48 protein-coding genes, 1 tRNA gene and 1 other RNA gene (2 of these 50 only partly in view) are annotated in these 57538 nt (G+C 60.4%); 30 read left to right on the forward strand and 20 right to left on the reverse strand.

Features of this window, described 5'->3' with window-relative positions; all coding sequences use genetic code 11:
• From AC3RCG_RS09165 to AC3RCG_RS09195, 7 genes are all read left to right on the forward strand, one after another.
• Positions 1–322: the 3' portion of a pilus assembly PilX family protein gene (locus AC3RCG_RS09165; RefSeq protein ID WP_492404271.1), read on the forward strand. 305 nt of this gene lie to the left of the window's left edge; only the last 322 of its 627 coding nucleotides appear in the window; the start codon falls outside the window, past its left edge; the stop codon is at positions 320–322.
• Positions 319–4215, forward strand: a complete 3897-nt coding sequence (locus AC3RCG_RS09170) for a PilC/PilY family type IV pilus protein (RefSeq protein WP_492404273.1) — start codon at positions 319–321, stop codon at positions 4213–4215. The genes AC3RCG_RS09165 and AC3RCG_RS09170 overlap by 4 nt, the downstream gene beginning before the upstream one ends.
• Positions 4216–4305: 90 nt before the next feature.
• A complete protein-coding gene (locus AC3RCG_RS09175; protein WP_492404275.1) occupies positions 4306–4806 on the forward strand; it encodes a type IV pilin protein in 501 nt (166 codons plus the stop codon).
• Positions 4807–4999: 193 nt separating this feature from the next.
• Positions 5000–5527, forward strand: a complete 528-nt coding sequence (locus tag AC3RCG_RS09180) for a GspH/FimT family protein (protein WP_409026889.1) — start codon at positions 5000–5002, stop codon at positions 5525–5527.
• A gap of 62 nt (positions 5528–5589) precedes the next feature.
• Positions 5590–6666, forward strand: a complete 1077-nt coding sequence (gene ribD, locus AC3RCG_RS09185) for a bifunctional diaminohydroxyphosphoribosylaminopyrimidine deaminase/5-amino-6-(5-phosphoribosylamino)uracil reductase RibD (RefSeq protein WP_492404449.1) — start codon at positions 5590–5592, stop codon at positions 6664–6666.
• Between the two features lie 25 nt (positions 6667–6691).
• On the forward strand, positions 6692–7327 hold the full coding sequence (locus AC3RCG_RS09190) for a riboflavin synthase (RefSeq protein WP_070219574.1): 636 nt from the start codon (positions 6692–6694) through the stop codon (positions 7325–7327).
• Between the two features lie 96 nt (positions 7328–7423).
• The gene (locus AC3RCG_RS09195) at positions 7424–8836 is read left to right on the forward strand and encodes a hypothetical protein (protein WP_492404278.1); all 1413 of its coding nucleotides are present in this window, start codon (positions 7424–7426) and stop codon (positions 8834–8836) included.
• Here the strand turns inward: AC3RCG_RS09195 and AC3RCG_RS09200 are convergent.
• Complete coding sequence (locus AC3RCG_RS09200) at positions 8833–9258, reverse strand: OsmC family protein (RefSeq protein ID WP_034759136.1); 426 nt, start codon at positions 9256–9258, stop codon at positions 8833–8835. The two genes, AC3RCG_RS09195 and AC3RCG_RS09200, sit on opposite strands and share 4 nt — an antisense overlap.
• 355 nt (positions 9259–9613) lie before the next feature.
• On the opposite strand from AC3RCG_RS09200, the gene ribBA reads away from it, so the two are divergent.
• The 3 genes from ribBA (at position 9614) to nusB (ending at position 11950) form a co-directional block, all read left to right on the forward strand.
• Positions 9614–10735, forward strand: coding sequence for a bifunctional 3,4-dihydroxy-2-butanone-4-phosphate synthase/GTP cyclohydrolase II (gene ribBA, locus AC3RCG_RS09205; RefSeq protein WP_070219577.1), 1122 nt, complete (start codon positions 9614–9616; stop codon positions 10733–10735).
• A gap of 59 nt (positions 10736–10794) precedes the next feature.
• Complete coding sequence (ribH, locus tag AC3RCG_RS09210) at positions 10795–11277, forward strand: 6,7-dimethyl-8-ribityllumazine synthase (RefSeq protein ID WP_070219579.1); 483 nt, start codon at positions 10795–10797, stop codon at positions 11275–11277.
• A gap of 202 nt (positions 11278–11479) precedes the next feature.
• Positions 11480–11950: a transcription antitermination factor NusB gene (nusB, locus tag AC3RCG_RS09215; RefSeq protein ID WP_070219581.1), complete on the forward strand. Its 471-nt coding sequence runs from the start codon at positions 11480–11482 to the stop codon at positions 11948–11950.
• A 120-nt stretch (positions 11951–12070) separates the two neighbouring features.
• On the opposite strand, the gene AC3RCG_RS09220 is transcribed toward nusB, so the two are convergent.
• A complete protein-coding gene (locus AC3RCG_RS09220) occupies positions 12071–12991 on the reverse strand; it encodes a transglycosylase SLT domain-containing protein (protein WP_162995589.1) in 921 nt (306 codons plus the stop codon).
• Positions 12992–13469: 478 nt separating this feature from the next.
• On the opposite strand from AC3RCG_RS09220, the gene ubiD reads away from it, so the two are divergent.
• The 7 genes from ubiD to AC3RCG_RS09255 all read left to right on the forward strand — a co-directional run bounded on the left by ubiD (position 13470) and on the right by AC3RCG_RS09255 (position 21390).
• Entirely contained in the window at positions 13470–14954 is a 1485-nt protein-coding gene (ubiD, locus tag AC3RCG_RS09225; RefSeq protein WP_071654453.1) for a 4-hydroxy-3-polyprenylbenzoate decarboxylase, read from the forward strand.
• Between the two features lie 196 nt (positions 14955–15150).
• Positions 15151–15249: signal recognition particle sRNA small type (gene ffs, locus AC3RCG_RS09230), an RNA gene on the forward strand.
• 238 nt (positions 15250–15487) lie between these two features.
• On the forward strand, positions 15488–17821 hold the full coding sequence (dnaX, locus tag AC3RCG_RS09235; RefSeq protein ID WP_492404281.1) for a DNA polymerase III subunit gamma/tau: 2334 nt from the start codon (positions 15488–15490) through the stop codon (positions 17819–17821).
• A gap of 40 nt (positions 17822–17861) precedes the next feature.
• Positions 17862–18188, forward strand: coding sequence for a YbaB/EbfC family nucleoid-associated protein (locus tag AC3RCG_RS09240; RefSeq protein ID WP_034759121.1), 327 nt, complete (start codon positions 17862–17864; stop codon positions 18186–18188).
• A 47-nt stretch (positions 18189–18235) separates the two neighbouring features.
• On the forward strand, positions 18236–18826 hold the full coding sequence (gene recR, locus AC3RCG_RS09245) for a recombination mediator RecR (protein WP_070224846.1): 591 nt from the start codon (positions 18236–18238) through the stop codon (positions 18824–18826).
• Between the two features lie 7 nt (positions 18827–18833).
• Positions 18834–20054 (forward strand): CaiB/BaiF CoA transferase family protein, encoded by a 1221-nt coding sequence (locus AC3RCG_RS09250; RefSeq protein ID WP_492404283.1) that lies wholly within the window; start codon positions 18834–18836, stop codon positions 20052–20054.
• A gap of 202 nt (positions 20055–20256) precedes the next feature.
• Positions 20257–21390, forward strand: coding sequence for an esterase-like activity of phytase family protein (locus AC3RCG_RS09255; protein WP_492404285.1), 1134 nt, complete (start codon positions 20257–20259; stop codon positions 21388–21390).
• Here the strand turns inward: AC3RCG_RS09255 and AC3RCG_RS09260 are convergent.
• The 4 genes from AC3RCG_RS09260 to AC3RCG_RS09275 all read right to left on the reverse strand — a co-directional run bounded on the left by AC3RCG_RS09260 (position 21359) and on the right by AC3RCG_RS09275 (position 29015).
• Positions 21359–23518 (reverse strand): putative bifunctional diguanylate cyclase/phosphodiesterase, encoded by a 2160-nt coding sequence (locus AC3RCG_RS09260; protein WP_492404287.1) that lies wholly within the window; start codon positions 23516–23518, stop codon positions 21359–21361. The genes AC3RCG_RS09255 and AC3RCG_RS09260 overlap by 32 nt on opposite strands.
• 1 nt (position 23519) lies before the next feature.
• Complete coding sequence (locus AC3RCG_RS09265; RefSeq protein ID WP_492404289.1) at positions 23520–26378, reverse strand: hybrid sensor histidine kinase/response regulator; 2859 nt, start codon at positions 26376–26378, stop codon at positions 23520–23522.
• A gap of 376 nt (positions 26379–26754) precedes the next feature.
• Positions 26755–26955 carry a YbdD/YjiX family protein gene (locus AC3RCG_RS09270; RefSeq protein WP_010396213.1) on the reverse strand — a complete coding sequence of 67 codons (201 nt, stop codon included), beginning with the start codon at positions 26953–26955 and terminating at the stop codon, positions 26755–26757.
• Positions 26955–29015 carry a carbon starvation CstA family protein gene (locus AC3RCG_RS09275; protein ID WP_070224851.1) on the reverse strand — a complete coding sequence of 687 codons (2061 nt, stop codon included), beginning with the start codon at positions 29013–29015 and terminating at the stop codon, positions 26955–26957. Before AC3RCG_RS09275 ends, AC3RCG_RS09270 begins: the two co-directional genes overlap by 1 nt.
• Before the next feature lie 246 nt (positions 29016–29261).
• On the opposite strand from AC3RCG_RS09275, the gene AC3RCG_RS09280 reads away from it, so the two are divergent.
• The 6 genes from AC3RCG_RS09280 (at position 29262) to AC3RCG_RS09305 (ending at position 37177) form a co-directional block, all read left to right on the forward strand.
• On the forward strand, positions 29262–30632 hold the full coding sequence (locus AC3RCG_RS09280) for a cache domain-containing protein (RefSeq protein ID WP_070313010.1): 1371 nt from the start codon (positions 29262–29264) through the stop codon (positions 30630–30632).
• 16 nt (positions 30633–30648) lie between these two features.
• Complete coding sequence (locus AC3RCG_RS09285) at positions 30649–31278, forward strand: response regulator transcription factor (RefSeq protein ID WP_070224853.1); 630 nt, start codon at positions 30649–30651, stop codon at positions 31276–31278.
• A 239-nt stretch (positions 31279–31517) separates the two neighbouring features.
• Complete coding sequence (locus AC3RCG_RS09290; RefSeq protein WP_492404292.1) at positions 31518–32657, forward strand: EAL and HDOD domain-containing protein; 1140 nt, start codon at positions 31518–31520, stop codon at positions 32655–32657.
• 1 nt (position 32658) lies between these two features.
• The gene (locus tag AC3RCG_RS09295) at positions 32659–34704 is read left to right on the forward strand and encodes a putative bifunctional diguanylate cyclase/phosphodiesterase (RefSeq protein ID WP_070224855.1); all 2046 of its coding nucleotides are present in this window, start codon (positions 32659–32661) and stop codon (positions 34702–34704) included.
• Between the two features lie 93 nt (positions 34705–34797).
• Positions 34798–34887: transfer RNA gene (locus AC3RCG_RS09300), tRNA-Ser, on the forward strand.
• A 589-nt stretch (positions 34888–35476) separates the two neighbouring features.
• Positions 35477–37177, forward strand: coding sequence for a DUF262 domain-containing protein (locus AC3RCG_RS09305; RefSeq protein WP_492404294.1), 1701 nt, complete (start codon positions 35477–35479; stop codon positions 37175–37177).
• Between the two features lie 521 nt (positions 37178–37698).
• On the opposite strand, the gene AC3RCG_RS09310 is transcribed toward AC3RCG_RS09305, so the two are convergent.
• The 3 genes from AC3RCG_RS09310 to AC3RCG_RS09320 form a co-directional block, all read right to left on the reverse strand.
• A complete protein-coding gene (locus tag AC3RCG_RS09310; RefSeq protein WP_492404296.1) occupies positions 37699–39123 on the reverse strand; it encodes a DUF8370 family protein in 1425 nt (474 codons plus the stop codon).
• A gap of 57 nt (positions 39124–39180) precedes the next feature.
• Positions 39181–39954 (reverse strand): DUF4062 domain-containing protein, encoded by a 774-nt coding sequence (locus AC3RCG_RS09315; RefSeq protein WP_492404298.1) that lies wholly within the window; start codon positions 39952–39954, stop codon positions 39181–39183.
• Positions 39955–40051: 97 nt separating this feature from the next.
• Positions 40052–40303: a hypothetical protein gene (locus AC3RCG_RS09320; RefSeq protein ID WP_492404300.1), complete on the reverse strand. Its 252-nt coding sequence runs from the start codon at positions 40301–40303 to the stop codon at positions 40052–40054.
• A gap of 742 nt (positions 40304–41045) precedes the next feature.
• On the opposite strand from AC3RCG_RS09320, the gene AC3RCG_RS09325 reads away from it, so the two are divergent.
• Entirely contained in the window at positions 41046–41318 is a 273-nt protein-coding gene (locus AC3RCG_RS09325) for a DUF4242 domain-containing protein (protein WP_070224858.1), read from the forward strand.
• A gap of 263 nt (positions 41319–41581) precedes the next feature.
• Here the strand turns inward: AC3RCG_RS09325 and AC3RCG_RS09330 are convergent, their stop codons facing one another.
• Together AC3RCG_RS09330 and AC3RCG_RS09335 are read right to left on the reverse strand one after the other, a co-directional pair.
• A complete protein-coding gene (locus AC3RCG_RS09330) occupies positions 41582–41995 on the reverse strand; it encodes a hypothetical protein (protein ID WP_492404302.1) in 414 nt (137 codons plus the stop codon).
• A gap of 48 nt (positions 41996–42043) precedes the next feature.
• A complete protein-coding gene (locus AC3RCG_RS09335) occupies positions 42044–42790 on the reverse strand; it encodes a hypothetical protein (RefSeq protein WP_070313006.1) in 747 nt (248 codons plus the stop codon).
• Between the two features lie 263 nt (positions 42791–43053).
• Between AC3RCG_RS09335 and AC3RCG_RS09340 the strand changes: the two genes are divergently transcribed.
• The 5 genes from AC3RCG_RS09340 to AC3RCG_RS09360 all read left to right on the forward strand — a co-directional run bounded on the left by AC3RCG_RS09340 (position 43054) and on the right by AC3RCG_RS09360 (position 45280).
• Positions 43054–43461: a GNAT family N-acetyltransferase gene (locus tag AC3RCG_RS09340; RefSeq protein WP_070224861.1), complete on the forward strand. Its 408-nt coding sequence runs from the start codon at positions 43054–43056 to the stop codon at positions 43459–43461.
• A gap of 30 nt (positions 43462–43491) precedes the next feature.
• Positions 43492–43935 carry an immunity protein RhsI2 family protein gene (locus tag AC3RCG_RS09345; RefSeq protein WP_492404305.1) on the forward strand — a complete coding sequence of 148 codons (444 nt, stop codon included), beginning with the start codon at positions 43492–43494 and terminating at the stop codon, positions 43933–43935.
• Between the two features lie 108 nt (positions 43936–44043).
• Positions 44044–44607, forward strand: coding sequence for a hypothetical protein (locus AC3RCG_RS09350; protein WP_492404307.1), 564 nt, complete (start codon positions 44044–44046; stop codon positions 44605–44607).
• A gap of 9 nt (positions 44608–44616) precedes the next feature.
• Positions 44617–44925: a hypothetical protein gene (locus AC3RCG_RS09355; RefSeq protein ID WP_071650301.1), complete on the forward strand. Its 309-nt coding sequence runs from the start codon at positions 44617–44619 to the stop codon at positions 44923–44925.
• A gap of 157 nt (positions 44926–45082) precedes the next feature.
• A complete protein-coding gene (locus AC3RCG_RS09360; RefSeq protein WP_070224865.1) occupies positions 45083–45280 on the forward strand; it encodes a DUF3079 domain-containing protein in 198 nt (65 codons plus the stop codon).
• A gap of 185 nt (positions 45281–45465) precedes the next feature.
• On the opposite strand, the gene AC3RCG_RS09365 is transcribed toward AC3RCG_RS09360, so the two are convergent.
• From AC3RCG_RS09365 to AC3RCG_RS09375, 3 genes are all read right to left on the reverse strand, one after another.
• Positions 45466–48270 carry a TonB-dependent receptor plug domain-containing protein gene (locus tag AC3RCG_RS09365; protein ID WP_141750045.1) on the reverse strand — a complete coding sequence of 935 codons (2805 nt, stop codon included), beginning with the start codon at positions 48268–48270 and terminating at the stop codon, positions 45466–45468.
• A 606-nt stretch (positions 48271–48876) separates the two neighbouring features.
• Positions 48877–49344, reverse strand: a complete 468-nt coding sequence (locus AC3RCG_RS09370) for a GNAT family N-acetyltransferase (protein ID WP_492404309.1) — start codon at positions 49342–49344, stop codon at positions 48877–48879.
• Positions 49345–49377: 33 nt separating this feature from the next.
• Positions 49378–50037: an XAC2610-related protein gene (locus AC3RCG_RS09375; protein ID WP_492404311.1), complete on the reverse strand. Its 660-nt coding sequence runs from the start codon at positions 50035–50037 to the stop codon at positions 49378–49380.
• A 152-nt stretch (positions 50038–50189) separates the two neighbouring features.
• On the opposite strand from AC3RCG_RS09375, the gene AC3RCG_RS09380 reads away from it, so the two are divergent.
• Positions 50190–50846, forward strand: coding sequence for a tetratricopeptide repeat protein (locus AC3RCG_RS09380; protein WP_492404313.1), 657 nt, complete (start codon positions 50190–50192; stop codon positions 50844–50846).
• Here the strand turns inward: AC3RCG_RS09380 and AC3RCG_RS09385 are convergent.
• From AC3RCG_RS09385 to AC3RCG_RS09410, 6 genes are all read right to left on the reverse strand, one after another.
• Positions 50833–51813: a ribonuclease Z gene (locus AC3RCG_RS09385; protein WP_492404315.1), complete on the reverse strand. Its 981-nt coding sequence runs from the start codon at positions 51811–51813 to the stop codon at positions 50833–50835. The genes AC3RCG_RS09380 and AC3RCG_RS09385 overlap by 14 nt on opposite strands.
• A 46-nt stretch (positions 51814–51859) precedes the next feature.
• Complete coding sequence (locus AC3RCG_RS09390; protein WP_492404317.1) at positions 51860–53359, reverse strand: metal-dependent hydrolase family protein; 1500 nt, start codon at positions 53357–53359, stop codon at positions 51860–51862.
• A 142-nt stretch (positions 53360–53501) separates the two neighbouring features.
• Positions 53502–54347: a formate dehydrogenase accessory sulfurtransferase FdhD gene (gene fdhD / locus AC3RCG_RS09395; protein WP_492404319.1), complete on the reverse strand. Its 846-nt coding sequence runs from the start codon at positions 54345–54347 to the stop codon at positions 53502–53504.
• A 12-nt stretch (positions 54348–54359) separates the two neighbouring features.
• A complete protein-coding gene (locus AC3RCG_RS09400; protein ID WP_492404321.1) occupies positions 54360–55280 on the reverse strand; it encodes a bestrophin family protein in 921 nt (306 codons plus the stop codon).
• Positions 55281–55293: 13 nt separating this feature from the next.
• Positions 55294–56274: a cytochrome d ubiquinol oxidase subunit II gene (locus tag AC3RCG_RS09405; protein ID WP_492404323.1), complete on the reverse strand. Its 981-nt coding sequence runs from the start codon at positions 56272–56274 to the stop codon at positions 55294–55296.
• A 39-nt stretch (positions 56275–56313) separates the two neighbouring features.
• Positions 56314–57538 carry the 3' portion of a cytochrome ubiquinol oxidase subunit I gene (locus AC3RCG_RS09410; protein WP_492404325.1) on the reverse strand. The gene runs 155 nt beyond the window's last position, so the window shows 1225 of its 1380 coding nt (coding positions 156–1380); the start codon falls outside the window, past its right edge; the stop codon is at positions 56314–56316.

Raw genomic sequence — 57538 nt, forward strand, 5'->3', positions numbered from 1 at the left:
CGCAGCCCCGGAGGCGCCGGCGCTCTGGCTGAGCATGGACCTCGACGGTCCTGAAGGCAGCAGCCACACCGTGCCGTATGGCCAGTTTACGGGCGCCGTCATGCAGACGGGGCAGGGTTTCCTGCCGTCGCGCCGGCCCCGTTACCTGATCGAATTGCTGCCGTTTCACCCGCCCGGCGCGCAGGCGGCGGCAGTGGCCGGCGGCCTGGCCACGGAAAGTTATGTGTACCGCATCACGGCCATCGGTTTTGGCGCGCAGGAAAGCACGCAAGTCGTGTTGCAAAGTTATTACCGCAAGCAGGCGGCGGGAGCGGGACCATGAGGGCTTGGTCGTTTGCTTTGCCATCCGCTTGGTGGTCCGCCTGGCTGCTGCTGATCAGCCTGGTTTGCCTGGCTTGCGGCGCCGCTGTTGCGGCCGCACCTCCCGTGACGCTGGCGCGGGCCGACGCTGGCTTGCACGGCGCCAGAGTGCCGCCGAACCTGCTGCTCAATCTGTCGCTCACGCATGCGGCGGCGGCCGCCGCGCATGGCGGCGAGTATGCGCCGCAGCGCGAGTACCTGGGGTACTTCCATGCGCGCATGTGCTACAGCTATCCCTACCGCAGCAAGGACGGCGTCATGCTGCCGGACTTGCGCGTAGCGACCGCTTACTTCTCCGTACTGAAAACGGCGGACGCGCTGCACGGCTGCGGCGGCGATAGTTTTAGCGGCAACTTTCTGAACTGGGCCAGCGCCAGCATGCTCGACATCGTCCGCTATGCCCTGACGGGCGGCGACCGCGTCATCGACGAAGTGCGCAAGACGGTGCTGCAGCGCGCCTGGCTGCCCGATGCCGACGGTCCCGTCGATTTCTATGCCCACCCCGTCTTTTTCCCGCGCAAGGTCTTGCACACCGGCGTGGCGGCGGCGACGCCGTTTGCGCTGGCACAACTGGCCATCGTTTCCTGCCGTAATCGCCTGCTGTTCGGCGACGCCAGCGTGCCTCCGGGCGGCAGTTGCGACGCGCCCGGCATCGCCGCCACGCACGGCGTGTTCCTCGCGCGCGTGCGCGTTTGCGATGCCGATGAGGGGCCGCTGCGCGACGACCTGTGCCTCGCGTACGGCAAGAACTACAAACCGGTGGGCGCCGTGCAGCGCCTTGGCGGCAGGGTACGCGTGGGCGTGTTTGGCCATTTGAACGGCGTCTCTGCCAGTGCCGGCCCCGTGTATGGCGGCGTGCTGCGCGCGCCGCTGGCCCACATGGGCAGGCAACGCTGGACGGCGCCCGACTTTTTGCCGCAAGACAATACCGGCGCCGAGTGGAATCCCGTCAATGGCGTGTTTGCCGTCCAAGGCGCTGACCAGGGCGCAGGCCCTGGCGGCGGGGTGACCGCTTACATCAACGGCTTGGGCCGCAGCAATGCCGGGCATCCGGGCGCGTACGCGAGGGCCGCGCCGCTGGCTGAATTGCTGTACGAATCGCTGCGCTACCTGCAGGGGCGGCAAGCGAGCGCCGCCGTGCCGCCCGCCACGGCTCCGCCTGCCATCGACGACGGCTTGCCGGTCGTGACCCCATGGAGCGACCCGCAAACGGCCAATTGCCAGCGCCACGTCGTCGTCAGCCTCGGCGATGCGGGCATGGCGGGGGACCGCTACGTGCCCGGCAACGTCCCTGTTGTGCCTGCCTCGGCCGGTGACCGCGCACGCGCCGCCGATGGCTTTGCGCCGCCGCCGTTCGATGCGATGGCCTGGACGCATGCGGTGGGCAGCCTGGAAAGCGGCGGCGCGCAGGGCAATCCCGCGCCACGGCCCGACCTGGCGGGACTGGAATTGCTGGCCGACGGCGCGGGCGGCGCCAGCTACCATGCGGCAGGGCTGGCCTACTGGTCGCATGTGCAGGCGCTGCGTCCTGGCGGCAAGAACGACGGCCTTGCCAAGGTCGAGCACTACGCGGGCGACTTGCGCCAGGGCGACCCGGCCGGCGAATCTGCAGCCACTCCCGCCGCTACTCCCTTGCTGCTGGCGGCCAAGTATGGCGGTTTTCTTGATGCGAACGGCGACGCCAACCCATTCAAGAGCGCAACGGGCAGCGCGTTCGATGAATGGAGCCTGGACGGCCGCTGGCCCACCCATTACTTGCCCGGCAGCGATCCGGCCGCCCTGATCGCGGGACTGCGCGCGGCCTTTGTCTCCGCCGACAAGGGCACGCTGGCGGCGACGCTGCCGGGGCCGGCCCTGATGGCGCTGGCCAGCGGTACGGAAGAGGCTTACTGGTTTCGCACGCGGATGCGCCTGGCCGATGGCGGCATGATCTTGTCGCGCAGCGCGTTTGCCGTGGGCGCCGATGGCGCACTGCTTCCCGGCAAGCCATTGTGGACTGCTGGCGGACAGTCCAAGACCATGCCGGATGGACCATCCACGGCCTTGCGTCCCGTCTACACGCTTGACGCCAAGGGCGCCCTGATGCCGCTGGCCTGGAAGGCGCTCGATGCAGCACAGCGCGGCGCATTCGACGGCGGCGATGGCAGAGGCGAGGCGCGTCTGGCATATTTGCTGGGCCAGCGTACGCACGAGGTGGGCCAGCCCGGCGGCTTCCTGCGGCGCAGGTCCGGCAGCCTGGGCGCGGCGCCGCACGGCAACCTGCTGTACGTGGGCGCGCCGGGTCTGGGCATGCCGGGGGCCGGCTATGGCGTGCATCGCCAGGCGCTGCTGCAGCGGCGGAAAATGCTGTACCTGGGCGCCAACGACGGTTTGCTGCATGCGTTCGATGCGCGCACGGGCAGCGAATTATTTGCCTATCTGCCGCAGGCGCTGCTGCGCGCGGCGCCAGCTGCTGCGAGCACTCACTACAGCCCCGGCCCGCTGCTCGATGGCGCGGCGGCCACGGCGGAAGTGCTGGCGCTGGGACACTGGAAGACGGTGCTGGTGTCGGGCATGGGCGGCGGGGCGCAAGGCGTGTTTGCGCTCGACATCACCGATCCGATGCGTTTTGCGCAAGACGGTGCGTTGTGGGAATTCACGGACCGCGACGACAAGCTCATGGGCAGTGTGCGCGCGCCGCCCGCCTTTGCCCGCATCAACATGGGCGGCAAGGAGGGCGCGCCGGCCTACCGCGATTTTGCCATCGTCGCCAGCGGCTACAACAACCATGTTAATGACGGCAAGGACACGACGGCGCCCGCATCGGCCGCCGCCATCTTCCTGCTGGCCCTGGACAAGGCGCCTGGCACGCCATGGGTGATAGGAAGTAATTACTTCCGGTTCAAGGTGCCTGTGGCCGACGCCAACGGTGGTGGCGATGGCGGCCACGACACTGATGCGGTCATTGACGCCATGCCCCACGCGCTGGGCCCGCCCGCCGTGGTGCCGGGCCGCGATGGCGCGCTCGCGTATATCTATGCGGGCGATTTGCAGGGCAATATCTGGCGCCTCGACATGACTGGCGGCCCGCCTTGGAAGGAGGGCCAGGGGCGCAAGCTCGTGTTTGTCGCGCGCGATGTACAGGGCCGGCGCCAGCCCGTGACGCAGCAGCTGAGCGTGGCGTATGCGCCCGGTGGCGGCTATCTGCTGCTGTTCGGCACGGGCAAGCTGGTCGAAGCGGGCGATACCTGGCCTTCCGCCTTTCTGTCGCAGTCGTTTTATGCCGTGCACGACGATGTGCGGGAAACATCCCCTACGCGCAGCCGGGCCGACCTGGAACAGCGCAGTCTGGGCGAGACGACGGGCGGCGTGCGCGTTGACGGCGCCGAACTGCGCTACACGGGCAGCGACGCCATGCGCGGCTGGTATCTCGACTTTCTCGATACCGCGCAGACGGGCGAGCGCAGCATCAGCATTCCCGTACTGGCCGCCGGCAAGGTACTGTTCAATACCGTCCTGCCGGGGCGCGACGCTTGCGCCAAGCCGGTCACGCGCCTGTACGTGCTCGATGTGCTCAGCGGCTTTGCCGCCGATGGCGCCGGTGTGGTGCAGGCGGGCGAGCAGACGGGACGCTTGTTCGACGGCCTGGCGCGCGCGCCGCCGCTGGCGCTGGAATTGAACAGCACGGTGGGCGCCGCGACGGCGACAGGGCGGGCCGAGGACCGCAAGGAGCTGGCCGTGCTGCAGCCGGGCTTGCCAGGCGCGGCCAGCGTGGCGGGACTCAAGGTCGTCAGCGCGCCGCTGCCGGCCCGGCGCCTCAGCTGGCGCGAAGTGGCGAACTGGCGCGAATTGCACGAGGCGGCCAAGAAGAAATAAGAGAGGGGCATGGCTGGCGTGTCGCAAGTGACCGGCGTGCAGACCGGCGCCGCGCATCGGCTGGCGGTTTTTGAGAAGAAGGGAGGTCAGATGGAAATGCTGGCAAGCCGGAACTGGGCCGCTGCAAACGGTCGCGCCCCTGCCGCCATCCCGGGCTTCAGCCTGATCGAACTGCTGGCCGCGCTGGCGATCATGAGCCTGCTGCTGGCGCTGGCCGTGCCCGCTTATCACGGCCATGTCGTGCGCGCCAAGCGGGTGCAGGGGCAGGCGGCCCTGCTGCGGCTGATGCAGCAGCAGGAGCGCTATTACTCGCAAAACAACCGCTATCTGGCGTTTTCCTCAGCCTCGCCGGCGCCGCAGGCGCAAGCGTTTCCATGGTGGTCTGGCGAAGGGGGCGCGGCCGGCAGTGCGTATGAAATCGATGCGCTGGCCTGTCCCGGCCTGGCGATCGGGCAATGCGTGCTGTTGCGCGCCACGCCGGGCACGTCCAAGGTTGATGCGCAGTTCCAGGATGCCGATTGCGGCGTGCTGTCCCTGAGCAGCACGGGCCAGCGCGGCAGCAGCGGCCCCGCCAGCCATTGCTGGCGCTAAGTAACCCCCAATAAATTATTGTGATTTCTGACTTCCATAACCGGCCCTCTGCGTCGCAGCGGGCGCCTTGCATAGCATCCGGTTCTGTTCGTCATAAATTCACAATAATTTCCTGAGGATTACTTAGGCCATGGCCACGCGCAAGCGGCCACCGCGGACCGGGCGCACCTTTGGGCGGGCCTTCGGGCACACCATGCTCGAATTGCTGGCCGTGCTGACGATTGCCGCGCTGCTGGCGGCCGCCGCCATGCCCAGCTTGCAGCAGGTGCTGGCGCGCCAGCAGGTGCGCGCGGCGGCCATGGACTTGTTCTCGGCGATCGAATTGACGCGGGCGCAGGCGATGGCGCGCGGACAGCGCGTGCTGTTGATGCCGGCCGGGCCGGGCGGCACGGATTGGCGCACGGGCTGGCTGGTGTTTATCGACCGTAATGCCAACCTGGCGTTTGACGACGGCGACGAATTGCTGTTCCGCCAGGGACCGCTGCCGCCGGGCATCACGGCCCAGTTTGCGTTTTCGTCTGCCACGGCGCCGTTTTATATCGCCTACAATGGCGCAGGACGCAGTTGCAGCGCGACCAATAGCCTGGCGGCGCGCTGGGGTACCTTGTCCCTGACTTTGGGAAAGCAGGTGCGCCATATTAAAATCAATATGCTGGGCAGGGTGCGCGTGTGCGACCCGCAGCAGGCGGCCAACTGCAGCGGCGTGGCCGACAGTTCGTAACCCGACTTATCTATTACTCACTCTCAAAGAAGACCGTGGAAATACTCAACGATATCGATGGCATGCGCCTGGCGCTGGAATGGGCGGCGCGCGGTTTATACACGACCTCGCCCAATCCCCGCATCGGTTGCGTGATCGTCCGGGATGGCCAGGTGATCGGCGCTGGCGTGACACAGGCGGCCGGGCAGGATCATGCCGAGGTGCAAGCGCTGGCCAATGCGGCGGCGCGCGGCAACGACGTGCGCGGCGCCACCGCCTATGTCACCCTGGAACCGTGCAACCACCATGGCCGCACGCCGCCGTGCTCCGATGCGCTCGTGCGCGCGGGACTGGGGCGCGTCGTGGCCGCCATGACGGACCCGAACCCGCTGGTGGCCGGGCAGGGGCTGGCCAAGCTGGAAGCGGCCGGCATCGCCGTCACGACGGGCGTGCTGGCCGACGAGGCGTATGAAATGAATATCGGCTTCTTTTCGCGCATGCAGCGCGGCAAGCCGTGGGTGCGCATGAAAACGGCGGCCAGCCTGGATGGCATGACGGCCCTGCACAACGGGCAAAGCCAGTGGATCACGGGGCCGCAGGCGCGTGCCGATGGTCACGCGTGGCGCGCGCGCGCCTGCGCCATCCTGACGGGCATCGGCACCGTCAAGGCGGACGACCCGCAACTGAACGTGCGCGCCGTCGAGACGCCGCGCCAGCCGCGCCGCATCGTCGTCGACAGCCGGCTCGACATCAGCCTTGACGCGCGCATCTTGCAGGGCGGCGGCACGTGGATCGTGGCGGCCGTGGCCAATCCGGAAAAGGAAGCGCAGCTGCGCACCCTGGGCGCGGAAGTCATCATGTTGCCGAACGCGGCCGGCAAGGTCGACCTGGCCGCGCTGATGCTGGAACTGGGGCGCCGGCAAATCAATGAAGTCCACGTCGAGGCCGGCTCCAAGCTGAACGGCTCGCTGATCCGCGAAGGCTGCGTCGACGAGTTGCTGGTCTACCTGGCGCCCACCTTGCTGGGCGACGCGCAAGGGATGTTTGCCTTGCCCGCATTGACGGATATCAAACAGCAGCGCACCTTGCAATTTCACCAGGTCCAGCAAGTGGGCGAAGATTTGCGTATCCTTGCAAGATTCGCCCAGCGCAATAATTAATACTCACATTTTATAGGGTTAGTTCATGTTTACAGGAATTGTTGCCGCCATCGGCAAGATTGAAACCGTGCAAGCACTCGAAGGCGGCCTCGACGCAGGCGTGCGCCTGACCATCCACGCGGGCGGCTTGCCGCTGGCCGATGTGGCCCTCGGCGATTCCATCGCCATCAATGGCGCCTGCATGACGGTGGTGGAAAAGTCGGACACGGGTTTTGCCGTCGATGTCTCGCGCGAAAGCCTCAATTGCACCGTGGGCCTCGATACGACGACGGAAGTGAACCTGGAAAAAGCCCTGACCCTGGCCGAGCGCCTGGGCGGCCACCTAGTGTCCGGCCACGTCGACGGCCTGGGCATCGTGCGCAAGTTCGAAGCCGTGGGCGAATCGTGGGAACTGGTGATCGAAGCGCCGCACGAACTGGCGAAATACCTGGCTTTCAAAGGTTCCGTCGTCGTCAATGGCGTGTCGCTGACCGTCAACAGAGTGGAAGACCTGGGCGCGGGCGCCGTCAACGGCTGCCGTTTCTCGATCAATTTGATTCCCCACACCATCGCCATGACGACCCTGAAACACTTGACGGTCGATGGCAAGGTCAACCTGGAAATCGACCTGATCGCCCGCTATGTCGAGCGCATGTTGTCGCTGGACAAGGCTGCCGCCTGATACAAGAACACCGCAACACATTCTCGCCTTGCCAAGCGTGTGTTGCTTTTCTTTCAGACGCGCATACTATGAAGCTTTCCGCAGTGGAGGCTAGCCATGGACCCGATTTCGCGCGCAACCGTGCCCAACACCATTCCGGCCACGGCCCGCGTGGATCAGACGGCGCCGCTGGCGCCCGCGCTGCCCGTGCCGCCGTCCAGCGCGGCGGCGACCCTTGCCGCTTTGTCATTGACCCAGGTCGACATCTCTCCGCTGGGCCAGTTCCTGTCCGGCGTGGCCTTGTCGCGCCGGCAACTGCTGGCCTTGCAGGGCGCCACGGACGAGGCCAGGGCGGCAAATACCCCCGTGAATGTCAATGACGACTTGCTGGCGCTGGCGCGTCAGTTGACGGAATCGTTCGCCCAGCTGCAAACGAGCGGCATCGACGCGAGCCAGCTGGCGACGGCCGGCGACACCCCGGGCAGCCTGGCGCAGCGTTACGATTTGCTGTCGGGCGACGGTACGACGGATGCGGCGGCCGCACTGGCGCAGGACGGCAGCCTGCTCACCCAAGCCCAACTGGCCCGCATCGGCATCGACTTGCGCAATGAAGATGTCGATCCCATCACTTTGCAGGCCGCCTATGCGGCCGACAGCAACGCCACCCTGGCTGCCCTGCAACAGGGAGCGGACGTGCTGGCGCAGGTGGGTGCCGTGCTGGCCCAGCAGCAGGGCGCGCCGCTGGCTGCCGCTGTCGAGGCGGATTTGACGGGCGACGCACTGCCGGCCAGCGCTGCACAGGACTCGCAGGCCGCGCAGCCGCAAGCCATCGACGAGGCGCCGCCGCAAACGGCCGCGATTGCACAGCGACAGCTGGAATTGCAGCAGCAACTGGAAGCGCAAGAGCTGAACCTGGATTTGCAGGAATTGCGGCCCCCGTCAACGGCGCAACAAGCCGACAATACCGCGGACTTGCTGCAGGTGCAGCGCACGGACAGCCAGCGCGTGGATGCCCAGCGTGTTGACGACGAACGCCTCGACAGCGAACGTATTAATGCCAGTCAGCAGGCGCAGCAGCAGGAAACCGCGCGGTTGGACGAGCTGCGCCAGGGGCAAGTACAGCAGCAGGGCTTGCAGCAGCAGGCGCAAGCGGCGGCGGACGATGCGGCGCGGGCGCAGCTGGCCGCCAGCGATGCGCAAATGGCGGCCCAGGCGGCCAGCGAGCGGGCGCAATTGCTGGCGCGCGCCGCGCAGGGACAAGCCGATGCGGGCCTGGCGACGGCGCAAGCCCAGCTGGCCCAGCAAAATGCGCAGGCGCAAGAGATGGCGGCGCAAGCGGCGGGCCAGGCCGTGCCGCCACCGTCATCGCAAGACCCGTCCGTGGCGGCCGCCATCGCCGCGTATAACCTGAACAATGCGGCCCTGAATCCCGGCTTGATGAACCGGCCATTGCCGGCCAGCGACTCGCGCCTGCCGCTGGTGGCGCCGGTGGCGCCCGTGGAACCCGTCAAGCCCGTGACGAAAATCTAGGGCAGCAGGGTGGCGTCGAGGGTAATGTTGGCTTTAAGTAGCTTCGACACGGGACAGCCGGCCTTGGCCTTGCCCGTCAATTCCTCGAATTTCGCCTGGTCGGCGCCGGGAATTTTCGCTTTCAGGATCAGGTGGACGGCCGTGATGGCAAAGCCGTCGTCCACCTTGTCCAGGGTCACTTCGGCCGTCGTTTCCATCTTTTCCGCCGTCAGGCCCGCTTCGCCGAGGATCAGCGACAGGGCCATGGTGAAGCAGCCCGCGTGGGCGGCGCCGATCAGTTCCTCTGGGTTGGTGCCGGGCTTGCCTTCGAAGCGGCTGGCAAAGCCGTAGGGATATTCCTGCAAGGCGCCGCTGCGCGTGCTGATGGCGCCCTTGCCGTCCTTGATGCCGCCTGACCAGATGGCCGATCCGTTGGTTTTCATGTTGCCGCTCCTGTGTGGGGTGTCGCTGCGAATGGGTGTCAGCGCCGTGGCGGTGACTGGCTGATCTTATGCTCTTTGCAAGGCCGGCGGCGCGCGCCTTGCCGCCGCCGTGTGCGCTGGATCGCGGAATCGGCGCTTTGCGGGGCAGGCTGCGGCACCCATGCCGCAAACCTGTCTTATTTCAGGTCTGCAAGCGCTAAATCCTTTAAAATAGCGGGTTATAAGAAAATTCCCGGAAATCTGAGGAATATTCGCGCTCGAGGTTCAGTTTTAGTTTCAGTTTTTAGTTACATTAACAACGCCCGGCAAAACCGACGCGCAGCAGGTTTTGACTGGCGTCATACGAGGATGAATAATGTCTATATCGAGCACCGAAGAGATCGTCGCTGAATTGCGCGCCGGCCGCATGGTGATACTGGTCGATGAAGAAGACCGGGAAAATGAGGGCGATCTGGTGCTTGCCGCCGATTTCGTGACGCCTGAAGCCATCAATTTCATGATCACGCATGCGCGTGGCCTGGTCTGCCTGACCCTGACGGAAGAGCGTTGCGACGAGCTGAACCTGTCGATGATGACGTCGCGCAACGGCACCGCGTATGGCACCAACTTCACCGTGTCGATCGAAGCGGCCGAAGGCGTGACGACGGGCATTTCCGCTGCCGACCGCGCCAAGACCATCCAGGTAGCCGTGGCCAAGGGCACGCAGCCCAGCGATATCGTCCAGCCTGGCCATATCTTCCCCCTGAAAGCGCAAAAAGGCGGCGTGCTGATGCGCGCAGGCCATACGGAAGCCGGTTGCGACCTGACGGCCATGGCCGGCCTGACGCCCGCGTCCGTGATTTGCGAAATCATGAAGGACGACGGCACCATGGCGCGCCTGCCGGACTTGCTGGTGTTTGCCGAGCAGCATGGCCTGAAGATCGGCACGATTGCCGACCTGATCCATTACCGCAGCCAGACGGAGTCCCTGGTCGAGCGCGTTGCGGAGCGTACCCTGCACACGGCGCATGGCGAATTCCGCCTGATCGCCTTCCGCGACAAGCCCAGCGCGTCGGCCCACCTGGCCCTCGTGCATGGCGACCTGGCGCCCGGCCTGGAAGCGCTGGTGCGCGTGCACCAGCCCGTTTCCCTGCTGGACGTGCTGGAAAGCGAAGCGACCACCCACTCGTGGACGGTGGCCGCCTCGATGGCCGCCATCAAGCAGTCCGAGCGGGGCGTGATGGTCTTGCTGAACTGCGGCGAGACCTCGAGCGAGCTGTTTGCCCAGTTCGCCGCGCTCGATACGCCGCAAGCCAAGCCGAAAGGCCGTGCCGCCAGCATGGACTTGCGCAGCTACGGTATCGGCGCGCAAATCCTGCGCGACCTGGGCGTGAGCAAGATGCAATTGCTGGCCAGCCCCCGCAAGATGCCGTCGATGGTCGGTTTCGACCTGGAAGTCACGGGTTTTCAGTGCCATCCTGGCCAGACGTCGATGTGAGAGTAAACGATGGCGGCATGTGCATGCCGCCCTGAACCACCAGATTAAAGAGGCATATGATGACCGTAGGAACCTATGAAACCAATTTTGCCGGCGAAGGTTTGCGCGTCGGTATCGTCCAGGCACGATTCAATGAAATCGTCGGCGGTGGCTTGCTGTCGGCATGCCTGGAAGAGTTGAGCAAGCTGGGCGTGGCCGATGAAGATATCCTGCACGTGACCGTGCCGGGCGCCCTGGAAATCCCGCTGATTCTGCAAAAAATGGCAGAAACCGAGCAATTCGACGCCCTGATCGCACTGGGCGCCGTGATTCGCGGTGAAACCTACCACTTCGAGCTGGTATCGAACGAATCGGGCGCAGGCATCACGCGCGTCGGTCTCGATTACGGCATCCCCATCGCCAACGCAGTGTTGACGACGGAAAACGACGAGCAGGCGGAAGTGCGCATGCTGGTCAAAGGGGCTGAAGCGGCACGCGTGGCAGTGGAAATGGCTAATTTAGCGCAAGCGCTAGAAGAGTTGCAAGAATCCGAGGAGGACTAGCCGTGTAGTGAACGTCCGATAAAACGCCCATAGCTGCGTTGCAAGCCCTCGCCGTACATTCGTACTGTCTTCGGGCTCGCGCCTTGCTCTGAGCATTTTCTCGAACGTTCTGACACGCGGTTGGCTGCGGCGCGTTGAAAAGCGCGCCGTGCTGTCTCGCCGGAATTTGTAGTGAACACGTACTTAAGAACAGGTAACAATCATGACTGAGAAAAATTTGCTCGCCAACCCCAGCAAGAACCGCACGCCGCGTCACCGCGCGCGCGAGTTTGCGCTGCAGGGCTTGTACCAGTGGCTGCTGAACAATGAAGACGCGACCACCGTCGTGAACAATATTCGCGCGGCCCACGGCTTCGACAAGGCCGATGGCGATCATTTCACGGTGCTGCTGTACGGCGCCATCAAGGATTCGCTGGCGCTGCGCGACAGCATGGCACCCTTGATCGACCGCAATATCGCGGAACTGTCGCCTATCGAACACGGCATCCTGCTGATCGGCGCGTTCGAGCTGAAGAACAACATGGAAATCCCGTACCGCGTCGTCATCAACGAAGCGGTCGAGCTGGCCAAGTCGTTTGGCGGCATCGACGGCCACAAGTATGTGAACGGCGTGCTGGATAAATTGGCAGTGAAATTCCGCGAGGAAGAAGTCAACGCCAACAAGCGCAAGTAATAGCGTAGGAGATCCTGCGGCTGCTGCCGCAGGGCAATAAAAAAGCCACCGGCACTTGCGTGCGGTGGCTTTTTCATTGGATGCTGCTTTTCGGATGCCCCTGTGAGGGCTTTTAAAGGGTCACAGGCCGGCGATCTCGTTATGCGGTGCAATCTTGATGGTAATGTTGCCGCTTTCCGCTGCAGGCGCCTTGGCTGGCGCTGGCGTGTTCGATGCCATCACCGGCGTCGTGGTCGGCACGCGCTGGCCGGCCGATACTTGTTTCAGGCGGCGGTATTCGGCCAGCACGCGCGAGCCGTAGCCCGAGTCGGTGGCGAAGTTGGCGGCGCCCACATAGGTTTTCAAACCTGCTTCGACGGAACCGCCACGCGTGACGTAGTCTTTCAGGATCAGGGAGCCGACGCGGATGTTGGCGACGGGATTCAGGGCTGCCTGCACGCCGCCCATTTCCTGGAAGCGCTCATGGTGCACTTTCGACATGACTTGCATCAAGCCTTGCGCGCCGACGGGGCTTTCCGCGAACGGGTTCAAGCCCGATTCGATGGCCATCACGGCCAGGATCAGCAGCGGGTCCAGCTTGATTTCGCGGGCCGTCAGGTATGCCGTCGAGACGAGCATATTGGTCGCATCGTTGGCCACGCGGTAGCGCTTGGAGAGCCAGTTGGTGACCCATTGCTGCTGCTTTTGCGTGCCCAGCAAGGCTTTTTCTTCCTTGGTCAAAGGTGCTTCGCTGGCGGCGGCCGTTTGTACGGATGCAGGCGCTTCCATCAGTGCCGACAGGGCCGGCGCTTCGACGGCTTGCGCTTCTGTCATCGGCAGCGGGAACAGGCTGTGCGTCAGTTGCTTGCCCAGGTCCGGGCGGAACATCAGCAGGGCGATCAGTGCCAGGGCGGAAATGCCGAAGACTGTCAGTGTGTGTTGCGCGGTGGTCAAAACACCACGTGCCGAAATGGCTTGTGCGCGGGCGCGCAAACGCGCCAACGCTGGCTGGCCAGCCACGGTTGAAGCAGGCAATGCTGCTTCAGTGCTACGATGAGTCATAGAGTTCCCCGAAATGTCGCGTCAACAGACAGTCCCTCCGCGGTGTCGCGGTGTTGTGGGTACTGCCAATGCCGTGCATCAGAAATATCATCGTTTCCGCCGCGTATGGATGCGTGCGAGAAACGCCGTCATTGCTTGCTTGAGCTGATCGGTCCCATGCTGGTATTGGATCAGTCGCAATACAACTTTTACCGGGGGTAAGGCAGACGCCTTTTGAAAACACTCCTTAAAATGTCATGTGGAGCCCCGACTCCGTGAATGAAAGAGAAACGCTAAAATCAAGCTCTGGGCCGGCGTGCTCTTTCAAGTTGGGCGAATTGTAGAAGCCGTTTTATATCAAGTCAATACTAACGAATCGTTTCTTTATTACTTTTATGTCTTACTTTTTGACTTGCATTGTGCCAAAAGCCAATAAAATCAATTACTTGGCATAGATCCTTCAGCAACGGCGTCCGACGTCAAAAAAAATTAAAAACACATGAAATATTCAGATTTACGAGATTTTATTTCCCAACTGCAACAAATGGGTGAACTTAAGCCCATTTCGACCCCCATTTCACCGATTTTAGAGATGACGGAAGTGTGCGACCGCACCCTGCGCGCGGGCGGACCGGCCTTGCTGTTCAACAATCCGACGGGATACGACATGCCGGTGCTGGGCAATCTGTTCGGCACCACGCGCCGCGTGGCGCTGGGCATGGGCGCGGAAGACGTCAGCGAATTGCGCAAGATCGGCCATGTGCTGGCGCGCCTGAAGGAACCGGAACCGCCGAAGGATTTCAAGGATCTGCTGGGCCTGGGTTCCTTGGTGAAATCCGTGTGGGACATGTCGCCGAAGGAATTGCGCGGCGCCAAATGCCAGGAAATCGTCTGGGAGGGCAATGACGTCGACCTGGCGCGCCTGCCGATCCAGCATTGCTGGCCCGGCGACGTCGCTCCCCTGATCACCTGGGGCCTGGTGATCACCAAGGGCCCGAACAAGAAGCGGCAAAACCTCGGCATCTACCGCCAGCAAGTGCTGGGACGCAACAAGGTCATCATGCGCTGGCTGGCGCACCGGGGCGGGGCGCTGGACTTCCGCGAGCATGCGATCCAGAGCAAGGGCAAGCCGTATCCGATCGCCGTCGCCCTCGGTGCCGATCCCGCTACTATATTAGGGGCCGTCACGCCGGTGCCGGACAGCCTGTCCGAATACCAGTTCGCCGGTTTGCTGCGCGGCAGCCGCACGGAACTGGTGAAAGCCATCGGCAGCGAGCTGCGCGTGCCCGCCTCGGCCGAAATTGTGCTCGAAGGCCATATCTACCCGGACGAAAACCATCCGAGCGGCTACGAGCACGCGCTGGAAGGGCCATATGGCGACCATACGGGCTACTATAATGAGCAGGACAGTTTCCCCGTGTTTACCATCGACCGCATCACCATGCGCCGCGACCCGATCTACCACTCCACGTATACAGGCAAACCGCCGGACGAGCCGGCCGTGCTGGGCCTGGCCCTGAACGAAGTGTTCGTGCCGCTGCTGCAAAAGCAGTTCAGCGAAATCACGGATTTCTATCTGCCGCCCGAAGGCTGCAGCTACCGCATGGCCGTGGTGCAGATCAAGAAACAGTACGCGGGCCACGCCAAGCGCGTGATGTTCGGTGTATGGAGCTTTTTGCGCCAGTTCATGTATACCAAGTTCATCGTCGTCGTCGACGAAGACGTGAATATCCGCGACTGGAAAGAAGTCATCTGGGCCATCACCACGCGGGTCGACCCCATTCGCGATACCACCCTGGTCGACAATACGCCCATCGATTACCTGGATTTTGCCTCGCCCGTCAGTGGCCTGGGCAGCAAGATGGGCATCGATGCGACAAATAAATGGCCGGGCGAAACGACGCGCGAGTGGGGCACGACGATCGCCATGACGCCGGAAGTGAAGGCCAGGGTGGATGGCATCTGGCAAGAGCTGGGGCTGTAGTTGCTGCGTAGGTCGGGTTAGCGCTGGCGCGTAACCCGACGTTGCGGCTCGGCAGTGTCGGCCGCGTACGCAGCAGTGTCGGCTTACGGCCTGCGGCCTAAGCCGACCTACGCCGACCTACGCCGACCTGCGCCGACGTACACAGCATTGAGACGGCAATTTCCCAATCTTGCGCAGGTCGGTTATAATTGTCCCCGGCGGGCCCCTGCGCATCGTGGCATGGCTAACCTGGTCAGGTCGGGAACGAAGCAGCCACGGCTATTAACCATGAGTGCCGCAGATCAGGCTCGCCTCCTTCGGGAATGTTTTATCAGGATCAACAATCAAGCTGCCATGGGCAGCTTTTTTGCTTTTGCGGCGCCATTTTTTTGTGACGCCGCAGCATTGCCGGGCTTGCCGTGTTTTCCATATTTCCAGCTGGCCATGTTATACAATTGCTGCTTTGCCGCGTTTGCCAGGTTTGCCTGGCCCGGCCATGAGGCTTGCGCCCGCCGCGCAGGATCACCCGCAAAATCGCATGGTAAAATCTCAGCATGTCCTATCAAGTCCTCGCCCGTAAATACCGCCCCAAGAATTTCGAGACGCTCGTCGGCCAGGAGCACGTCGTGCGCGCGCTCACGCATGCCTTGCACAGCGGCCGCTTGCATCACGCCTACCTGTTCACGGGCACGCGCGGCGTCGGCAAGACGACCCTGTCGCGCATCCTGGCCAAATCGCTCAATTGCATCGGCCCCGACGGCACGGGCGGCATCACGGCCCAGCCTTGCGGCGTCTGCGAAGCGTGCACGGCGATCGATGCGGGACGCTTTGTCGACTATATAGAGATGGATGCGGCGTCGAACCGCGGCGTCGATGAAATGGCGCAACTGCTGGAGCAGGCGGTCTACGCGCCCAGCAATGCGCGCTTCAAGGTCTATATGATCGATGAGGTGCACATGCTGACCAATCACGCCTTCAATTCCATGCTGAAAACGCTGGAAGAGCCGCCCGAGCACGTCAAGTTCATCCTGGCCACGACGGACCCGCAAAAGATTCCCGTGACCGTGCTGTCGCGCTGCCTGCAGTTCAACCTCAAGCAGATGCCGCCCGGCCACATCATCAGCCATTTGGACAATATCCTGGGGCAGGAAGGCATCGCCTTCGAACAGCCGGCCTTGCGCCTGCTGGCCCAGGGCGCCCACGGTTCCATGCGCGATGCGCTGTCCCTGACGGACCAGGCCATCGCCTACGCGGCCGGCGCAGTCACGCTCGACGCCGTGCAAGGCATGCTGGGCGCGCTTGACCAGTCGTATCTGGTGCGTCTGCTCGACGCGCTGGCGCAGCAGGATGGCGCCGACTTGCTGGCCGTGGCCGACGAGATGGCCTCGCGCAGCCTGTCCTACAACGGCGCCCTGCAGGATTTGGGCACGTTATTGCACCGCATTGCGCTGGCGCAAACCGTGCCCGCTGCCTTGCCGCAGGATTTGCCCGAATACGCGGACATCGTGCGTCTGGCCGCCGCCTTCGACGCGGAAGAAGTGCAGCTGTTTTACCAGATCGCCGTGCATGGCCGCAATGAACTGGGTCTGGCGCCCGACGAATACGCAGGCTTTACCATGACCTTGCTGCGCATGCTGGCCTTTCGGCCCGGCATAGGCGGCGCCGAAGGCGTGCCGGCTGCCGCACCTGCGTCGGCTCCTGGCAATCGTCCCGCCGCCGTGGCCGCCGCGCGCGCCGCCGCTGGTGCATCCGCACCGGCCGCCCGCGCCGCCACGAACAGCGTGGCCAGCCATGCCGCCGTGACGCCGCCTGCCGTTGTGGCCGCTGCCGTCGCCAGCATGGCGCGCAGCGAAGCGCCGCCGCCACGCGCGGCCGCACCCGCACCGGCACCCGCGCCCGCACCCGCACCTTCAGCAGCCCCGGCACCCGCACCAGCGGCGCCGCCGCCCGCCGCCCCTGTTCCCGCAGCCGCGGCTGCCCCGGCGGCATCGGGCGCCCCGATCAGTTCCGCCCGCGCCGCCATCAATGCGGCGCTGGAAGCGGCCCGCGCCGCCTCGAAAGGCCGTCCTGGCAGCGCGCCGTCGGCGCCATCGTCGGCGCCCAAGCCGGCCGCTCCCGCACCGGCCGCCGTAGTCGCTACGCCAGCCCCGGCCGCGCCCGTCCAGGCCGCACCGCCGCCACCGGCCGCCGCGCAAGCGCCGGCGCCGTGGGACGATGCGCCGCCCGTGGCCGTGATGGAAGCGCCCGCGCTTGCGCCCGTGCAGCAGGCGCGTCCCGCCGCCCCGCCGCCACAGCAGCAAGCAGATGACGACTTGCCGCCGTGGGTCACCGAATTTTCCGACGACAGCGCCTCTGCCGCCGTGTCGGCGCCCGCCGCGCAGGGCAGCGAGCAGCCCGCCGTCGTCATGCCGCAGCGTGCCGCCAAGCAAGCCGCGCCCAGCGGGCCGTATGTGATCACGCCCGTTCCGGGCCTGGACTGGGACGGCAACTGGCCGGCCGTGGCCGCCGTGCTGCCCTTGCGCGGCGTGGCCCAGCAGCTGGCCGTGCAGGCCGAGTTGATCGAATGCCTGCACGATGGCCACAGCACCACGTTCCGCCTGCGCGTGCCGATCGATACGTGGCGCAGCCCGGCCAACGTGGAAAAACTGGCGGCCGCGCTGACCGAACGCTTCGGCCGCAAGGTCAATGTCGACACGGAACTGGGCGCCGTCTGGTACACGGCCAGCGCGGAGGCGCAGGCCCACCGCGAGGCGTGCCAGCTTGCCGCGGAAGCAACCATCGCCAGCGATCCCTTCGTGCTCGACATGAAGCGTGCATTCGACGCTTTTGTCGTGCCGGGAACGATTACCCCTGCACCGGCCGGCTCCGCCGCGCCGACCCTGCATTGATGATTAACACACTCACAAACTGAATTAACGGAGCATTCTTATGATGAAAAATCAACTGGCTGGCCTGATGAAGCAGGCGCAAGCAATGCAAGACAACATGAAAAAGGCCCAGGAACAACTGGCGCTGGTGGAAGTGGAAGGCCAGTCCGGCGCCGGCCTCGTGAAAATCGTCATGACGTGCAAGAACGACGTCAAGCGCGTCTCCATCGACCCGTCCTTGCTGGCCGACGACAAGGACATGCTGGAAGACCTGGTGGCTGCCGCCTTCAACGATGCCGTGCGCAAGGCGGAAGCGACGTCCGCGGAAAAAATGGCAGGCTTGACCGGCGGCATGAACTTGCCAGCCGGCTTCAAAATGCCATTCTGATGCACAGCCGCATGCGCTCGATCTGTGGCACGGGGCAGGGTTGATCCATGTCCAAGTCGCTTGAATTTTTGACCGAGGCGCTGCGGCGCCTGCCCGGCGTCGGCCCCAAGTCGGCGCAGCGTATGGCGTTTCATTTGTTGCAGCACGATAGGGAAGGCGCGGCCATGCTGTCGCGCGCCCTGTTCCAGGCCGTCGATGCCGTGCATCACTGCGGCCTGTGCAATACTTTTACCGAACATGAAGTGTGCGAGACCTGTCTCGACGACGAGCGCGACAAGCGCTTGCTGTGCGTGGTGGAAACGCCTGCCGACCAGCTGATGATCGAGCAGACGCTCACCTACAAGGGCCTGTATTTCGTCCTCATGGGGCGGCTCTCTCCGCTGGACGGCATCGGCCCGAAAGATATCCACCTCGAAAAATTGCTGAACCGCGCCAACGATGGCGTAGTGAATGAAGTGGTGCTGGCCACCAATTTCACGAATGAAGGCGAAGCGACGGCCCATTACATCAGCGAAATGCTGAAGGCGCGGGGCTTGCGCGTGAGCCGCCTGGCCCGCGGCGTGCCCGTGGGTGGCGAACTGGAATACGTCGACGCGGGCACGATTGCCCGCGCGATGCTCGACCGCAGGGCAACCTGAGCACAACATGACAGAATCCTCCGCGACCACTGGTCCATTGCAAGGCATTAAAGTGCTGGAACTGGGCACCCTGATCGCGGGGCCGTTCTGCGCCCGCATGCTGGCCGAATTCGGCGCCGACGTGATCAAGATCGAGTCGCCCGATGGCGGCGACCCCATCCGTACCTGGCGCGTGCTGAAGGACGGCACCTCGCTGTGGTGGTCGGTGCAGGCGCGCAACAAGAAAAGTTTAACGCTGAACCTGAAGACGCCCGAGGGCCGGGCCATCGCGCGCCAGCTGGCCCTGGAAGCGGACATCATCATTGAGAACTACCGCCCCGGCGTGCTGGAAAAGTGGGACTTGGGATACGAACAACTGAAGAAAGACAAGCCTTCGCTCATCATGGTGCGCCTGTCCGGCTTTGGCCAGACGGGACCGATGAAGGATTTGCCCGGTTTCGGCGCCATCGGCGAATCGATGGGCGGCTTGCGCTATGTGTCCGGCTTTGCCGACCGTCCGCCCGTACGGGTCGGCGTGTCGATCGGCGACTCGGTGGCGGCCCTGCACGGCGTGATCGGCGCCATGATGGCCTTGCGCCACCGCGACGTGACGGGCGGGCGGGACGGCGGGGAAGGGCAGATGGTCGACGTGGCCCTATATGAATCCGTGTTCAACCTGATGGAGTCGCTGGTGCCCGAATACGACCAGGCGGGCGTGGTGCGCGAGCGCACGGGCGGCTCGCTGCCCGGCATCGTGCCCTCGAATACCTACACGACGGGCGACGGCGAAAACATCGTCATCGCCGGCAATGGCGACGCCATCTTCAAGCGCTTGATGCTGGCCATGGGCCGCATCGACATGGCGGGCGACCCGCAACTGGCGCGCAACGACGGCCGGGTGGAGCGCACGCAGGAAATCGACGACGCCATCGGCGCCTGGTGCGCCACGCACACGATAGCCAGCGCGCTGGCCGTGCTGAAGGCCGCCGACGTACCGGCCGGGAAGATTTACTCGGTGCGCGACATGATGAGCGATCCGCAATTTCTCGCCCGCGACATGTTCGAACAGCACCATTTCGCCGACGGCACGCCCGTCAAATTGCCCGCCATCAGCCCGAAACTGTCCGCCACGCCGGGCAAGACGCAATGGCTGGGTCCGGCCCTGGGCCAGCACAACGACGAGGTGCTGGCGTCGCTCGGCTATGACGCCGCCGCCATCGCGCAACTGAGGGCCGATGGGGTGGTATAGATAGGATCAGATAGATGAGTGACGGCTAGGTGGGGTAGGTCGGGTAGGTCGGATTAGCGGCGTAGCTGCGTAATCCGACAACCACCACGTCACGTTATCGACACCACCACGCCACGTTACCGACACCACCAGCCAAGCCAACAATGTTGTCGGCTTACGCGCTTCGCGCTAAGCCGACCTACGCAACTCACTGATACCTGTCATGCATCGAATTTTCCGTACCGCGCTTGTCCTGGCATCCAGCACTATCCTCCTCTCCGCCTGCGCCAGCTTTCCCCACGACGCGCCGATTACCGGCCTGCGCCTGATCGGCGAGCAGCGCATCGCGCTTAAGTACGCGTTCGAGGGCACCACGGTGGGCGGCTTGTCCGGCATCGACTACGATGCGGCGAGCAATACTTGGGTGATGGAAAGCGATGACCGCTCGGAAATCAATCCGGCCCGCTTCTACCGTGCTGCCTTGAATTACGACAGCAAGGCGTTCTCCGGCGTGACCTTGAGCAGTGTGCATTTCTTCACGCAGCCCGACGGCAGCCGCTACCCGAACCTGGCCCATGCAAAACTGGACCGGGGCGACCAGGTGCCCGACATCGAAACCATCCGCGTCGATCCGCAGGACGGCAGCCTGTGGTACGGCAGCGAAGGCAACCGCAAGGTGGGCTTGCATCCGTTCGTGCGCCATGCGGACCGCGATGGAAAATTCCTGGCCACCTTGCCCACGCCCGCCATGTTCAATGTCTCGAAGGAAGAAATCGGCTCGCGCAACAACATGACGTTTGAAGCGCTGTCGTTTGCCAGCGATGGCAAGAGCTTGTGGCTGGGCATGGAAGCGGCCCTGTACCAGGACGGCCCGTTGGCCACGCCCGACAACGGCTCCGTGGTGCGCATCACGCGATTGGACCGCGCGGGCAAGGTGCTGGGCCAGTATGCGTATCCGATTGAGCCCGTGGCGTCGCGGCCCGCACCGGGGCGCGAGGCGGACAATGGCGTGTCGGAAATCCTCGCCGTGAACGGCCATCAGGTGCTCGTGGTGGAGCGGGCCGGCGTGGCCAACGCGAACGGCCTGTACACGAATCACGTGCGCATCTACGAAATGGAGACGGATGGCGCCACCGATATCCGGGATATCCCGGCCCTGGCGGGCGCGACTTATGTGCCGGCGCGCAAGCGATTGCTGCTGGACCTGGAAAAGACCGGCCTGCCCAAGGTCGACAATATCGAAGGCATCAGCTGGGGGCCGCGCCTGGAAAACGGCCGCCGCAGCCTGGTGGTGATTTCCGACGACAATTTCAATCCGCAGCAAGTCACGCAAATCCTTGCCTTCGAAGTGCTCTAGTTTCCAGACTGGCCAGCCGGCCCGCCTGCCTGGCCAGCATGGCCGTGATCGTGTCGTGCGGCGACGGGTGGCCTAAAAAGTATCCCTGGGCCATGTCGCAGCCGTATTCTTCCAGCATCACCAGCTGCTCGTCCGTTTCCACGCCCTCGGCCACCACCACCATTTTCAAGCCGTGCGCCATGGCGATGATGGCGCGCGTGATGGCCGCATTTTCCGTATCCTGCGGCAAGCCGGCGATAAAACTCTTGTCGATTTTTAAAGCCCGCACGTCGAAGCGCTTCAGATAATTCATCGACGAATATCCCGTGCCGAAGTCGTCGATGGACAGGTAGACGCCGATGCCGCGCAATTGCTCCAGGGTCACCATGGTGGCGCGCGCATCGTCCATCAGGGTACCTTCCGTCAATTCCAGTTCCAGCAGGCGCGCATCGAGGCCCGTGTCGGCCAGTGCCGAGAGCACGATCTGCATCAGGTTTTCATCCTTGAATTGTTTGGCCGACAGGTTGACGGCCATGCGGATGGCGCGCCCGCCATGGCTTTGCCAGGCCTTGGCCTGGTTGCAGGCCGTGCGCAGCACCCATTCGCCGATGGGCACGATCAGCCCCGTCTCTTCGGCCAGCGGGATGAATTCCGTGGGCGAAATGATGCCCCGCTCCGGATGGCGCCACCGCACCAGCGCTTCCACGCCCACGATCTGCGTGCTGGGCACGTCGATCTGCGGCTGGTACAGCAAATACAGTTCGTTGTTTTGCAAGGCTTTGCGCAAGCCCACTTCCATCTTGACGTGGCTCATGATTTCCATCGTCAGCGAGGAGCTGTACAGCTTGGCGTTGTTCTTGCCGCAGTTCTTCGCGTGATACATGGCCGTGTCCGCATATTTGAGCAGCGAGTTGCAGTCCTCGCCATCTTCCGGATACAGCGAGATGCCGATGCTGGCCGTGACGAAAATCTCGTGCCCCTCGATCATGAAGGGCCGGCGCATGGCTTCCTTGACCCGGTGCGCCACGTTCAGCGCGTCTTCCACCCGCTCCAGGTCGGGGATCAGGATCGTGAATTCGTCGCCGCCCAGGCGCGCCAGGTTGCTGCCGCCGGAGGACGCCTCGAACTCGTGCTCGGCGCGCAGCACCAGGTCGCTGGGGCGGATGGTTTCGCGCAGGCGCTCGGACACCACCTTGAGCAAATGGTCGCCCACGTCGTGGCCCAGGGTGTCGTTGATGCGCTTGAAGGCGTCCAGGTCCATGAACAGCACGGCGAATTTCTTGTCGTGCTCTTTCGAACGCAGCAGTTCCCGTTCCAGGGTTTCCAGGAAGGCCTGGCGGTTGGGGATGCCCGTCAGACTGTCGCAATAGGCGAGGCGGCGGATCTGCTCTTCCGTGCGCTTGCGCTCGCTGATGTCGCGCACCAGGCCCAGCACTTCATCGGCCCCCGTCGCCACCAGGCGTGCCTCGAAATGGCGCGTGCTGTCCTCGTGCGTGAGCGTGTAGTCGACCGAGCCGATGTGCTGCGTGGTCAGCACCGCGTGCGCCTTGTCGAGCAGGCGCGCGGCGATTTCGGGCGGCAGCACGTCGCGGATATGGCTGCCCACGCAGTTGCTGATGGAAAAGCCGGCGCTGGCGTCGTGGCCCTGTTCGTAGTCGAGATAAAAGCCTTCGCGGTTGAGACGGAAGAAGGTGTCGGGGATGGCGGCCAGCACGGCGCGGTTGTGCGCGTCGGCGATGCGCAGACGGGCGATGGCGTCGCTGGCGCGCAGCACGTACAGCACGCGGTGCCCGAGGATGGGCCAGTTGATGGGTTTGGAAATGAAATCGGTGGCGCCCACCTCGTAGGCGCGCGTGACGGCTTCCAGTTCGTCGCCGCCCGTGACCATGATGACGGGCACCGTGCCGCCCACTTCCTGGTGGCGGATTTCGCGGCACACGGCAAAGCCGTCCATGGCCGGCATGTCGACGTCGAGCATGACGAGGTCCGGTCCGCTGTGCTTGTAGCTGGCCAGCGCCTGCACGCCGTCTTCGGCCTCGATCACGTCCAGGCCCACCTGCGTGAGCATTTGCCGCATCAGCAAGCGCATCACGGGATCGTCGTCGGCCACCAGCACCAGGCCGCGGGGAGGGGAGAGGGGCGCTGTCATGTCAGTGTTCCTTCACGAGGATGGCGTTCAGCGATTCGCGTACGGTCAGGAAGGCTTGCTGCATCTGCAGCAGCAGGGGAGCCGCGCCCTCGGTGCTGCCGGCGCGGCCCAGTTTTTCCATCTCCTTGCACAGCTGCGCCAGGCCGTCGGCGCCCACGTTGGCGCTGCCTGATTTGAGGCTGTGCGCCACCTTGCGCAGCGCTTCCGCGTCCGCGCCGGCGATCGCTTCGCGCATGGCGCTCAACTGGCGCGGCGTCTCGCCGGTAAAGGCCTGGATGACCCGTTCCAGCAGCGCATCGCCGTCGGCGTGCGACAGGGCGCGGATGTTTTCCAGCGCTTGCCGGTTCAGCGGCTGGACCGATGCCGTGGCGGCGGATGGCGGCGTCACCTCGGGCGGCGCTTCTTGCGGCGTCTGCGGCTCCGGCGCTTCGCTGTGGTGCACGGTGGCCGCGCGGGGCAGGGTGATCCAGCGCGCGATCGTGTGGCCCAGGTCCTGCTGCGTGAACGGTTTACTCAGGTAATCGTCCATGCCGGCCGCCAGGCATGCTTCGCGGTCGCCCTGCAGCGCATTGGCCGTGATGGCGACGATGGGCAGCACGCGCGCGTGGCCGCACTGCTGTTCGTGGCGGCGGATTTCCGCCGTGGCGGCAAAGCCGTCCATCACGGGCATCTGGCAATCCATCAGGATCAGATCGAAATCCTCGGCCTGCGCCGCCTGCAGGGCTTCTTCGCCGTTGCGCGCGCAGACCACGTCCAGACCCAGGCTGTCGAGCATGGCCAGCGCCACTTCCACGTTGACGGGGTTATCTTCGGCCAGCAGCACGCGGCGGCGCTGGCGCCGGCCCACCTGCCGCGCCGCGTGCGGCGGATGGATGCGCAGGCTATCGCTGGCGCGCGGCGGCGTGACGATGCAGTCGAATAGGTCGCATTCGCGGGCCGGCTTGATCAGCTGGAAGGCCACGCCCGCCTCGCGCCGCTGCACGGGGTCGGCCGCCGCCTGTTCCGTGCTCAGCAGCAGTAATTTGAGGTCGGCCAGCAGCGGGTCGCTCTTGATGGTGGCGGCCAGGGCCAGGCCGCTGGTGCGCGGCAATTCCATGTCGAGCAGCGCCACGCCATATGGCGTGCCCGCCTGGGCCGCCGCGCGCAGCTTGGTCAGGCAGTCGCTGGCCGTGCCGGCGCTGTCGCTGACGATGTGCCAGCTGGCCAGTTGCCGCTCCAGCACGGCGCGCGTGGCGGGTGTGTGGTCGACGATCAAGGCGCGTAACCCTCGCGTGGTTTTCAGGTTGAAGGAGGGGTCGTCGCTGTCGACTCGCCGCTTATCGAAATTTACTTCGAACCAGAAGATCGAGCCTTGCGTTAAAGCATTATCAACGCCGATAGTGCCGCCCATCAGTTCCACCAGCTGTTTCGAGATCGTCAACCCAAGGCCCGTGCCGCCGTGCTTGCGCGTGGTCGAGCCGTCCGCCTGCGAGAACGATTCGAAGATGCGCGTCTGCGCCTCGTTTGATACGCCGATGCCCGTGTCGTGTACCTCGAAGCGCAAGCCCACGCTGGGCGCGTCTTCGCTGCACACGGTCACTTTCACGGTGACCTTGCCCGTTTCCGTAAACTTGATGGCGTTGCCCAGAAGATTGACGATGATCTGGCGCAAACGGTTCGGGTCGCCGCAGATGGCGATCGGAATGTCGTAGGCGATGTCGAATTCCAGGCTGATATTCTTCGCTTCCGCCTGCGGCGCGAACACGTGTTCTATGTCGTCGAGCAATTCGCGGAAATTGAAGCGGATGTATTCCACGCTCAGCTTGCCCGCCTCGATCTTGGAAAAGTCGAGGATGTCGTTGATGATCACCAGCAAGTTCTGCCCCGAGCGCTGCACCATGCTCGTGTAGTGGCGCTGCTGCGGGCTCAAAGGGCTGGCCAGCAGCAACTCCGTCATGCCCAGCACGCCGTTCATGGGCGTGCGGATCTCATGGCTCATGGTGGCGAGAAACGCGCTCTTCGCCTGGCTGGCCGCCTCGGCCGCATCCTTGGCCTTTTCCAGCTGCGCCGTGCGCACGCCCACCTGGCGCTCGAGCTGGTCGCGGTAATTGGCCAGGGTGCTGTCGCGGCTGTCGATCTGCGCCAGCATGTCGTTGAAACTGTCGATCAGCACGCCCAGCTCGTCGCTGCGCTGGTGCGCGATGCGGTGGCTGTAGGTCTGGCTGCTCGACACTTTTTGCGCCGTGTCGATCAGCTTGGTGATCGGTTCGGCGATCACGCTCTTGAAACGCCGCGCGAGGAACACGGCGATCAGGAAGGACAGCACGGTGGCGCCGCCGATGGCGCCCACGTGGCGGCCGATGTCGCGCCACATGTGGTTCAGGTCCGCCTCAATCAGCACGGCGCCGATGATCTGTTGCGGCTCGCCTGGCCGGTAGACGGGGCGGTACAAGCGCATGGCGGGCGCCAGGGTCGTGCCCGAGCCTTGCGTGACGGGCTGCACGGCCATGTCGGCCAGCAGGGCCGGGTCCATGTCTTCCGGCGCCGCCAGGCCGTCCGCATGCTGCGGCGCGCGGTACAGGGCGAACAGGCGCCCGCCCTTGTCGAACAGGGCCGCCTGGGCGACCTCGTCGCGCGCGGACAGTGCCGCCAGCACCTGTTCCGCCTGCGCCTGCGCCGGCTTGCCCAGCAGCATGGGCGCCGCGCTGGCCGCGCCGATCACGCCCGCCAGCGACAGCAGTTGCTTGCCTTCATCGTTCTTGTGGTTGAGCACGGAAGTCAGCGCAAACGCCACGAACACCAGCAGCAGCGCGCAGCCCGACGACAATACCGAAATCATGGTCAGCTTCTGGCTGATGCTGGAGCGTTGGAAATTGAACATGGTTGTGGCGCTTCTCCGGTCGGCCTGTTGACTGTTTTTTTAATTTCCTATTGGAAAAATATAGACGCGAAGACACATCCCGATATTGATGTGGGTCTAATGGAGGAGAGGGGAGGGGAACTTATAAGAGATGAAACAACGGAGGGCAGCACATAGGTCGGATTAGCGCGGCAAAGCCGCGCGTATCCGACACCACCACCGGCCGCGCCAACGATGTTGTCGGATTACGCTCTACGAGCTAATCCGACCTACGCAACTGACCCCGGTATTTGCTTTTGGGGATGCAATTAAACCCCTGAAAGGCCGGGGTCAGACCCAGGAGGGGGCATGTGTCCCAATGGGGCACATGCCGATCCCGAAGGGACTGACCATACTATTAACAACAACCTCCACGTTTTCCCGCCCCGCCGTAACGGGCTTCCTGCCGCTCGCGGAAAAACTCTTCATACGTCATCATCGGCTCGCCGGGATGGGTCACTTCCCGGTGCGCCACATAGGTGTCGTACTCGGGCAAGCCGCACATGAGCCGCATGCTTTGCCCCAGATACCGTCCAGCCTTGATGATTTCATCGATCATCATTGCACCGTGGGCATGGCCTGGAACGGCGTTTCCTTGGTGCTCGGTTTGCTGTCGGCGCGCGCCTTCATGATGGTGCGGATGCCGAAGAACAGCACGCTGATCACGACGATGACGAAGAAGGCGGCCAGGCCGGCGTCGAGGTAATCGTTGAAGATGATCTGCTGCATCTGCGCCACGGACTTGGCCGGCGCCAGCAGGGTGCCTTCATCGAGGGCCGCCGAGTATTTCTTCGCATGCGCGAGGAAACCGACGCGCGGGTTGGCGTCGAAAATCTTTTGCCAGCCCGCCGTCAATGTGCACAGCAGCAGCCAGATCGTCGGCGTGATGGTGACCCATGCATACTGGCCACGTTTCATCTTGAACAGCACGCAGGTGCCGAGGATCAGCGCGATGGCCGCCAGCATCTGGTTGGCGATGCCGAACAGCGGCCACAGGGTATTGATGCCGCCCAATGGATCGACCACGCCCTGGTACAGGAAGTAGCCCCAGGCCGCCACGCACAGGCCCGTGGCCAGCAGGTTGGCGATGACGTTTTCCGTCTGTTTCAGCGCTGGCACGAAGCTGCCCAGCAAGTCTTGCAGCATGAAGCGGCCGGCACGTGTGCCCGCATCGACGGCCGTCAGGATGAACAGCGCTTCGAACAGGATGGCGAAGTGGTACCAGAAGGCCATCATGGCCTTGCCGCCGATGGCGCCGGACAGGATCTGCGCCATGCCCACGGCCAGGGTCGGTGCGCCGCCCGCGCGTGAAATGATGCTGTGCTCGCCAACGTCCTTGGCCGTTTGCGTCAGCATTTCCGGCGTGACATAGAAGCCCCACTGCGAAATCGCCTGGGCGGCCGATTCCGCCGTGGTGCCGATCAGGGCGGCCGGGCTGTTCATGGCGAAATAGATGCCCGGCTCGATGGTCGAGGCGGCCACCAGGGCCATGATGGCCACGAACGATTCCATCAGCATGGCGCCGTAGCCGATGAAGCGGGCGTGGCTTTCGTTTTCAATCATCTTCGGCGTGGTGCCCGAGGAAATCAGCGCGTGGAAGCCGGAAACGGCGCCGCAGGCGATCGTGATGAACAGGAAGGGGAACAGATTGCCCGACCAGACGGGGCCGGAGCCGTCGATGAACTTGGTCATGGCCGGCATTTTCAGGTAAGGCGCGACGACGATGATGCCGATGGCCAGGCCCAGAATCGTGCCGATTTTAAGGAAAGTCGACAGGTAGTCGCGCGGCGCCAGCAGCAGCCACACGGGCAGGACGGAAGCGATGAAGCCGTAGCCGATCAGCATCCACGTCAGTTCCGTGCCCGTGAACGTGAACATCGGGCCGAGAACGGCATGTTCCTGCACGTATTGGCCGCCGATGATGGCCAGCATCAGCAAGACAAAGCCGATGATGGAGATTTCGCCGATGCGGCCCACGCGGATGAAGCGCGAGTACACGCCCATGAACAGGGCGATGGGAATCGTCGCCATCACGGTGAAGCTGCCCCAAGGCGAGCCCGTCAGAGCCTTGACGACGATCAGTGCCAGCACGGCCAGGATGATGACCATGATCATGAAGCAGCCGAGCAGAGCGATCATGCCGGGAATTTCGCCCAGTTCAGCCTTGATCAGGTCGCCCAAGGAACGGCCATCGCGGCGCATGGAAATGAACAGCACGATGAAATCCTGCACGGCGCCGGCAAACACGACGCCCGCCAAAATCCACAGCATGCCGGGCAGATAGCCCATCTGCGCGGCCAGCACGGGCCCGACCAGGGGGCCGGCGCCGGCAATCGCCGCGAAATGGTGGCCGAACAGCACATATTTGTTGGTCGGCACGTGGTCGAGGCCATCGTTGTGCTTGAACGCGGGCGTCATGCGGCGTGCATCGAGGCCCAGCACCTTGTCGGCGATGAACAGGCTGTAGAAACGGTAGGCGATCAGATAGACGCAGACGGCGGCGATGACGATCCAGATCGCGCTGATCGGTTCGCCACGTTGCAGGGCGACAACGCCCAGGGACCCGGCGCCTGCCAGCGCAAGCGCTGCCCAGCCGAGTTGTTTGAAAATGCGGTTCATGCTTCCTCCAGAGATTGACGGGCGCTGTGCCGTGCGATGATGTGTGCTGCCGAGCCTGGTCGTCGCCAGTTTGGATGTTACTTTTGGTGTATCTGCAGCTTATGGCGAGTATTCAGGAATCGTATAATTGCCGCAAGCGCAGCACTACGCAGTAACGCTCAGTATTACTACGCAGACCGATCGCCGCGCCGCGACGTAAAATCACCCATTCCCACCAGCATCGACGCCGCCGGAGCGCGCAAGGCCATGAAACTCAGACAGAAAGTCATCTTCCTGGCCCTCACGCCGCTCATCCTCGCCCTGTGCGCCATTGCGTTTGCCGTGCGGCACCAGGCGATCACCCTGGCCGAGCAGCAGCGCGCCACCATCCAGCAAGCGTACCTGGCCAGCAAGGAAGCCGAGCTCAAGCATTACGTGACCCTGGCCAGCCATTCCATCGCCTCGTTATATGGTTCTGGCCGCAAGGATGACGCCACGCAAGAGGAGGCCAAGCGCATCCTGTCCGCCCTCAGCTATGGCGACGACGGCTATTTCTTCATCTACGATTTGCAGGGCAAGTCGCTGATGCATCCGCGCCAGCCCGAGCTGGTGGGGCAGAATCTGTGGGAGCTGCGCGACGCCGAGGGCAATCTGACCATCCAGCGCCTGATGCAGCGGGCTAAGAGCGGCGGCGGTTTCGAGCGCTACAACTGGATCAAGCCGTCGACCAACAAGTCCGCGCCCAAGCTCGGCTATGTGATCCTGATGCCGGAGTGGGGCTGGATGATGGGGACCGGTATTTATATGGACGACGTGGACCAGGCGCTGGCCAAGGTCGACGCCCAGCAGTCGCGCAATATCCGCTCGACCATGGAGTTGATCGCCGCCATCGCCATTCTCGGCTCCCTGCTGGTGGCCGCCTGCGGCCTCGTGCTGAACTTGCGCGAACTGCGCGTGGCCGATGCCAAGCTGAAAGTGCTGGCGCAGCGGGTGGTCGAATCGCAGGAAGAAGAGCGGGCGCGGCTGTCGCGTGACTTGCATGACGGCATCAGCCAGTGGCTGGTGTCGATCAAGCTGCAGATCGAGGCGGGCATCGCGCGTCTGGCCGGCAATGCGGAACAGAAAGACAAGGCGCCGGCCACGTTCGAGCGTGCCGCCGAGCAGCTGAACAAGGTGCTGGGCGAGGTGCGGCGCATTTCGCACAACCTGCGCCCGGCCATCCTCGACGACCTGGGCCTGGCCGCCGCGCTCGACCACCTGGTGCATGAATTTAACGACAGCAGCAGCGCGCAAGCCAGTTTCACGGCCAGTCCGGCGGCGGCGGGCGAGGGCTTGCCCGACATGGTGAATACCGTGCTGTTCCGCATCGCCCAGGAAGCGCTGACCAATTGCGAGCGCCATGCCCACGCCCGCGGCGTGGAAGTAAGCCTGCGCGAGGCGGGCAAGGCCGTGGAATTGCGCATCCAGGATAACGGCGGCGGCTTCGACTTTGACGGCATCGCCCTGCATCCGCAGCGCGGCATCGGCCTGCGCAACATGACGGAACGCATGGAAGCCATCGGCGGCAGCCTGCACATCACCTCGTCCCCGGCCGGCACCGTGGTGCTGGCGCGGCTCGCACTTTCATCCACCCACTAAGAATAGATACGCAACCATGACCGAGAAGATCAACATCCTGCTGGTGGACGACCACCCCCTCGTGCGCGACGGCTTGCGCGCGCGCCTGGAAGCGGTGGCGCATTTCGACGTGGTGGCCGAGGCGGGCGGCGCCGACGAAGCGCTGGCCCAGGCGCGCGCGCACCAGGTGGACCTCGTGTTGATGGATATTAATATGCGCGGCACGAACGGCATCGAGGCGACGGCGCTGTTCAAGCAGGCGTTCCCGCAGATTGCCGTGCTGATCCTGTCCATGCACGACAAGCTCGAATACGTGTCGCAAGCCATCGCCGCGGGCGCGCGCGGCTATGTGCTCAAAGATGCTCCAGGGAAAGATATTGTGTTTGCCATCGAGACGGTGATGTCCGGCGGCATTTATTACAGTGCAGCGCTGGCGCGGCAGCTGTCGCGCCCGCAAGTCCACGATTCCTTCCTCACCACGCGCGAGCAGCAAGTGCTGCAGCACATCGCGGCGGGCCAGTCGAACAAGCAGATCGCCCGCGTGCTGGACCTGAGCGTGCGCACGGTGGAGACGCACCGGCTGAACATCAAGCGCAAGCTTGGCATCGAAGGGCAGGCCGAATTGATCAAATATGCGGTCGAGCATGCACAGGGCGGCAGCGCCTGAGAAGGCGCGCGCGGCGGCACCCGCATGCCAGGCGGGTCTCGCGGGGGGAATGTTCTTTTTGAATATTTATTGCCAAAATTAAACTGTTTCATGGGTGAGATTCGGATAGAATGAATCTCGCTGTCGAAATGGCATCCCTGTCGGGCCAGGGTTGCCAATGCTGGTCAGTTTATTTACTATGGCGCCCTACCCACACTGAGATACCGATGTCAGCGTCTGAATCAAACCTGTTTCCGTTGGTGGGATTACAAGCAGTAGCCAATGCTCATAACGAGTGGGTCGCTGTTACCCTGCATGTACCGCAGGCCTCGACGGCGTCGCTGCTGGCGGCGCTGGCCGCCGCCGATGCGTATGCCTTCCTGGCGCCGCTCGACTGCATCATTCCCCTGGCCGACCCGCATGGCGTGGACGAGGCCGTGCTGGCGCAACTGGCGCCGCAACGCACCATCTTCCGTTTGCCTGCCCATCTTGCCGACGACAAAGCGCTGCAGAAAAAATGCCGGCAATGGCGCGACGCCGGCTACCGCATCCTGCTCGATGGCGCCGAGGCCGGTCCCGTGACGGCGGCGCAGGTCGATGCGCGTGCGCTGAGTTTTGATGCGGCCGGCGCCCGCCCGGCCCTGCATCAGCTGCTGCCCTTGCCGGGGCCGCACCTGGCCTACAACATCGCCGACGCGGGGCAGATTGCCGAATTGCAAGAACTCGGCGTGAGCTGGTTTGCCGGCGATTACGCCCTGCACCATGCGCGCCAGCAAAGCGAGCCGGAAGACGCCACGTCGCGGCGCCGCGTGCTGGCGCTGCTGGGTCTGCTGGCCCGCGATGCCGACGCGCACGAGCTGGAAGTGCCGCTCAAGCAAGACCCATCGCTCAGCTATCATCTATTAAAACTGGTCAATTCCGCCGCCTTCGGTTTCACGGCGCCGATTAGCAGCTTCAGCCAGGCCATCACCCTGCTGGGCCGGCGCCAGCTGCAGCGCTGGCTGCAACTGCTGCTGTATGCGCGCCAGCAAGACGATGGCAAAATCCACGCGCTGCTGCCGCTGGCGGCCGTGCGCGCGGCGCAGATGGAAGCGCTGTGCCAGCTGCGCGGCGGCGACCGCGACGCGCAAGACCTGGCCTTCATGGCAGGCGTGTTTTCCCTGCTCGACGTCTTGCTGGGCATGCCGATGGAAGACATCATCGCCACCCTGAACCTGGCGCCCGAAGTGAGCACGGCCTTGCTCGAGCGTAATGGCGAGCTGGGTGCCTTGCTGGCGCTGGTCGAAAGCGCCACGCCGCCGCTCGACGGCTTGCGCCGCGCCGGCATCGATGGAGAAACCTATTGGCGCAGCCTGCTGCAGGCCTACCAATGGGCCATCCAGGTCAGCCGGAACCTCTAGCATGACCCTGTTTCCGGTGTCGGATTTCCTCGCTGACAGCGCCGCCCTGTGCGACGCCGTCGTGCGTTTGCGCGGCTCCGCGCTGGTAGCTGAGCTGGGCCGTATCGCCAGCACCGTGATGGCCAGCCCGCATGGCCAGTTCCTGCCCGCGGCCAGTACGGACGCCGCTGCGCCAGCCGTGCCGTTTCCCCGCGATACGCCCGCCTTGTTGCAGGAAGTCAGCTTCGACGGCCATTGCTTCGGCCATTACAGCGTGGCCGGCCGCCCGCTGTATAACGATGCCGACCGCCGCCACCTGGCCAGCCTGGCATCGTTGACGGCCGGCGTCTTGCAGGTGCATTCGCTGGCGCAACGCTCGACCCATGCCTACGCGCAAGTCGAAGCCTTGCTGGCGCAGCAGACGCAAATCCTCGACCAGTTGCACGAATCCGTGCTGACGATGGACTTGACGGGCTACATCACCAGCTGGAACAAGGGCGCCGAACGCCTGTTCGGCTACACCTCGGTGGAAGCCGTGGGGCGCAACATCCTGTTCCTGTACGACGACGAAGACACGGGCTTCCACGACGCCTTCCTGGAACAGGGAGGGCGCCTGATGGAGGTGCGCCGGCGAAAGAAGTCGGGCGAGGTCTTCTGGGCCAGCCTGTCCTTGTCGCCGCTGCAAGACCTGGACGACAAGCCCATCGGACTCATCGCCTACCTGACGGACATCACGGAACGCAAGCTGGCCGAAGAGCGGCTGCACCACCTGGCCTACTACGACCCGCTGACCAGCCTGCCCAACCGTACCTTGCTGGCCAAGCTGGTTGACCAGGCTCTCAGCGTGGCGCAGCGCAGTAAGATGCTCGGTTGCGTGCTGTTCATCGACCTGAACCGTTTTAAGCTGATCAACGACACCCTGGGCCGGCGCATCGGCGACGAACTGCTGCGCCAGGTCTCCTTGCGTTTCCGCCAGGTATTGCGCGACCAGGACCTGGTGGCCCGCCTGGGCGGCGACGAGTTCGCCGTCGGCCTGTTCGACATCGGCCAGCATTTCGAAGCGAGCATGGTGGCGCAAAAGCTCCTCGCCTCGCTGGTGGAGCCATTCCTGATCGAGGACCACGACCTGCGCGTGGGCGCCAGCATCGGCATCAGCGTGTATCCGCAGGACGGGCAGGATGCGGAAACCCTGCTGCGCCTGGCCGACATCGCCATGTACCGCGCCAAGCAGGATAGCGGCGGCGAAGCGGAAAGCGTGGCCTTCTACAGCCAGGACATGAACCAGGGCATGCAGGCGCGCATGCGCCTGGAAACGGGCTTGCGCCAGGCCCTGTCGGAGCAGCAACTGCTGCTGCACTACCAGCCGAAGTACGCGCTCGGCAGCGGGCGCATCATCGGCGCCGAAGCACTGGTGCGCTGGCATCACCCGCAGCACGGCATGATCCCGCCCGCCGAATTCATCCCCCTGGCCGAATCCACGGGCCTGGTGGTGCAGGTGGGCGAATGGGTGCTGGAAGCGGCCTGCGCCCAGGCGCAAGCATGGAAGCTGGCCGGCCTGCCGCCGATCCGCCTGGCCGTCAACGTTTCCGCGCGCGAATTCACGGCAGCCTTGCCCGCCAGGGTGGCGGCAACCCTGGCCCGCTACGGCCTGGAAGCGGCCTGGCTGGAACTGGAAATCACGGAAAGCACCCTGATGCACAACATCGAGAGGGTCATCGCCATCATGGACCGCATCACGGCCCTGGGCGTGGCCCTGTCGCTGGACGACTTCGGCACCGGCTATTCGAGTCTGTCCTATTTGAAGCGCTTTCCCATCGATACCCTGAAAATCGACCGTTCGTTCACCACCGGCATCCCCACCGACGCCAGCGACTGCGCCATCGCCAGCACCATCATCAGCATCGCCCAGCAGCTGCACCACAAGGTGATCGCCGAAGGCGTGGAAACGGCCGAACAGCTGGCCTTCCTGAAGAGTTCCGGCTGCGACGAAGTGCAGGGCTACCTGTTCTCGCGCCCGCTGCCGGCGAGAGAGTTCGAGCGGGCGCTGCGGGAAAACTGGGGCGTGTAGGTGCCTGCCCCAGCCCTTGCCGTTGGGGGAGTAAGGCCACGACAGTACTAGCCATTGGTAAGCCAGTGACCTTTATGTATAATGCTGCCATCTGGAAGCGTGGCCGAGTGGTTGAAGGCACTAGTCTTGAAAACTAGCGACGGGTTAAACTGTTCGTGAGTTCGAATCTCACCGCTTCCGCCAGGAAATAAAAAGAAGAGCCGCCCCCTTGGGCGGCTTTTTTTATTTCCTGACGGAAGCGAGCAGGGCGCCTTCGCGCCCTGCGTGTGAGATTCGAAGGGCTGGGCCTACCGGCCCAGCCCGCCCCGAATCCTCCAACCGCTGCCGCTGCGCGGCAGCCCCGCGCGCCGCAGGCGCGCGTTCGTGGTTCTAATTAGGTTTTCGACTGAGCAAGCTTTCACAGCACCCGACGCATCAGTCCGTGTCTGAATTACGGACCTGACCCTCGCGTCGTTTGACCCTCGCGTCGTGTGGACTGGCGCGGCGGGGCGAAGAAGGGGCGTGCTTTTTGACGCATTTTGACTCACAATTGCTGTGGAAACTGTAAGAGTGTGTCGCCTGGGCGATATCTACTTCAAATTACACGAACTACTCAAAAAATGTATGCAAAAGATTAGGACTGTAAATGAAAAAAAGTGTGAGCAGCGAGAGTTCGTTTTGTGGAAGTAAATAAAAATATGATTTGTGGTGAATTAAATTCGCTACAATGTTAAGTCTTTGTGATTGTACCTGAAACACTAAATTTTAAATCTTTAAATTATGGAGTGCAATTTTGAAAATCGAATCTAAGGACACTGATATAGAAAGTTTGCTTGATGGTAGTTATTTTCATATTCCTCGGTTTCAACGTCCATATTCATGGGATGATGATAATATTAATGATTTCTGGAATGATTTAATTTCCAACAAAGATGAAGATTATTTTATTGGGTCGATGGTGGTGTATAAGAGGGGTAAGCAACAATTTGGTGTGGTAGACGGTCAGCAACGATTGACTACTATAACTATTCTCTTGTGTGTATTGCGCGATGAGTTCGCTATATTAAATAGATTTGATTATGCCGAAGGGTTGCATCAGTTAATAGAGAGAAAGGATAGGGATAATAAAAGTGAGTATGTTTTACGAACTGAAACGTCTTTCCCATATTTCCAGGAAAACATTCAAAAATTTGGCCCCGCTGATTTGAATGTAAAAATCCGTTCAGAAGAAACAAATTTGCAAAATGCATATGATATATTTAGGAAGTTGGTCGTATCATCGCTTGATGCAATTGATGTAGATGCTACTATAGTTCAAGCGGATAAAGACAATAAGAAAATTGGTAAGTTAACTTCGATTCGAAATACTGTATTAAATTTAAATCTAATTTTTGTGGTATTGGATAGTGAGGATGATGCGTATTTAATATTCGAAACTTTAAATACAAGAGGGAAGGATCTTGCTGTTTCAGATCTGGTGAAAAACCACTTCGCTAAACATTTAAAAGCTAAAGGTAGTGTTGATGCTGCAAAATTGAAGTGGGCGGAAATAATGGAGACTATACATAACTCGTCCGCCGACATTTCTTCTGATAATTTTATATATCATTTTTGGTCTTCTCGTTACGAAGCGCTGCCACTAAAAAAGATTTTCCCTGTATTTAAGCGAGACGTAACTAAGGAAAATGCAAAATATTATATGGAGGCATTGCTCTCGGATTCAAAAATTTATCGTTCTATCCATGAGCCATCATACGCCTGGGTGAAAGGGGAGATTGAGGCATCACGCTCTTTAGCAGCACTTTTTAATATATTTAAACTTTCTCAGCCTACACCCGCTGTTTTATCTCTTGTGCGTGCTTATCGGGACGGGAAAATTAAATTCGCAAAGCTTAGAGATGCTTTGAAGGCTATCGAAAAATTTCATTTTGTATTCACGGCGATAACCTCTTCCAGATCCTCTGGCGGGATTTCGGCAATGTATTCATCTTTCGCGAGAAAATTATTTGAATCTAATGGGCCACAGGAAGCTTCAAATGAGATCATGGAACTCGTAGTGAAATTGCGAAATCGACGGCCATCCTTAGAGGAATTTAAGGTTGCATTCAAAGAAGTTACATATACTAATAGTAATTCTAAGCAGAAAAATCTAGTTCGATATATTTTAAGAAATTTTTCTGAATTTGAAGGGTATAAGTATCCGGTTGATTTTGAGGATTTGACAATAGAACATATTTATCCTCAAGTAAAGGTTGGTGTTGAGGGGTGGACTGATGATAATATTGGCCAACTTGCCAACCTAATGTTCTTGGATCAGAAGATGAATGAAAAAGTGGGTGTGCAAGATTATGCGGAAAAAATAAATATATTGAGGAAGGATGGCTATGTAATCCCAAATGATATGTTGAATATCGCAGTCTGGGATGTGGCCGCTATGCATGATGTCAACGATAAAATGGCTACTGTCGCATACACCAAAATTTGGAATATCTAATTATTTAACGAATAGCGTGAGCCCGCATAGGTGTTCAGTTCGATGCTCAGCTAGCCAAGCTTGCTGGTGGAGCGCCATACTTTAGATTGAGCAGCGATGGATACCGTCCGAGGTACAGCGACTGAAGAATTCCGGTGCTCTATAGATTGACGGTACAAAAATAGGTATGTAACTAGTGTGTGACGCCGTAAGGCCCATAAATTCTGGTTATGTGCATTACACCGCTTCCGCCAGGAAATAAAAAGAAGAGCCGCCCCCTTGGGCGGCTATTTTTATTTCTTGGCGGAAGCGAGCAGGGCACCTTCGCGCCCTGCGTGTGAGATTCGAAGGGCTGGGCCTACCAGCCCAGCCCGCCCCGAATCCTCCAACCGCTGCCGCTGCGCGGCAGCCCCGCGCGCCGAGGGCGCGCGTTCGTGGTTCTAATCAGGCTTTCGGCTGAGCCAGCTTTCACAGAACCCGACGCATCAGTCCGTGTCTGAATTGCGGACCTGACCCTCGCGCCCGTGCTCGCGCCCGTATAATTATTCTTTAGCCTTGCTAGCAGATAATTTTACTGAGCCGTCAATCATAATCACCGTTGGGCAAGGACGAGGGGCCTTCTGTACTACTTCTTTAAATTTTTCCATTCTGGCTTTGCTGTAACCCCCGTTGTCTATCACAAAGTAAAACCCCCTAATTGATTTTTCGGCTTTCATATAAATCGGAAGCTGGACCTCAAAACCATGCCGAAGTTGATTGTTGCTAGTCAACTTAATTTCCACTAAAACTTTTCCTTCAAAACCGCTGCTAATTTTAAAATCTACAGGACCTCTTCCAGCATCGCTTTCAGGAGCTATATCTAAGTTATTGGCCGTACAGTAAGCTTCAGCAATGCCAAAAAAAAGAAGTTGAGCTGCGGATTCATGTTTTCTCACGCCTTTATCATCATATAGAAGACGCGCAAGCTGATTATCTTCCACTAAATTTTTGAAATGATCACAAATTTGACGGACTAATTTCTCTACATCATCTATATTTGGTTTTTCTGGAAGCTCCAACTTTAAAGGTGCGATGGATATCACCTCACGCGACGCTCTATACCAAATTACCTCCCCCGCAGGATCATTACGAAAATCATAAAATTCCGGGTCTGACTTGAGATAAGCTGTAAGTAAGTCAGCAAGCACTTCCGGATGGGAAACAAAAGTTTCTCTCAAAGCGCGCTTCTTATCAGCCAAGTTCGCTGATGACAAAGATGTGCCAATTATTGCATTTAACTCATCGCGCAAATGTTCATTCAGTTCCATTATAGTTGCAATGTCCCCGTAATCTTCGGCTACAGGTAAATCTCGCAAAACTTCTTTTGGGACAAGAATTATTGGCTTGCCATTAAGCGGGTTGGTTGGTAAATCTTCTTGTTCCATACCCTTGGAGTATGTCATGCTTTGCATAATTATTCCGCAATCACTACAGACCCTTTGGGTAAATGAAATTAAGTCCTTAATAATTATTTTGGCGACCATATCGCTTATTCGATCTGGTCCAATCTTGTCTTGGAAAATTCCAACCAGTTCAAAGATTGTCGGATCATCAATCCCAGCTTTTGTAATTTTTTTGATGTTTTCAAGTAAATTTTCGCGCAGCTCTTTTCCCATCCCACTTCCTAAACTACCGTTTGTGGCATAACCAATACATAGACCATCTACCTCCGGAAAGGTGAGCATTTTATCTGCTTGCTTCCAAAATGGATCGCCCTTTTTTTCAATGTGTTTCACAACTCGCATAACTCTTGCGAAGTGATCAAATATGGTGGTTGAGCTATTTTCTAATTCTGGGGTAGTTGTTTTTAGAACTAAGCGTGGATCTATAAAAAGACGAGTGTCAACGCTAAGAATTGGATCGAATGCTCCTGTTTTCTCAAAGATGTCCGGTGGAATTCCATAGAAGTCAGCGAAACTTTGTAACATAAGATCCCAGTTTGTTTATTTTAGAGTAGTGGTTTTGGTATGAAAATAGCTTCTGTTTTAGATGTTGGTTTTAATAAAGTCAGCAACTTCAAGTTCTTTTGATTTTGGAAAAATCCAACCGCCCAAAGTTGAGTTCCATTTTCCTCCAAGGTCTTTAATGCCATCCTTTACTTCCTTTGTATCGCCTTTAACTAGAAATGATTTTACCTTTCCATCTTTTTCATAATCTTCCATATAAACCTTTCCCTGTTTTATTATTTTCTGAATACTTGAGGCTCGGTCCTTTGCCTCTTTTTCAGAAGGTATAGGTATAGGTTCGTTCTTTATGAGGCGTTGAACATTTATTGATATTTGTGATAAGAGTTGTTCTTTAAAATCGGTAACATCCCGATATGTTCCAGTAAGACCAATTTTTTGCATCTTTTTCTGGAACGCACGAAGGGCCTGTAATTGCTCGAGATCCAGCGATCCAATATCCACTTGCTGACCAGAAAAATAAAGCATGACAGGCCGTCCATTCTTAATGAACCATTCGATTTCTTCTACCGTTCCACTCTCACTGGCTCCTGTAGGTGAACCTAAGCGAGTCCAGAACACGCCTATAAGCATATCGCAGCCGCTCACTAGTTGCTCGTTAATTATTCCTTGTGCACGATCCCCTAGCAAAGGCGCTGAGTGTGTCTCCCAGCCAATAGGCATCAGCATGACACTCTGATTCTCAGAGTTCATACTATTCCAACGAGAAATTACCTCTGCGATTGCCTCCCGTTCCCGTGAAACGTCACCAGGGCTGGCAATCAATAATTTATAAACTTTGGCTTCGAAAGGCATATATTAAACTCCATAAATTTAAATAAATATTTTTCGGAATTATGACGTCATGTTGTTCGATATTTTTATTGGAACTTGTGGTGCCATTGATTTTAATTTAATTGTTTTGGTCGAAGCTAATAAGGTTAAAATACGCACGCATTTTGGCCGGGGTTTCACAGTGTGCAAAGTACAGCGAACTGTCCCATATCTCTCCAATGGTTGTTCCGCTATCATCCATCAGTACGACAGCCTGTTCACTACTGGCTACAGAAAAATGATCATTCAAGAAATCCCAAATTTCAGACAAGTTAGCACCTGCCTTGAACTCCTTCAATGTGCCACCTATTGCCGCTTTGATAATTGCCATAATTTTTCGATTTTTGCATAATTGTGAGCACTTTCAGTGGGATGCACGTAACGATAACAAGTTCTCTTTTGGGAAAATTCACAGATTGTCACGTTTAGAGGAGATTTGTTTTTGAACGACACGCAAGATGCCGTACTTGCGAGAAATCCCTAGAATTTTGCGGAAGGAGTGCAACACAAACGGGGAGAAGGATTGCTGTCGCAGAATGAAATCCATCCGCAGCGGGCATGGAAGTGTTCCACAAACCGGAAGCAGCGCATGTAAATGCTCATTTAATGGGAGGACTCCATATGGGATTTGGTGGGCGGAAACACGTAGCCAAACCTACCCATACTTGTCTTACGGTTAAGTATTCCAGGCTCTTGTTGGTCTCTTTCCTGGGGAAGTATTAGGTAAGGCTCAAAAAGTCCAGCGACTAAAATTCTGCAATTTTGTTGAGATACGGCACAAAAGTAGGTACATCGTTAGTGAGTGGTCTTGTAGGGAATGCAAATTGCGGTTGTGTGCATTACACCGCTTCCGTCAGGAAATAAAAAAACCGCCTTCTGAACTGAGCCATCTCTCACAGCACACTACACATCAGCCCGTGTCTGAATGCCAGACCAGACTCCAGTACATTTCATGGCAATTCCAACAACACCACCCCACCAGCATGGTATATAACGAATACATGTCACGGCATGTGTGACGCACGTAGCCGGCGAGTGTCGTGCTCGCCAGGAAACCTCATAAGGAGACCGCTATGCCAAAATACGTTATTGAGCGTGATATTCCCGGGGCCGGGAAGTTGTCTGAGCAAGAACTTCAAGCCATTTCGCGGAAGTCCTGCAGTGTCTTAAACAAGATGGGGCCACAAATTCAATGGCTGCAAAGCTATGTTACTGGCGATAAAATCTATTGTGTTTACATCGCTGAAAATGAAGCGCAGGTTCGCGAACATGCCCAGCAAGGTGGCTTTCCTGCAAACCGCGTGTCGGAAGTCATCTCAGTCATTGATCCGACTACGGCAGAGTAGTTCCGCCGCCAATGTACTTGAGTCTCGTCCCTGGCGGAGCTTGACTCGGGCAGGGACGAGTTGTGCGTTACATGACCGTTTGGGAAGACGTTGACCGAGCGGCATGGGGCGAGAGTAACCATCAGTCCGCGTCATCACCGTATCGACTGTATCGAGCCTCTGACGAGTCGGCCTGCGTAGCTTTTGCGCCGAGCCGGCTTCTACGACGCCCAACGCATCCGTTCGTGTCCAAATGACGGAACTGCCCGTCGCGTTGGTGAATCTCAGGAGTTTGCCGGCATACCCGCGGCGCGTTGTGGCCTCTTGTCGACCGGCACAAACACTTCCCATTTATGTTGTATTGTCGGCTTTACGGTCCTGGCGCAACTCACAGCAACATTCGGTCCAGACAGGCCATGGCTCTTCGGCACCCATGTCACATGCAAAGGTAGCGCGCATTTCGTCACCAGAATCTTCCGGTTCGGCTCCAATACCTGCCACCGTGTGCCGTTTTTGGCATTTTCTGCTGCCATGAACTTGACTGCGGCCTCCCTGATCTCAAACAAGCCATGTATGTCACCGCGTGTTCTATCTTCGTCAAGCGTGGCAGCGATTGCCGAGGCGATGCCAGCGGCAAGAAAAAGAGCGCCGGCAAGGGCGGCGCACATGCGTTGATTCCATCGTAACGGTAGCTGCATCTTTACACTCCTTGCCGAGGCTGTTTGATATCCCCCGCCATCACAAAATCAAGCCACTTCATCGCGCCTGAACATGAATTGTTGACGCTGAATGCCTTGCGTGACGAAGTCCGCATCGGGCGGGATTGTTTCCCAGAAAAAAACATGTTTAAAAATGGGGATTTTGTTGAATTTTTTCGAACGAAATATCCATCTGTTTTTCGTGAAATCGCTGTAACGGTCGCCCTTGAACTGTTTATGTACAGTTGTAAAAGGAAGCAACTTTTCCGCAATATCCGGGAAAGAATAATCTGGGTGGTTATCCTTGAATTTCTCGAAAATTGCAAATTGATCTCTGCAGATAACTTGAATGGCCGTTTCTGGCATGCGATAGCGCGGGGACCACAGGACATTCCAGCCTGATTCTATTTCATTGATGAATTTTACCAGGCGCGGCGTCATGATATAGGCGTCCGACTCGATATGGATGATTTTATCCACGCCTAATTCATTGGCCACCTTGACCGAGTGCAGAAAGCTGCGCCACCAGCCGGGGTAGTCAGCCCCGCTTTGCCGTCCCAGGTTGTTGTCGAAGCGAATGATGAGATTTTTATCGTCATTCGAAGCCAGAGGAGCGCTATGGGAAACTGTCTTGATAATGTCGGCAGGCGGAAGAAATGGCGACCCATCGTCAATCATTATCTTCTTTACTGCATCGATTGGAATGTCTTTATAGTAATCGAGCCACCGTTGATACCGGCTTTCCCATGATGGTGCATCTTTTATAAAGCTGGTGCAGAATATAATGGCTTTCATTTGCTAAACACATTCCTTGTGTCGGAAAAAATACAGGTTATTCACGGATTATTAAAATTTTCAACTATTTTAGCAGATCGGAGGCGGTTTAATCACTGAACGGGCATGCCGGCAATGTGGCCGCTGGCAGCATGGCGCCTCTGGCGCGCACTCCTGGCGCCCCGTCACCGGTGCCGTATCATCCACATGCCGCGATCATCGCTGCTTATACTAGGTGCATGGCAGAGGTTTCCCATGCGCCATCTCCTTACACCCGTGAACCAATGAAAAACACCACTGTCGAATATCGTCATAACTTTCCTCTTGATCCGCTGGACGTTGTTCGCGTCTTTGATCAATCCGGCATCAAGCGGCCCACCAGCAACCTCCCGCGAATCGCGCGCATGTTTGCCGCGCCTTGTCTGGTGCTGTCGGCATGGGTGGATGGCCAGCTTGTGGGGCTGGCCCGGTCGCTGACCGACCATGCGTATTGCTGTTATCTCTCGGATCTGGCGGTAGACAAGCAATACCAGGGCCTGGGTATCGGCAAAGCGCTTGTCCAGCGCACCCAGGCCGTCATCGGCGACGAAGTGTCCCTGATATTGCTTTCCGCCCCTGATGCCATGTCCTACTATCCGACGCTCGGTTTTGAACCTGCCGCCAATGCTTTTATCATTCGGCGCAAACATTAAGTGAGCGCTTCCAGGAACGCTTGTGCCCTTATGAAACCCGTCTATACCCTCGCCGAAGCCCTGGCGCAAGACCCCGCTCGCGTGGCCAAGACCCAGGCTCTTACCCTCGACAGCTCCCGGCCCCACATGGGCCTGAAAGGCAGGCACGGCCTGTTCGCCTCCGACGAGTGGTGGGAAAGCATCAAAGCTGGCCGTCTCCAGACGCAAACGTTGACGGGCTGTATCGAGCGCACGTATTTCGCGGGCCAGGATAGCCGGCGCGGCGATCAAGTCAACAGCTTCACTTTGCGTCTGACCGATGGCTCGACAGTCGACGAGAGCATCTACACGCATCGGAAGCAGGACATCAAGCTGTTCGTGCCCGGCGTCACGGTGACGATGGTGTATGCGCTGGACGAGATGAAGGCGCAGGCGGCTGACGGTGGTGCCTGCTACGCGCGGATCGTGCTGGAAGTGTCCGTTTCTGCGTCATAAGGCGCTTATATCCACTTGATACCGCTGCCATAAGCCTCCTGTTCTCTGTCAACAACATCCCTCCAGGTTTGCATTAAATTAAGGGTATTTGATGATGATGGAGGCGAGATGAACGACGAACTCAGTGGTGAGAAATGGGGGCGAAAATTTCCAGGCAGCACCAACACCAGGGATTTGTCAGGAAATTTTCGTTTGGCAGTAGAAGATTTTCTATATGCAATGAAAGAGGCGGGGATCAGGGTTGCAATCAATGCCACCTACAGACCGCCGCAGCGCTCCTACCTGATGCATTATGCGTGGAGAATCGCAAGAAAACAGCTTGATCCCCAACACATCCCGAAAATGGCGGGTGTGCATATAGAATGGGATCACGGCGAAATTGACGCATCTGTCAAGGCTGCAAAGGCAATGTTGATTGTCTTGCAGATTAATCATTTACCCATCAAACCCGCACTGCGCTCGCAACACAATTCTGGTCTGGCGATTGATATGGATTTGCTGTGGAGCGGAGCGGTTGAGGTGAAAGATGCGAGCGGCAATCTGGTGAGGATTGCCACTTTGCCTAGGACGGGCATGAACAGGCAACTTATTGCGGTCGCTGCAACATATGGGGTAAAGAAATACAGCGGGCCTGGAAGCGACCGGCCACACTGGTCCAATAATGGCTATTAAAGGAAAGTCATGCGAAAATTTCTTCTGATAGTGCCTATTTGCTTTGTTCTTCCTTTTGCCTTTTCAGCCGAGCCACTCCCTAAGGATGTCAGCAGATTTATCTATAACGCCGAAGCATGTGAGCACCTGGCGGGAGAATTTGATGGAGAGCTACCTAAGCGGCAGCAGGATGATCTCCTCAAGAACATACATCAATACTGCAAGGTGGCGCAAAATCAGCAGAGAGTTCTTGAGGTGAAATATAAAGGCAATGCCAAAATAATGAAGGTCATCAAGAGTCATGCCAATGATGCGGTAAGCAGTTATGAGGGGGAATGACATACGCTGGTCTTCTGGGGGCACGCAGGGTGCAAGCTGCCGCCGCAGTAATCTTCGCAAAATTGACTTAAGCAAATTCCCAACCGAAATTCGTTTGACCGTCCTCCGCGCCAGGTCTAGAGTCGTCAACGAGACCTCAACCGACCCCATCGCCCCCATGGCCAAGCCCTTTCCCTTGAACCCCAAGAACCCCGAGCGCATCTGCTGGGGTTGCGACAAGTATTGTCCGCCGGACGCCATGCGCTGCGGCAATGGTTCCGAGCGTACGCAGCATCCGGTCGAGCTGTTTGGCGAAGGCTGGAATGACTGGGGGCTGGCGGCGGCCGACAAGGAAGAGGATACGAAGACGCCTTGAGCCGGCGGTGGCCGGGCAGCACACTGCTTGTCAGCGGCTGAAACCTGGCGGAAACTGTCGATTCCGGGCTTGGTGCATGGGCTGACCTTCGGCATTCCCCATCTGAAACTAAAAAGGGCTGAGTCCTGTGCAGCACAGGACTCAGCCCTTGGCTATTGGCGCACCATCACGCCGGCAGCAGAGGATTACATGAAGTGGTAGTTGGCGCTGATGCGGAAGTAGCGGCCTTGACCATTGTGCAACTGCGGATTGAAGCCTTCCACTGGGTAACGTGGATCATATGGCGCCTTGATATCAAACAGGTTCTTGATATTGAACGACAGGGTCAGATCCTTGAAGCCCGTGTAGGAGTACGCCATATTGGTCGTCGTCCAGCTCTTCACGTCGCAGCTGCTGATGTAGTTGCTGTACTTCGGCAAACCACCGAGCCCATATGCCGACTTCGGCTGACCCACGCCGTACTGGCAGTATGGTTTCTCGTAGACCACATTGTTGTCGCTACGGCGCAGCAACGATACGGGACCGACGAAATCTACCGATGTCGTCAGCGAGTGGTCGCCACGGGTCCAGTTGACCGACAGGTTGCCGCGGTTCTTGGGATTGTCGCCGACCGAGGTGGCATAGTCGGACAGGCCGCCGTTCGCACCGGAGGTATCGGTTGCCACTTCGCCCGGACGTTCGGCGCGCTTGAAGCTCATCAGATAGCTCCAGTTCAGGTTGGCGGTCAGACGGCCCAGATCGCCCAGCGATTTGCGGTACGCCACTTCGAAATCGATGCCCTGCACTTCGGTGCTGCCCTGGTTCACATACGAACGGTTGACCTGGGAAATCGGACCCGAGTTAGGCACCACGTTGCCATTGGCATCGGTCACCAGATTGGCCGGATTGTTATCGCGTATCACGCTGCCAGGATAGCGGTCCTGGCGATCCACCATGTACTGCGCGCTGAACAAAGCGGTTTCATCCACTTTCTTGATGCGGTAGTAATCGACCAGCACGTCGATTTCCTTGGTCGGCGCCAGAATCAGGCCCAGCGAGTAGCTCTTCGATGTTTCAGGGCGCAGATCAGGCGTGGCTGCGGATAGGCTGGAAATGCCTTTCTTGCAATCAGTTTTATCCGCGCCGGTGGCCGGATTGACGCCGTCCGGGCAGCGCAGCGGGTCAACCACGTTGCTGAACGATTGCACGCCGCCAGGCGAAACCTGGGTCAGCGCTGGTGCACGGAAACCTTCGGCATAGGTGCTGCGAACGGCTACGCGGTCGCTGATGGTCCACTTGGCGCCGACTTTCGGCACGAAGTTGCCCTTCAGGTTAGGGTATTTATCGTAACGGCCGGCAAAGTCCATTTCAAAGTATTTCGCAAACGGCGTGCGTACTTCGATGAATGTCGAGCTGACATTGCGTTGGCCATCGGCCGACGAGTTGGCCAGGCCGATGATGTCGCCGCGCTGCGTCGCCATGTCTGGCGTCAGGCCGATTTTTTCTTGACGGAATTCGGCGCCGAACGCCACGCCGACCTGGCCGCCGGCCAGCTGGCCAAATGCGGTACTCGCCTTGGCGTCGACTTGCGTTACCTGGGCAAAGCCGCGGTTTTCCAGGTCACGCGTGACGCTAGGGTCGGCATTGACCTGCGCCAGGGTCCAGTTCTGCGTCATGACCTTTTCCAGGGTCGGACGATACAGCATGCCGTTCCAGTTTTCGGTGCGTTCGGCTCGGTTCCACAGTACGGCCGTTTCCCAATCCCACGCACCTGTCGTGCCGCGCACGCCAGCGAGCAAGCGATAGCTTTCGTTCAGATTGGAGGCGCCGCCCGGGGCGCTGACGCGGTAGCCGACAGCGGCGCGCTGCGTCGGGAATGGATTGTCAGGATGACCTACCGGCAAGATCATCTGGAACTGCTGCGGTGCGCCGTTGAGTTGATACACGGTAGTCGAAGCCGTGCTGCGGAAGGCCGTCGGCACGCGCAGATAGGTGCGCTCCGAACGGCTGTAGCCGGCTTCGGCAAAGGCGGTCACGTCGTCATTGATCTCGAACGTGGCGCGCGACAGCACGTTGGCATCCTTGCCGGCGCTTTGCACTTCGGCGTAATCGTCGATGTTGAAGTTGCAGAAGGTGCGGCCTACCAGCGGGTCGCTTGCCAGCATGTTATGCGCCGCCATGTTGCCGGTGATTTGCTGCGACGCCGGGCAGTCCAGGCGGTTGATGATTTGCGCGCGCTGGGCGTAGGTGGTGGCGAAGTTCTTCGTGCCAGGCTTCGTTTCAGCGTAGAAGAAAGGCGACGTGGTGAGGCTGCTGGAGAAAGGGTTCAGGCGGCCGTTGATGTCGGCATACATGCCTTTCTCGACGTCATTTTCGTTCTTGATGATGGTGCTGTCGCGCTTGGCTACGTCAAAGCTGACGAAGGCATTGAAGCGGTCCTTGCCAAAGCCGAAGATACCGCTGGCGCTCTTGCGGGCAAATTCGCCGTCGTCGTTGGCGCTGATGCTGGCGCTCATTTCGGCGCCAGTGTACTTGGTTTTCGTAATGAAGTTGACGACGCCGGCGATGGCGTCGGAACCGTACACGGCCGATGCGCCATCCTTGAATACTTCGACGCGTTCGATGGCCGAGACGGGAATGCTGTTCAAGTCATAGACGGCCGATTTTCCCTGATTCGGGTCGGCATAGGCGGATGCGGTGATACGGCGGCCATTGAGCAAAATCAGCGTGGAAGACGAACCGAGGCCACGCATGGAGGCGGTTGCCGCACCGCGGGCAAAGCCGCCGTCGGTCACGTCCACCGACGAGCCCGATCCGAAGGCAGGAATCGAGTGCAACAGTTCGGCCACAGTATTGGCGCCGGTAGCGGCAATCTGCTTGGCATTCAAGGTCTGGATAGGCGAGGAGCCTTCTTTTTCAGTGCGCTTGATATTCGAACCGGTCACCAGGACTTTTTGCAATGCCGGTTCTGCCGGTGCTTCCTGGGCAAACGCCATATGGGATGAGGACAATGTCAATGCGACAGCGACGACGCTGCGCTTCAAAACAAACTTCTTAGTCAATTCACTTCTCCGTACGAGTCATTCTCAGGACCCGTTATATGTGAAAAACTGTTGAAACAAGCACCTTGCGATAGGCACGCGCCTGCCAACTCGATCTAGTTTGACCGTTCAATTGCAGTCATTTTTTGTAAAATGTGATATTCATTTTACCTAGAAGACACATAAAAACATTTCCATATAGGAAATGTCAATTTTATCTATCACTGTTGCTCTTATTTACAACAGTAAAGATTTTCTTTACAAATGGATGCTGCTGAAATTTCCGTGTTTTCGGAAGATGATGATCGGAAGGAAACGCGCTCAACGTGAGGCAACGAGGCGGTGGGCATGAGAGAACATGCCGCTCCAGACGGGAATGCCATGCTTCAAGGCGATTGCCTTGTGGGTAATTCATGCATGGAGGAAATTGTCAACAGGCGTTTTTTTGATAACGGTGGCGTGGCTGTCGCCAATACGCGAAATCGTCATGCTCGACAGCACGAGTGGCGGCGGGAAATACGATGGAGCTGCGCATAACAGGGGACGACGAAAGCGCTGCGACGGCGTCCCTTGCTGTCAGTTGAGCACGAATTCCAGCACGTCGTCGCCATACTTGTCCGTCTCGCCCGTCGCCTTCCAGCCCAGGTAGCGGTAAAAGCCGTAGGAGCGCGAGGCGGGGTCGCTGGAGCAGCCGAGGAACAGCCGCTGGTGGCCCTGCGCGCGCAGCTCGGCCATCACCAGTTCCAGCAAGGTCTTGCCGATGCCCAGGCCTTCGAATTCCGGCAGCAGCGCCAGGACGATGATTTCGCCCGTGTCGCGCTCGCCAAAGCAGTAGCCGGCCAGCTGGCCGTCGTGATGGCAGACCTGGCCGGGCAGGCTGCCCGAGCGCATCATATCGGCCCAGGTGTCGGCCGTGATGCCCACTTCCGCCAGGCGTTCTTTGGAAACGGCGTTTTGCCGTGTCTTGCCGCGCAAGGCGATGAAGGCCGCGGTATCTTCCGCCCTGGCTGCATGGAAAGTAATTGATGCTGAATGTGTCGTCATGTGTAAGTGAATTATTCGATGGTAGTGAAGGATTTATTCCCAGGATTTGCGCATGATCTGCGCATGGCGCTGCCAGTCAACGACGTTGGTATGTTCGATGGCTTGCTGGCCTGGATTGCCGCTATCGATCTTTTCATCCTTGACGATGACCAGGTCGTTTTTATCGTTCAATCCATATTCCCGGTAGCGCTCGCAATCCTGTGCGCGCCGGGCGACGGTGATTAACTTGTTAGCCTGCCACTTATAGCTGTCTTCATAAAAGCATTGCGCCGCGCAACCGCAATTGGCGATGCCGCCTTCGATTCTTTGCCCGGCGATGCTGATATCGAGATTCGGAATGGCCGATAAGGGTTTGTTGAAACTGTATTGTTTTGCTTGCGCATCCCACAGCCACACGTCGGAACAGCGGATGCGTCCCTGGCTATCCGTATAGCCGGTGACCCACAGGTCGGCATGGCCATCGAAATTCATGTCGGCCAGCAGCGCGTGCAAATTGCCCGTGCCGCTGCTGCTGCAACTGCCAGTCATCCACTGCTTGCCGATTTTCAGCTGGTAGGTTTGTTTTTCATCGTGATTCGCATAGCGGATATCGGCCGCTTGCCGTACTTTCCCTGTCGCGGCTTTATCCAGATGCAAGGTGCCGCCATAAGCGGACGTGGAAAGCAGGGATAAAAGCAGAACAATCAATTTCATGGCGTTATTCTTCGGGCACAATGCCCCGATTGCATCAGGTGGAGAATGATCATAACGCAGGATATGGGCAATGCGCCACACGGTTTCTATCGTGCATTCTGCCTGTAACAGTGCTGTGTACAATGCCAAAAATCCCCGAACAAGGAATCTTCATGACTGTTTCCAGCGCATCTTTTAATGAAGCGGGCATCCTCGCTTATAACGACGGTAATTACGCCGAGGCCTTTAAACAATTCGACGCCGCGGCGCGCACTGGCGATCCCGCGGGACAGCATTTATTGGCCAGCCTGTATTACCAAGGCCATGGCGTGACGCAAGACTTGCCGAAGGCGGTGGAACTGTTCACGGCGGCAGCGCAGGCGGGCTTTCCGCCGTCGCTGGCCAACCTGGCCCTGATGTATGCGAGCGGCGATGGCGTCGCGCAAGACATGGCGCAATCGCTCGCGTACGGACGCCAGGCGGCCGAGGCGGGCGATGGCCAGTCGCAATTCAACCTGGCGCAGGCCTACCGCAAGGGCGATGGCGTACCGCAAGACTATGCCGAGGCGGCGTTCTGGTACAAGCAGGCGGCCGAGGCCGGTTCCCTGTCGGCGCAGAACGAGTACGGCTTGCTGTACGCGCAAGGGCAGGGCGTGGAACTCGATTACGTGCAGGCGTACGCATGGATCGCCATGCCGGCCGAGGCAGGCAGCGCGCAATCGATCAAGAACCGCGACCAGTTGCTGGAGATCCTCACGCCGTCACAGCAGCAGGCGGCGCGCGCGCTGGCCACTGAATATGCGGCGCAGTACGGCGTCAATCCCCACTGAACGACGATTTCGCCGGCACCTTGGTCAGCACGCCCGTTGCATCGAGTTCATAGCTGTCGAAATCGCGCGCCAGGAACAGTTCACCCGAGTAATGCAGCCGGGCTTCCGCTTCCAGCTCGGCCATGCCTTCCGCATTGTGATAGCGGGCGCTGAAGTGGGTGAGAATCAGATTCGGCACGCGGACCGCTTCGGCAAACTGCGCCACGCGCTGCACGGAACTGTGCGTGGGGCCGGGTCCCACTTTCTGCAGCATGGCTTCCGTGTAGGTGGCTTCATGCACGAGCAGTTGCGCATCGTCACAGGCGTCCGTCAGCAAGGACGGCGTGTCGTTGTCGCCGCCGATCACCACGGTGGCGCGCTGCGTTTCCGTCTGGCGGAAAGCGGCGGCGCGCAAGACCGTGCCATCGTCGAGCAGCGCATCCTGGCCCGCCTGCAATAGCCCCCAGGCGGGGCCGGGCGGCGCGCCGGCCGCCTGCAGGGCCGTCTTGTCCAGTTTCCACCTGCTCGTTTCCAGCGCGAAGCGATACGCGACGCTCGGTGCGCGGTGCGACAGCGCATGGCGCGAGACGGTCAAGCCCGCTGCTGCATGCACGACTGGCGCGCTGTCCACGTCGATGTGGATCAGCGGATACGTCAAAAACAGTTCCGTGTGCAGCAGGGTCGCGTCGATCCAGGCCTTGATGGGGGCCGGGGCGATCAGCAGCAAGGGTTTCTTGCGCCCCGTCATGGAGGCGCTGGCCAGCAGGCCCGGCAGCCCATAGCTGTGGTCGCCATGCACGTGGGTGATGCAGATGCCCACCAGGTCGTGCACGGACAAGGGCAGGCGCTGCAGCCGGTGCTGTGTGGCTTCGCCGCAATCGATCATCCACCAGTCGCGGTTGTGCGTGGTTTGCAGGGCCAGCGACGTGACGTTGCGGTGGCGCGTGGGCACGCCGGAAGACGTGCCGAGAAAAGTCAGTTTGAACATGGGCGCATTATGCGGCAAGCCACCGCCGTTGCCAACGCGCCCGCCTTCAGCCTGCCAGTGGCGCGCTCAATTTGTCTTTGTAGATGCGGCCGTTCTTCATGATCAGGAACAGGCTTTCCTCGGGATGCGCGAGGAAATCGAGGTTTTTCGCGGGGTCGCCATCGGCCACCAGCAAGTCGGCCAGGGCGCCTGCCGCCAGCTTGCCCAAGGCGCCCGGGTAGGGCGCGCGCTGGCCGGACAGGGCCAGCAATTGTCCATTCTGCCCCGTCGCCTGCGCCAGCAGGGTCAGGGGATCGTAAAAGCGCGTGAGCTTGGCCAGCTGGCGGCCCTGCGTGGGCGTGTTTTTCGCGTTGAACAGGATATCCGTGCCCCAGCCCGTCCTGATGCCGTACTTTTGCGCCAGCGCATACGCTTGTATCGTACCTTCCGAGACGATGGCCTGGCTGGCCTTGCGCGCCGCGTCGGGATACACGTTTGCATCCGCGTCTTGCAGGAAAGGTTGCAGGCTCCACCACGTGCCCGTGTCGCGCATCATGCGCGCGGATTCGTCGTCGGCCAGCTGGCCGTGCTCGATGCTGCGCACGCCCGCGCGGATGGCGCGCTGGATGCCTTTCGGCGTGTAGACGTGGGTCATCACATACGTGCCCCAGTCGGCGGCCGCTTCCACGCCGGCGCGCAGTTCGCGTTCCGAATACTGGGTGCTGTCGAGCGGGTCGTACATGGAGGCGACGCCGCCGCCGGCCATCATCTTGATTTGCGTCGCGCCCAGCATCAGCTGCTCGCGCACGCGGCGCAGCACTTCCGCTTCGCCGTCGGCGATCATGGCCATGCCCGCCGTTTCCGCCATGCCCAGCGGCGCGTTGGCCGCGCGGGGGATATCGGAACGCATGCGGAAGTCGCCATGGCCCGAGGTTTGCGAAATCATGGCGCCCGACGGGAAGATGCGCGGACCGTCGACGATGCCTTCATCGATGGCGCGTTGCAATGCAAACGCGGGGCCGCCAGGATCGCGCACGGACGTGAACCCCCGCAGCAGGGTGCGCCGCGCTTCCTGCGCCGCCACCAGATATAAATAGCCGACGTCGGACGTCATGGCCGTCACCTGGCTGATGGCGGCCAGCATGGTGTGCCAGTGGGCGTCGATCAGGCCCGGCATCACCAGCTTGCCCTGGCAATCGATCACTTGCGCGCCCTCGACTTTCTCGCCGGCCGGCAGCAGGGCGGTAATCGTCGCCCCCGTCACCAGCACGTGGATGCCTGCGCGCGGCGCCTTGCCCGTGCCATCGAACAGGCGCAGATTGGTCAGCAATAGGGGGCGGTTGGCTGCTTGCGGCTGCTGGGCGATGGCGTTGCCGCTGGACAGGCCGAGGCCGATGAACGGCGCCAGCATGGCGGCCGTGCCGCCGAGAAATTGCCGGCGCCGCATGTCCGCCATCACGCGCTGGTGCAGGATGGTGAAGACGGTGCCGCCGCAGTCGCAGGCGCGCGGCTTCAAGCCGCCCGTTTGCCACGTGTCCATCAGATGCTGCTCTTGTGCCAGGGCCATCGCGCCATCCTTTCATCGCTGCCGCGCCAGGAGCGTGGCAGCAGGCAAAGTTAATGATTAGAAACTATTGCCATTGAAAGCCGCCAGCGGGGGCAAGTCAAGCGTGCACTTGCTTTACGGCAAAGAATGTAGCATCGGCTGTTCAAGGTGCATGCTGGCCGCTATTTTCCCCTTCGCCCGCCGTGTAATCGACAAAACCGTCGCGGCGGCAAAAGCTGGCCAGCTGCATGCCGGCCTGGCGCGCGATGCGGATGGCCAGCGAGGTGGGCGCCGAGATGGTGGCGACGAGCCCGATATGCATGCGCGCCGACTTGCGCACCAGTTCATAGCTGGCGCGGCTCGACAGGAAGACGAAGCCGTCGTGCATGGCGATGCGGTGCAGCGCCAGGTAGCCGATCAATTTGTCCAGGCCGTTATGCCGGCCCACGTCCTCGAACACTTTTACCACCGCGCCCTCGGCCGTGCACCAGGCGGCCGCATGCACGCCGCCTGTCTTGTGCATCAACTCCTGGTAGGGCAGCAGTTCGCGCGCGGCCCGGCCGAGGATGGCGCTGCTGGCCACCAGCGGCGGCAGGGGGCGCGTAATTTTTTCCGGCACCAGGTCCAGCAGGGCCAGGCTTTCGATGCCGCACACGCCGCAACCCGTGCGCCCCGTCAGCGCGCGGCGGCGGGCCTTGAGCTTGATCAAATCGGGCTGGGCGATGGTCAGCCGCACTTCCGCGCTGTCCGCGCCGCAGCACACGTCGAGGTCGTAGATGTCGCGCACGCTGCCGACGATGCCCTCCGTCAAGGTGAAACCGACGGCGAATTCCTCGAGGTCGCGTGGCGTGGCCATCATCACGGCATGCGCGATGCCGTTGTAGACGAGGGCCACCGGATACTCCTCGGCCACCATGTCGCGGCCCGCCGTGGCCACGCTCGCCTGGTGGCGCACCATGGGAACGTCCAGGTAGCCGTCGCGTTCGATGGTCGTCGTGTCAAAGTCCATGCTGTTCTCCGGTTAATCGATCTGATAGCGGGGGCAGGGCCGTATCGAAGGCGGCAGCGGGTCGCCGTTCAATTCCAGCAGCGAGCGTTCCGTTTCGCGCGTCATGGCGTTCAGGGCCAGGCAGTTGGGGGCCAGGCCGAACGGTTCGGCGATCTGCTGCGCGATGGCTTCCAGCGCGAACAGGGTGTAGGCAACGAAGACGGAAATGAGGGGCGTGGCCACGCCGATGGCGTCCACCAGGCCCAGCGGCAGTAAAAAACAATACATATAAACGGTGCGATGCACGAGCACGCCATACGGATACGGAATCGGCGTGTTCTTGATGCGCTCGCAGCCGGCCACGGTGGCGGCCAGGTCGTTGAGCTGGGTGTCGAGCATCCACAGCAGTTGCGTCTGGCCCGGCTGGCGCTGCACGGCGTCGTGCAGCATGGCGCGCACCGCATGCAGTATGGCGACGGGCTTGAAGTTGACGCCCTGCAAGCGCTGCACGTCCTCGGCCGGCAGGTAGCGCGCCAGGTCTTGCTGCGGGTCGGTCTGGCGCAGCTGATGCTTGAGCGCGTAGACGAAGGCGATCAGGCGGCGCAGCAGCAACTGGTGGTCCAGGCCGCTCGTTTCCTGCGGCAAATACGTGAGCGCCTGCGAAGCGAGGGCGCGCGCGGCGATCAGCAATTGCCCCCAGATATGCCGCGCCTCGACGAAGCGCGCATAGCTGGCGTTGTTGCGAAAGCCGAGAAAGATCGCCAGGCTGATGCCGACCATGGGGAACGGCGCCGTATCGAGCGGAATCTTGACGCCGAAGATGCGGCCGTCCGTCAGCAAGGCCAGCGAACTGACGACCAGCATCAGCAGCAGTTGCGGGATGATGGCTTGCAGCACCGAGCCGTTCCAGACGAACAGCATGCGGAACCAGTTGGTGGTAGGCCGAATGATCATGATCTGATGCCGATCAATGCTTGCGGGGCACGACTTTGCCCTCGAAGACGTAGTATTGGAACAGGTTGTAGCCGATCATGATCGGCAGCATGGAACCCATGCCGATCAGCATGAAGATCAGGGTCGGCTCATCGGAGGCGGCCGCCGCGATGCTCAGCTTGCCCGGGACGAGATCGGGGAAGAAGCTGATGGCCAGGCCCGCGAACGACGCCAAAAACAGCACGATGGCGCCGCGGAAGGGGCCACGCACGCCGTTCACGTGCACGGCCCACAGGATGTAAATAAACGCGCTGGCGGCGACGGCGGCCAGGGCCAGCAGCACGCCGAACACGCCCGGCTGCGCCCAGCGGTCGTGGCCGATGGCGCTGAAGACCATGGTGCCGGCTGACAGCACGATGGCGGCCGCGACCGTCGCCAGCACGCTGGTGGTCGCGTAACGGCGCGCGGCCGCTTCCAGCTGGCCGCCCGTCTTCTTGATCAGATAAGTGCTGCCGAGCAGGCAGTACCCGGCCACCACGCCCAGCGCCGTGCAGGCCGTGAAGACCGCACTCAGCGGGCCCGGCTGCAAGCCCGTGATGACCTTACCCAGCACCACTCCCTGCGCCACGGCGGCCAGCAGGCTGCCCACGCCGAAGACCACGTCCCACAGGCGCTTGTTGCCGGCCGCATGGCGGAACTCGATCGAGGCGCCGCGCATGATCAGGCTGGCGATCAGCAGCATGATGGGAATGTACAATTGTTCCAGCAGGGTGGCGTAGGCGCTGGGAAAGGCGCCGAACAGGGCGCCGCCCACCACCACCAGCCAGGTTTCATTGGCGTCCCACACGTGCTCGATAGATTGAAAGATCAGGTTGCGTTCCTGCTCGCGGCGCGTGAACAGGCTGAGGATGCCCACGCCCAGGTCAAAGCCGTCCGTGACCACGTAAAACACCAGCATCAGGCCGATCAGGCCGAACCAGGAATTGCCCAGCATGGCGTGCGAATTCATATCCATTTCATACTCCTCATACTCCTTGATTGATGGGGGCGCATTTCAATACCCCGCGGCATGGGCGACGTCCGGCAGGGGCAGCGTCACGTCCGGGCCTTGTTGCAGCCATTTCCTGGCAAATACAAAGAAAGTGACGAACAGCACGATGTAAAACACATAGAACATCAGCATGCTGCCGGCCACAGCGTGAGCCGCCACATCGGAGACGGCGTCGCGCGTGCGCAGCAGGCCGTACACGACCCATGGCTGGCGTCCCACTTCGCGCACGATCCAGCCGCACTCGACGGCGATGTAGGGCAGCGGTATCGTCAGCACCCAGGCCAGCAGCAGCTTGCGGTTGCGCACGAACTCCTGCACCCGGCCGCCTGCCTTGCGCCAGGCGACGAAGGTCCAGAACGCCAGCAGCACGAACCATATGCCGATGCCGGCCATGGCACGGAACGCGTAGTACAGCAGCGGCAGCATGGGCGGCTGGTCTGCGCGGGCGATGTCGGCCAGGCCCGTGATCTTGCCCGTGGCGCTATGCGTGGCGATCACGCTGAGCATGCCGGGCACTTCGAGCGACCAGTCGTTCTTCTGCTCCGTCTGGTTGGGCCAGGCCAGCAGGGACCAGGCGGCCCCCTCGCCATCGCGATTCGTGTGCCAGTGCCCTTCGATGGCCGCGCCCTTGGCGGGCTGGGTCTTGAAGACGTCGACGCCGCTCGAATCACCGAGCCACACTTGCAACGGTGCGATGACCAGCAACAGCATCAGCGCCAGCTTGAACGAGCGGGCGAAGAAAGCCGGTTCGCGGCGCTTGAACATATACCAGGCGGAAATGCCGGCGATGACGATCAAGCCCGTTTCCACGGCGGCCACCCACATGTGGCCCACGGCCCAGGCCATGTCGGGATTGAAGATGGCGGCCACGTAATCGGTGACGATGATCTTGCCATCAAGCACGCGCACGCCGGCCGGCGTCTGCATCCAGGAATTGGCGACCATGATCCAGAACGAGGAAATGCTGGAACCGAGCGCCACCATGCCGGTGGCAAACAGGTGCACGCCCTTCGTTACGCGGCCCCAGCCGAACATCATGACGCCGATGAAACCCGCTTCCAGCATGAAGGCCATGGCGCCCTCGAAGCCGAGGATGTTGCCGATGAACTGGCCCGAATGGTGCGAGAACGGCGCCCAGTTGGTGCCGAACTGGAATTCCAGGGGAATCCCGCTGACGACGCCGACGGCGAAGTTGAGCACCAGCAGCTTGCTCCAGAAGCGCGCGTGG

The organism is Janthinobacterium sp. GW823-FHT01H08, assembly GCF_058797855.1.

What these genes read in the sequence shown, in the direction of transcription:
- AC3RCG_RS09170 (WP_492404273.1), top strand. Translation starts at nt 319, where the DNA reads ATGAGGGCTTGGTCGTTTGCTTTGCCATCCGCTTGGTGGTCCGCCTGG.
- AC3RCG_RS09175 (WP_492404275.1), top strand. Translation starts at nt 4,306, where the DNA reads ATGGAAATGCTGGCAAGCCGGAACTGGGCCGCTGCAAACGGTCGCGCC.
- AC3RCG_RS09180 (WP_409026889.1), top strand. Translation starts at nt 5,000, where the DNA reads ATGCTCGAATTGCTGGCCGTGCTGACGATTGCCGCGCTGCTGGCGGCC.
- ribD (WP_492404449.1), top strand. Translation starts at nt 5,590, where the DNA reads ATGCGCCTGGCGCTGGAATGGGCGGCGCGCGGTTTATACACGACCTCG.
- AC3RCG_RS09190 (WP_070219574.1), top strand. Translation starts at nt 6,692, where the DNA reads ATGTTTACAGGAATTGTTGCCGCCATCGGCAAGATTGAAACCGTGCAA.
- AC3RCG_RS09195 (WP_492404278.1), top strand. Translation starts at nt 7,424, where the DNA reads ATGGACCCGATTTCGCGCGCAACCGTGCCCAACACCATTCCGGCCACG.
- AC3RCG_RS09200 (WP_034759136.1), bottom strand. Translation starts at nt 9,258, where the DNA reads ATGAAAACCAACGGATCGGCCATCTGGTCAGGCGGCATCAAGGACGGC.
- ribBA (WP_070219577.1), top strand. Translation starts at nt 9,614, where the DNA reads ATGTCTATATCGAGCACCGAAGAGATCGTCGCTGAATTGCGCGCCGGC.
- ribH (WP_070219579.1), top strand. Translation starts at nt 10,795, where the DNA reads ATGACCGTAGGAACCTATGAAACCAATTTTGCCGGCGAAGGTTTGCGC.
- nusB (WP_070219581.1), top strand. Translation starts at nt 11,480, where the DNA reads ATGACTGAGAAAAATTTGCTCGCCAACCCCAGCAAGAACCGCACGCCG.
- AC3RCG_RS09220 (WP_162995589.1), bottom strand. Translation starts at nt 12,991, where the DNA reads ATGACTCATCGTAGCACTGAAGCAGCATTGCCTGCTTCAACCGTGGCT.
- ubiD (WP_071654453.1), top strand. Translation starts at nt 13,470, where the DNA reads ATGAAATATTCAGATTTACGAGATTTTATTTCCCAACTGCAACAAATG.
- dnaX (WP_492404281.1), top strand. Translation starts at nt 15,488, where the DNA reads ATGTCCTATCAAGTCCTCGCCCGTAAATACCGCCCCAAGAATTTCGAG.
- AC3RCG_RS09240 (WP_034759121.1), top strand. Translation starts at nt 17,862, where the DNA reads ATGATGAAAAATCAACTGGCTGGCCTGATGAAGCAGGCGCAAGCAATG.
- recR (WP_070224846.1), top strand. Translation starts at nt 18,236, where the DNA reads ATGTCCAAGTCGCTTGAATTTTTGACCGAGGCGCTGCGGCGCCTGCCC.
- AC3RCG_RS09250 (WP_492404283.1), top strand. Translation starts at nt 18,834, where the DNA reads ATGACAGAATCCTCCGCGACCACTGGTCCATTGCAAGGCATTAAAGTG.
- AC3RCG_RS09255 (WP_492404285.1), top strand. Translation starts at nt 20,257, where the DNA reads ATGCATCGAATTTTCCGTACCGCGCTTGTCCTGGCATCCAGCACTATC.
- AC3RCG_RS09260 (WP_492404287.1), bottom strand. Translation starts at nt 23,518, where the DNA reads ATGACAGCGCCCCTCTCCCCTCCCCGCGGCCTGGTGCTGGTGGCCGAC.
- AC3RCG_RS09265 (WP_492404289.1), bottom strand. Translation starts at nt 26,378, where the DNA reads ATGTTCAATTTCCAACGCTCCAGCATCAGCCAGAAGCTGACCATGATT.
- AC3RCG_RS09270 (WP_010396213.1), bottom strand. Translation starts at nt 26,955, where the DNA reads ATGATCGATGAAATCATCAAGGCTGGACGGTATCTGGGGCAAAGCATG.
- AC3RCG_RS09275 (WP_070224851.1), bottom strand. Translation starts at nt 29,015, where the DNA reads ATGAACCGCATTTTCAAACAACTCGGCTGGGCAGCGCTTGCGCTGGCA.
- AC3RCG_RS09280 (WP_070313010.1), top strand. Translation starts at nt 29,262, where the DNA reads ATGAAACTCAGACAGAAAGTCATCTTCCTGGCCCTCACGCCGCTCATC.
- AC3RCG_RS09285 (WP_070224853.1), top strand. Translation starts at nt 30,649, where the DNA reads ATGACCGAGAAGATCAACATCCTGCTGGTGGACGACCACCCCCTCGTG.
- AC3RCG_RS09295 (WP_070224855.1), top strand. Translation starts at nt 32,659, where the DNA reads ATGACCCTGTTTCCGGTGTCGGATTTCCTCGCTGACAGCGCCGCCCTG.
- AC3RCG_RS09310 (WP_492404296.1), bottom strand. Translation starts at nt 39,123, where the DNA reads ATGTTACAAAGTTTCGCTGACTTCTATGGAATTCCACCGGACATCTTT.
- AC3RCG_RS09315 (WP_492404298.1), bottom strand. Translation starts at nt 39,954, where the DNA reads ATGCCTTTCGAAGCCAAAGTTTATAAATTATTGATTGCCAGCCCTGGT.
- AC3RCG_RS09320 (WP_492404300.1), bottom strand. Translation starts at nt 40,303, where the DNA reads ATGGCAATTATCAAAGCGGCAATAGGTGGCACATTGAAGGAGTTCAAG.
- AC3RCG_RS09325 (WP_070224858.1), top strand. Translation starts at nt 41,046, where the DNA reads ATGCCAAAATACGTTATTGAGCGTGATATTCCCGGGGCCGGGAAGTTG.
- AC3RCG_RS09330 (WP_492404302.1), bottom strand. Translation starts at nt 41,995, where the DNA reads ATGCAGCTACCGTTACGATGGAATCAACGCATGTGCGCCGCCCTTGCC.
- AC3RCG_RS09335 (WP_070313006.1), bottom strand. Translation starts at nt 42,790, where the DNA reads ATGAAAGCCATTATATTCTGCACCAGCTTTATAAAAGATGCACCATCA.
- AC3RCG_RS09340 (WP_070224861.1), top strand. Translation starts at nt 43,054, where the DNA reads ATGAAAAACACCACTGTCGAATATCGTCATAACTTTCCTCTTGATCCG.
- AC3RCG_RS09345 (WP_492404305.1), top strand. Translation starts at nt 43,492, where the DNA reads ATGAAACCCGTCTATACCCTCGCCGAAGCCCTGGCGCAAGACCCCGCT.
- AC3RCG_RS09350 (WP_492404307.1), top strand. Translation starts at nt 44,044, where the DNA reads ATGAACGACGAACTCAGTGGTGAGAAATGGGGGCGAAAATTTCCAGGC.
- AC3RCG_RS09355 (WP_071650301.1), top strand. Translation starts at nt 44,617, where the DNA reads ATGCGAAAATTTCTTCTGATAGTGCCTATTTGCTTTGTTCTTCCTTTT.
- AC3RCG_RS09360 (WP_070224865.1), top strand. Translation starts at nt 45,083, where the DNA reads ATGGCCAAGCCCTTTCCCTTGAACCCCAAGAACCCCGAGCGCATCTGC.
- AC3RCG_RS09370 (WP_492404309.1), bottom strand. Translation starts at nt 49,344, where the DNA reads ATGACGACACATTCAGCATCAATTACTTTCCATGCAGCCAGGGCGGAA.
- AC3RCG_RS09375 (WP_492404311.1), bottom strand. Translation starts at nt 50,037, where the DNA reads ATGAAATTGATTGTTCTGCTTTTATCCCTGCTTTCCACGTCCGCTTAT.
- AC3RCG_RS09380 (WP_492404313.1), top strand. Translation starts at nt 50,190, where the DNA reads ATGACTGTTTCCAGCGCATCTTTTAATGAAGCGGGCATCCTCGCTTAT.
- AC3RCG_RS09385 (WP_492404315.1), bottom strand. Translation starts at nt 51,813, where the DNA reads ATGTTCAAACTGACTTTTCTCGGCACGTCTTCCGGCGTGCCCACGCGC.
- AC3RCG_RS09390 (WP_492404317.1), bottom strand. Translation starts at nt 53,359, where the DNA reads ATGGCCCTGGCACAAGAGCAGCATCTGATGGACACGTGGCAAACGGGC.
- fdhD (WP_492404319.1), bottom strand. Translation starts at nt 54,347, where the DNA reads ATGGACTTTGACACGACGACCATCGAACGCGACGGCTACCTGGACGTT.
- AC3RCG_RS09400 (WP_492404321.1), bottom strand. Translation starts at nt 55,280, where the DNA reads ATGATCATTCGGCCTACCACCAACTGGTTCCGCATGCTGTTCGTCTGG.
- AC3RCG_RS09405 (WP_492404323.1), bottom strand. Translation starts at nt 56,274, where the DNA reads ATGGATATGAATTCGCACGCCATGCTGGGCAATTCCTGGTTCGGCCTG.